The sequence below is a fragment of the Streptomyces sp. NPDC050211 genome (assembly GCF_040656035.1).
Taxonomy (GTDB): Bacteria; Actinomycetota; Actinomycetes; order Streptomycetales; family Streptomycetaceae; genus Streptomyces.
Window position 1 is genome coordinate 55,770 of sequence record NZ_JBFALC010000023.1, and the last position, 56,349, is coordinate 112,118.

At 69.5% G+C, this 56,349-nt stretch carries 54 protein-coding genes and 1 pseudogene (2 of these 55 running past the window's edge); 30 read left to right on the forward strand and 25 right to left on the reverse strand.

Going from position 1 to position 56,349, the window contains the following annotated elements; translation table 11 throughout:
* Positions 1–1,067: the 3' portion of an imidazolonepropionase gene (gene hutI / locus AB0I98_RS23110; RefSeq protein ID WP_362944595.1), read on the forward strand. It extends 109 nt beyond the left edge of the window; 1,067 of the gene's 1,176 nt are visible here — the last part of the coding sequence; the start codon falls outside the window, past its left edge; its stop codon occupies positions 1,065–1,067.
* A 49-nt stretch (positions 1,068–1,116) separates the two neighbouring features.
* On the opposite strand, the gene AB0I98_RS23115 is transcribed toward hutI, so the two are convergent.
* Positions 1,117–2,631 (reverse strand): RICIN domain-containing protein, encoded by a 1,515-nt coding sequence (locus tag AB0I98_RS23115; protein ID WP_362944597.1) that lies wholly within the window; start codon positions 2,629–2,631, stop codon positions 1,117–1,119.
* A 188-nt stretch (positions 2,632–2,819) separates the two neighbouring features.
* Positions 2,820–3,734 carry an RNA polymerase sigma factor SigF gene (locus AB0I98_RS23120; RefSeq protein ID WP_362944599.1) on the reverse strand — a complete coding sequence of 305 codons (915 nt, stop codon included), beginning with the start codon at positions 3,732–3,734 and terminating at the stop codon, positions 2,820–2,822.
* Positions 3,735–3,985: 251 nt separating this feature from the next.
* On the opposite strand from AB0I98_RS23120, the gene AB0I98_RS23125 reads away from it, so the two are divergent.
* From AB0I98_RS23125 to AB0I98_RS23150, 6 genes are all read left to right on the forward strand, one after another.
* Positions 3,986–4,363, forward strand: a complete 378-nt coding sequence (locus AB0I98_RS23125; RefSeq protein ID WP_210588210.1) for an STAS domain-containing protein — start codon at positions 3,986–3,988, stop codon at positions 4,361–4,363.
* A 204-nt stretch (positions 4,364–4,567) separates the two neighbouring features.
* Positions 4,568–5,050 carry an ATP-binding protein gene (locus AB0I98_RS23130; RefSeq protein WP_362944601.1) on the forward strand — a complete coding sequence of 161 codons (483 nt, stop codon included), beginning with the start codon at positions 4,568–4,570 and terminating at the stop codon, positions 5,048–5,050.
* A 193-nt stretch (positions 5,051–5,243) separates the two neighbouring features.
* On the forward strand, positions 5,244–5,933 hold the full coding sequence (locus AB0I98_RS23135) for an LPXTG cell wall anchor domain-containing protein (RefSeq protein ID WP_362944603.1): 690 nt from the start codon (positions 5,244–5,246) through the stop codon (positions 5,931–5,933).
* Between the two features lie 41 nt (positions 5,934–5,974).
* Complete coding sequence (locus tag AB0I98_RS23140) at positions 5,975–6,850, forward strand: hypothetical protein (protein WP_362944712.1); 876 nt, start codon at positions 5,975–5,977, stop codon at positions 6,848–6,850.
* Positions 6,847–7,929, forward strand: a complete 1,083-nt coding sequence (locus AB0I98_RS23145) for a hypothetical protein (RefSeq protein WP_362944605.1) — start codon at positions 6,847–6,849, stop codon at positions 7,927–7,929. The genes AB0I98_RS23140 and AB0I98_RS23145 overlap by 4 nt, the downstream gene beginning before the upstream one ends.
* Before the next feature lie 62 nt (positions 7,930–7,991).
* A complete protein-coding gene (locus AB0I98_RS23150; RefSeq protein ID WP_362944714.1) occupies positions 7,992–9,332 on the forward strand; it encodes a hypothetical protein in 1,341 nt (446 codons plus the stop codon).
* 11 nt (positions 9,333–9,343) lie between these two features.
* On the opposite strand, the gene AB0I98_RS23155 is transcribed toward AB0I98_RS23150, so the two are convergent.
* Positions 9,344–9,688: a hypothetical protein gene (locus tag AB0I98_RS23155; RefSeq protein WP_362944607.1), complete on the reverse strand. Its 345-nt coding sequence runs from the start codon at positions 9,686–9,688 to the stop codon at positions 9,344–9,346.
* Positions 9,685–9,843, reverse strand: coding sequence for a hypothetical protein (locus AB0I98_RS23160; RefSeq protein ID WP_362944609.1), 159 nt, complete (start codon positions 9,841–9,843; stop codon positions 9,685–9,687). The genes AB0I98_RS23155 and AB0I98_RS23160 overlap by 4 nt, the downstream gene beginning before the upstream one ends.
* 192 nt (positions 9,844–10,035) lie before the next feature.
* Here AB0I98_RS23160 and AB0I98_RS23165 point away from each other — a divergent pair, with 192 nt between their 5' ends.
* Together AB0I98_RS23165 and AB0I98_RS23170 are read left to right on the forward strand one after the other, a co-directional pair.
* Complete coding sequence (locus AB0I98_RS23165) at positions 10,036–10,878, forward strand: helix-turn-helix transcriptional regulator (protein ID WP_362944611.1); 843 nt, start codon at positions 10,036–10,038, stop codon at positions 10,876–10,878.
* A complete protein-coding gene (locus AB0I98_RS23170; RefSeq protein WP_362944613.1) occupies positions 10,860–11,150 on the forward strand; it encodes a DUF397 domain-containing protein in 291 nt (96 codons plus the stop codon). Before AB0I98_RS23165 ends, AB0I98_RS23170 begins: the two co-directional genes overlap by 19 nt.
* Positions 11,151–11,158: 8 nt before the next feature.
* Here the strand turns inward: AB0I98_RS23170 and AB0I98_RS23175 are convergent, their stop codons facing one another.
* The 4 genes from AB0I98_RS23175 to AB0I98_RS23190 are packed head-to-tail and all read right to left on the reverse strand — an operon-like array spanning position 11,159 to position 15,033.
* Positions 11,159–12,424, reverse strand: coding sequence for an ABC transporter permease (locus tag AB0I98_RS23175; RefSeq protein WP_362944615.1), 1,266 nt, complete (start codon positions 12,422–12,424; stop codon positions 11,159–11,161).
* Positions 12,421–13,110: an ABC transporter ATP-binding protein gene (locus tag AB0I98_RS23180; RefSeq protein ID WP_362944617.1), complete on the reverse strand. Its 690-nt coding sequence runs from the start codon at positions 13,108–13,110 to the stop codon at positions 12,421–12,423. Before AB0I98_RS23180 ends, AB0I98_RS23175 begins: the two co-directional genes overlap by 4 nt.
* On the reverse strand, positions 13,107–14,444 hold the full coding sequence (locus tag AB0I98_RS23185; protein ID WP_362944619.1) for a peptidoglycan-binding protein: 1,338 nt from the start codon (positions 14,442–14,444) through the stop codon (positions 13,107–13,109). Before AB0I98_RS23185 ends, AB0I98_RS23180 begins: the two co-directional genes overlap by 4 nt.
* Complete coding sequence (locus tag AB0I98_RS23190; RefSeq protein WP_362944621.1) at positions 14,437–15,033, reverse strand: hypothetical protein; 597 nt, start codon at positions 15,031–15,033, stop codon at positions 14,437–14,439. Before AB0I98_RS23190 ends, AB0I98_RS23185 begins: the two co-directional genes overlap by 8 nt.
* A 97-nt stretch (positions 15,034–15,130) precedes the next feature.
* Between AB0I98_RS23190 and AB0I98_RS23195 the strand changes: the two genes are divergently transcribed.
* The gene (locus tag AB0I98_RS23195; RefSeq protein ID WP_362944623.1) at positions 15,131–15,829 is read left to right on the forward strand and encodes a response regulator transcription factor; all 699 of its coding nucleotides are present in this window, start codon (positions 15,131–15,133) and stop codon (positions 15,827–15,829) included.
* Entirely contained in the window at positions 15,819–17,603 is a 1,785-nt protein-coding gene (locus AB0I98_RS23200; RefSeq protein WP_362944625.1) for a HAMP domain-containing sensor histidine kinase, read from the forward strand. The genes AB0I98_RS23195 and AB0I98_RS23200 overlap by 11 nt, the downstream gene beginning before the upstream one ends.
* A gap of 294 nt (positions 17,604–17,897) precedes the next feature.
* Here AB0I98_RS23200 and AB0I98_RS23205 read toward each other — a convergent pair whose 3' ends face one another.
* Positions 17,898–19,436 carry an oligopeptide:H+ symporter gene (locus AB0I98_RS23205; protein WP_362944627.1) on the reverse strand — a complete coding sequence of 513 codons (1,539 nt, stop codon included), beginning with the start codon at positions 19,434–19,436 and terminating at the stop codon, positions 17,898–17,900.
* 334 nt (positions 19,437–19,770) lie between these two features.
* Between AB0I98_RS23205 and AB0I98_RS23210 the strand changes: the two genes are divergently transcribed.
* Positions 19,771–20,448 (forward strand): response regulator transcription factor, encoded by a 678-nt coding sequence (locus AB0I98_RS23210; RefSeq protein ID WP_055614806.1) that lies wholly within the window; start codon positions 19,771–19,773, stop codon positions 20,446–20,448.
* A 51-nt stretch (positions 20,449–20,499) separates the two neighbouring features.
* Entirely contained in the window at positions 20,500–21,771 is a 1,272-nt protein-coding gene (locus AB0I98_RS23215; RefSeq protein WP_362944629.1) for an ATP-binding protein, read from the forward strand.
* Between the two features lie 124 nt (positions 21,772–21,895).
* Here the strand turns inward: AB0I98_RS23215 and AB0I98_RS23220 are convergent, their stop codons facing one another.
* Complete coding sequence (locus AB0I98_RS23220) at positions 21,896–22,459, reverse strand: GtrA family protein (RefSeq protein ID WP_362944631.1); 564 nt, start codon at positions 22,457–22,459, stop codon at positions 21,896–21,898.
* Between the two features lie 163 nt (positions 22,460–22,622).
* On the opposite strand from AB0I98_RS23220, the gene AB0I98_RS23225 reads away from it, so the two are divergent.
* The 4 genes from AB0I98_RS23225 (at position 22,623) to AB0I98_RS23240 (ending at position 26,707) form a co-directional block, all read left to right on the forward strand.
* A complete protein-coding gene (locus AB0I98_RS23225) occupies positions 22,623–23,762 on the forward strand; it encodes a 5-(carboxyamino)imidazole ribonucleotide synthase (protein ID WP_362944633.1) in 1,140 nt (379 codons plus the stop codon).
* A gap of 20 nt (positions 23,763–23,782) precedes the next feature.
* On the forward strand, positions 23,783–24,280 hold the full coding sequence (gene purE, locus AB0I98_RS23230) for a 5-(carboxyamino)imidazole ribonucleotide mutase (protein WP_362944716.1): 498 nt from the start codon (positions 23,783–23,785) through the stop codon (positions 24,278–24,280).
* Positions 24,277–25,464, forward strand: coding sequence for a dipeptidase (locus AB0I98_RS23235; protein ID WP_362944635.1), 1,188 nt, complete (start codon positions 24,277–24,279; stop codon positions 25,462–25,464). Before purE ends, AB0I98_RS23235 begins: the two co-directional genes overlap by 4 nt.
* Positions 25,465–25,567: 103 nt before the next feature.
* On the forward strand, positions 25,568–26,707 hold the full coding sequence (locus AB0I98_RS23240; RefSeq protein ID WP_362944637.1) for a dipeptidase: 1,140 nt from the start codon (positions 25,568–25,570) through the stop codon (positions 26,705–26,707).
* Here AB0I98_RS23240 and AB0I98_RS23245 read toward each other — a convergent pair whose 3' ends face one another.
* Both AB0I98_RS23245 and AB0I98_RS23250 read right to left on the reverse strand, forming a co-directional pair.
* A complete protein-coding gene (locus AB0I98_RS23245) occupies positions 26,708–27,103 on the reverse strand; it encodes a VOC family protein (RefSeq protein ID WP_362944639.1) in 396 nt (131 codons plus the stop codon).
* 18 nt (positions 27,104–27,121) lie between these two features.
* Positions 27,122–27,481, reverse strand: coding sequence for a VOC family protein (locus AB0I98_RS23250; RefSeq protein ID WP_362944641.1), 360 nt, complete (start codon positions 27,479–27,481; stop codon positions 27,122–27,124).
* 98 nt (positions 27,482–27,579) lie between these two features.
* Between AB0I98_RS23250 and AB0I98_RS23255 the strand changes: the two genes are divergently transcribed.
* Positions 27,580–28,080 (forward strand): CGNR zinc finger domain-containing protein, encoded by a 501-nt coding sequence (locus tag AB0I98_RS23255; RefSeq protein ID WP_362944643.1) that lies wholly within the window; start codon positions 27,580–27,582, stop codon positions 28,078–28,080.
* Between the two features lie 141 nt (positions 28,081–28,221).
* On the opposite strand, the gene AB0I98_RS23260 is transcribed toward AB0I98_RS23255, so the two are convergent.
* Positions 28,222–29,565 (reverse strand): UDP-glucose/GDP-mannose dehydrogenase family protein, encoded by a 1,344-nt coding sequence (locus tag AB0I98_RS23260; RefSeq protein ID WP_362944645.1) that lies wholly within the window; start codon positions 29,563–29,565, stop codon positions 28,222–28,224.
* A gap of 175 nt (positions 29,566–29,740) precedes the next feature.
* On the opposite strand from AB0I98_RS23260, the gene AB0I98_RS23265 reads away from it, so the two are divergent.
* On the forward strand, positions 29,741–30,898 hold the full coding sequence (locus AB0I98_RS23265; protein WP_282615163.1) for an acyl-CoA dehydrogenase: 1,158 nt from the start codon (positions 29,741–29,743) through the stop codon (positions 30,896–30,898).
* Between the two features lie 61 nt (positions 30,899–30,959).
* On the opposite strand, the gene AB0I98_RS23270 is transcribed toward AB0I98_RS23265, so the two are convergent.
* Positions 30,960–31,604, reverse strand: a complete 645-nt coding sequence (locus AB0I98_RS23270; protein ID WP_362944647.1) for a M15 family metallopeptidase — start codon at positions 31,602–31,604, stop codon at positions 30,960–30,962.
* Positions 31,605–31,679: 75 nt separating this feature from the next.
* Between AB0I98_RS23270 and AB0I98_RS23275 the strand changes: the two genes are divergently transcribed.
* Both AB0I98_RS23275 and AB0I98_RS23280 read left to right on the forward strand, forming a co-directional pair.
* Positions 31,680–32,471: an SAM-dependent methyltransferase gene (locus AB0I98_RS23275; RefSeq protein ID WP_362944649.1), complete on the forward strand. Its 792-nt coding sequence runs from the start codon at positions 31,680–31,682 to the stop codon at positions 32,469–32,471.
* Between the two features lie 128 nt (positions 32,472–32,599).
* Positions 32,600–32,965, forward strand: a complete 366-nt coding sequence (locus AB0I98_RS23280) for a four-helix bundle copper-binding protein (protein ID WP_362944651.1) — start codon at positions 32,600–32,602, stop codon at positions 32,963–32,965.
* 72 nt (positions 32,966–33,037) lie between these two features.
* On the opposite strand, the gene AB0I98_RS23285 is transcribed toward AB0I98_RS23280, so the two are convergent.
* Entirely contained in the window at positions 33,038–34,315 is a 1,278-nt protein-coding gene (locus AB0I98_RS23285) for an LCP family protein (RefSeq protein WP_362944653.1), read from the reverse strand.
* A 236-nt stretch (positions 34,316–34,551) separates the two neighbouring features.
* The gene (locus tag AB0I98_RS23290; RefSeq protein ID WP_362944718.1) at positions 34,552–35,910 is read right to left on the reverse strand and encodes an LCP family protein; all 1,359 of its coding nucleotides are present in this window, start codon (positions 35,908–35,910) and stop codon (positions 34,552–34,554) included.
* On the opposite strand from AB0I98_RS23290, the gene AB0I98_RS23295 reads away from it, so the two are divergent.
* Both AB0I98_RS23295 and AB0I98_RS23300 read left to right on the forward strand, forming a co-directional pair.
* A complete protein-coding gene (locus AB0I98_RS23295) occupies positions 35,894–36,076 on the forward strand; it encodes a hypothetical protein (RefSeq protein ID WP_362944722.1) in 183 nt (60 codons plus the stop codon). The genes AB0I98_RS23290 and AB0I98_RS23295 overlap by 17 nt on opposite strands.
* An 89-nt stretch (positions 36,077–36,165) precedes the next feature.
* Entirely contained in the window at positions 36,166–37,203 is a 1,038-nt protein-coding gene (locus tag AB0I98_RS23300; protein WP_362944655.1) for a glycosyltransferase family 2 protein, read from the forward strand.
* Between the two features lie 10 nt (positions 37,204–37,213).
* Here the strand turns inward: AB0I98_RS23300 and AB0I98_RS23305 are convergent, their stop codons facing one another.
* The 6 genes from AB0I98_RS23305 to AB0I98_RS23330 form a co-directional block, all read right to left on the reverse strand.
* Positions 37,214–38,728: an LCP family protein gene (locus tag AB0I98_RS23305; protein WP_362944720.1), complete on the reverse strand. Its 1,515-nt coding sequence runs from the start codon at positions 38,726–38,728 to the stop codon at positions 37,214–37,216.
* 173 nt (positions 38,729–38,901) lie between these two features.
* Positions 38,902–40,632, reverse strand: a complete 1,731-nt coding sequence (locus tag AB0I98_RS23310; RefSeq protein ID WP_362944657.1) for an LCP family protein — start codon at positions 40,630–40,632, stop codon at positions 38,902–38,904.
* 280 nt (positions 40,633–40,912) lie between these two features.
* Positions 40,913–42,466, reverse strand: a complete 1,554-nt coding sequence (locus AB0I98_RS23315; RefSeq protein ID WP_362944659.1) for an LCP family protein — start codon at positions 42,464–42,466, stop codon at positions 40,913–40,915.
* An 80-nt stretch (positions 42,467–42,546) separates the two neighbouring features.
* Positions 42,547–44,262: an LCP family protein gene (locus AB0I98_RS23320; protein WP_362944661.1), complete on the reverse strand. Its 1,716-nt coding sequence runs from the start codon at positions 44,260–44,262 to the stop codon at positions 42,547–42,549.
* A 228-nt stretch (positions 44,263–44,490) separates the two neighbouring features.
* Entirely contained in the window at positions 44,491–45,732 is a 1,242-nt protein-coding gene (locus tag AB0I98_RS23325; RefSeq protein WP_362944663.1) for an LCP family protein, read from the reverse strand.
* A gap of 143 nt (positions 45,733–45,875) precedes the next feature.
* The gene (locus tag AB0I98_RS23330; RefSeq protein ID WP_362944665.1) at positions 45,876–46,631 is read right to left on the reverse strand and encodes a TIGR03089 family protein; all 756 of its coding nucleotides are present in this window, start codon (positions 46,629–46,631) and stop codon (positions 45,876–45,878) included.
* 138 nt (positions 46,632–46,769) lie between these two features.
* On the opposite strand from AB0I98_RS23330, the gene AB0I98_RS23335 reads away from it, so the two are divergent.
* A complete protein-coding gene (locus tag AB0I98_RS23335) occupies positions 46,770–48,050 on the forward strand; it encodes a peptidoglycan recognition protein (protein WP_362944667.1) in 1,281 nt (426 codons plus the stop codon).
* Positions 48,051–48,235: 185 nt separating this feature from the next.
* Positions 48,236–49,318, forward strand: a complete 1,083-nt coding sequence (locus AB0I98_RS23340) for an NDP-sugar synthase (protein ID WP_362944669.1) — start codon at positions 48,236–48,238, stop codon at positions 49,316–49,318.
* A 204-nt stretch (positions 49,319–49,522) separates the two neighbouring features.
* Here AB0I98_RS23340 and AB0I98_RS23345 read toward each other — a convergent pair whose 3' ends face one another.
* Positions 49,523–50,464, reverse strand: a complete 942-nt coding sequence (locus AB0I98_RS23345; RefSeq protein ID WP_362944671.1) for a LysR family transcriptional regulator — start codon at positions 50,462–50,464, stop codon at positions 49,523–49,525.
* Positions 50,465–50,535: 71 nt separating this feature from the next.
* Here AB0I98_RS23345 and AB0I98_RS23350 point away from each other — a divergent pair, with 71 nt between their 5' ends.
* Positions 50,536–51,423, forward strand: a complete 888-nt coding sequence (locus AB0I98_RS23350; RefSeq protein ID WP_362944673.1) for an SDR family NAD(P)-dependent oxidoreductase — start codon at positions 50,536–50,538, stop codon at positions 51,421–51,423.
* A gap of 45 nt (positions 51,424–51,468) precedes the next feature.
* The gene (locus tag AB0I98_RS23355; protein ID WP_362944675.1) at positions 51,469–52,440 is read left to right on the forward strand and encodes an SDR family NAD(P)-dependent oxidoreductase; all 972 of its coding nucleotides are present in this window, start codon (positions 51,469–51,471) and stop codon (positions 52,438–52,440) included.
* On the opposite strand, the gene AB0I98_RS23360 is transcribed toward AB0I98_RS23355, so the two are convergent.
* Positions 52,403–52,945 (reverse strand): helix-turn-helix domain-containing protein, encoded by a 543-nt coding sequence (locus AB0I98_RS23360; RefSeq protein ID WP_362944676.1) that lies wholly within the window; start codon positions 52,943–52,945, stop codon positions 52,403–52,405. The genes AB0I98_RS23355 and AB0I98_RS23360 overlap by 38 nt on opposite strands.
* Positions 52,946–53,021: 76 nt before the next feature.
* On the opposite strand from AB0I98_RS23360, the pseudogene AB0I98_RS23365 reads away from it, so the two are divergent.
* The 3 genes and pseudogenes from AB0I98_RS23365 (at position 53,022) to AB0I98_RS23375 (ending at position 55,819) form a co-directional block, all read left to right on the forward strand.
* Positions 53,022–54,070, forward strand: a pseudogene (locus AB0I98_RS23365) (aldo/keto reductase).
* A complete protein-coding gene (locus AB0I98_RS23370) occupies positions 54,067–54,786 on the forward strand; it encodes a DUF998 domain-containing protein (RefSeq protein WP_362944678.1) in 720 nt (239 codons plus the stop codon). Before AB0I98_RS23365 ends, AB0I98_RS23370 begins: the two are co-directional and overlap by 4 nt.
* Positions 54,787–54,796: 10 nt before the next feature.
* On the forward strand, positions 54,797–55,819 hold the full coding sequence (locus tag AB0I98_RS23375) for an aldehyde reductase (protein WP_362944680.1): 1,023 nt from the start codon (positions 54,797–54,799) through the stop codon (positions 55,817–55,819).
* 289 nt (positions 55,820–56,108) lie between these two features.
* Here AB0I98_RS23375 and AB0I98_RS23380 read toward each other — a convergent pair whose 3' ends face one another.
* Positions 56,109–56,349: the end of a DNA-3-methyladenine glycosylase 2 family protein gene (locus AB0I98_RS23380; RefSeq protein ID WP_362944682.1), read on the reverse strand. 749 nt of this gene lie beyond the right edge of the window; only the last 241 of its 990 coding nucleotides appear in the window; its start codon lies beyond the right edge, outside the window; the stop codon is at positions 56,109–56,111.

The window sequence follows — 56,349 nt, forward strand, 5'->3', positions numbered from 1 at the left end:
ACGGCGACCGCATCGCGTGGACCGGTGAATCAAGCAAAGCACCCGCCACTGACAATCGGGTCGACGCCGGCGGCCGGGCCGTCCTCCCCGGCTTCGTCGACTCCCACTCCCACCTCGTCTTCGCGGGCGACCGGACCGCCGAGTTCAACGCCCGGATGTCCGGCCGGTCCTACAGCGCGGGCGGCATCCGTACGACCGTCGCCGCCACCCGCGCCGCGAGCGACGCGGAACTCGAGGCGAACCTGACCCGTTACCTCGACGAGGCCCTCCGCCAGGGCACCACCACCTTCGAGACCAAGTCGGGTTACGGCCTGACCGTCGAGGACGAGTCCCGCGCCCTGCGCATCGCCGCCGCGCACACGGACGAGGTCACCTTCCTCGGCGCCCACATCGTGTCCCCGGACCACGCCGACGACCCGGCCGCGTATGTAGCCCTGGTCACCGGCGAGATGCTCGACGCCTGCGCTCCGTACGCCCGTTGGATCGACGTCTTCTGCGAGAAGGGCGCCTTCGACGGCGACCAGGCGCGCACGATCCTCACGGCCGGCAAGGCGAAGGGCCTGCACCCGCGCGTCCACGCCAACCAGCTCTCCTACGGCCCCGGCGTCCAGCTCGCGGTAGAACTCGACGCCGCCAGCGCCGACCACTGCACCCACCTCACGGACGCGGACGTCGACGCCCTGGCCAACAGCGCCACTGTCGCCACGCTCCTCCCCGGCGCCGAGTTCTCCACCCGCGCCGAGTGGCCGAACGCCCGCCGCCTCCTGGACGCGGGCGTCACCGTCGCCCTCTCCACCGACTGCAACCCGGGCTCGTCCTTCACCTCCTCCGTCCCCTTCTGCATCGCCCTCGCGGTACGGGACATGGGGATGACACCGGACGAGGCGGTCTGGTCGGCCACGGCAGGCGGCGCGGCAGCCCTCCGCCGCGACGACATCGGTCACCTGACCCCGGGCGCCCGGGCCGACCTCACCCTCCTCGACGCCCCGAGCCACGTCCACCTGGCCTACCGGCCGGGCGTACCACTGGTCTCCGGCGTCTGGCGCAGGGGCGAGCGGCTGGTCTGAGGACCCTCCGCCTGTTCCTTGCCGGCGGGATGCTTCTCCGGGCACTCAGTCACCGCGCCCCCGCCCGCCACCGCTGCTCCGTACCCCCGCTCACCGCCACCAGCTCCACACCCCCGCCCCCATCCGGCGTCACCGCCGTCTCGACAGCGATCGCCGGACGGATCACCCCGTCACCGCCCACCGCGAACTTCAGGTTCTGCCCGTTGCCCCCGTACACGGACGCGCACTCCCAGATGCCCACGCCCTTGTCGGTGCCACCCCGGCTGTCCAGGCAGTACTCGGGGTCGGAATACGACTGGACGACACCCCGTCCCGCGTCCACCCGCCACCGCTGCGTAGGGGACGCACCGCACGGGGCCGTGATGACATCCGTGCCCTTCTCCATCACCCCGTCGCGGATGTCCAGGCACAGCCCCGATGCCGAGTTCACCACCTGGGCGTACGCATAGCCCGGCGGCTCATACGTCGGTGAGGGCGAAGGCGACTTCGGCGGCTTCGAGCTCCGCGAGGCAGAGGGCGTCGGCGACGGAGACGGGGACGGTGACTCGGAGGTCACCGAAGGGGAAGGAGACGGGCTCACCGGAACCGTCGCCGTGACCGTCACCGGCGGCGCACCCGGCGGTGTGGTGACCGAGCCCGCCGCGCCCACGGACGACGACCCGTCCGGCGACAACAGGTAGACCAACAGCGGCACCAGGGCCACGCCCAGCACCGCCGAGGCCAGCGCGAAGCGGCGGGACTGGGGCCAAGCGCCCGTAGTCGTACGGCCGTTGCTCCTCGGCTCGCTCGTGTCGCTGAGGACGTACGCCGTCCCCGCCCACGGGAGCAGCCCCTCCGCCAGCGCCGTGCGCGGGGTGTCACGCAGCGCCGACAGCTCCTCGAACGCGGCCGTGCAGTGCGGACAGTGGGCCATGTGGGCCTGCAGGTCGGCGCTGTCGCGTGGGCTGTCCGGCCGTACCGCCTCCTCGATGAGACGGCGGAAGTCCGCGCAGCGCGGGTCGTCCGAGGCGGCGAGGCGGGTGCGCAGACAGGCCTGGGCGAGTTGCTGGAGGGCTGGAGCCGTGCCGTATGTCACGTCGGCGCGGGTGAGGCCGAGCAGCGCGGCGGTGCGCTCGTCGGGTTCGCGCTCCACCACCGCGTACCAGATCAGGCCCTGTGTGCGGGAGGGGAGCGTCTGGAACGCCGGGAGCATCGAGGGGACCGGCGCGGCCGTGTTCAGCACCAGCAGCAGGCCCGCGTCCACCCCCGCCGCCCGCTCGTCCCCGGCCCACGCCGCGGCGACCTGCCCGGCCAGCAGCAGGAGCCGGTGCCGCCAGGGCACGTTCGGGTCGGTGCCGCGTGCCGTCTCGCGGGCGGCGAGGGTGAAGGCCTGGGCGGCGAGTTGCCGGGCCGCCGACTCGCTGGTCGTGCAGAGGCGGGCGTAGGCGAGGACGGCAGGGCGGTGGCGTTCGCGCAGTTCCTGCAGCGCCGGGTACGCGGTCGGGGTGTCGGCGCGCAGCAGCTCGGTCAGCCGTGCGTCGGACGCCCCGGAGTGCACGCCGTTCCCAGTCTCGCCCTGCGCCATCCTTGGCCCCTCCTCGCCTCCCGTCCTGACGTACCGGCCAGTTTGGGGTGCCCATAGTGATGGAGGGAGACCTTTGGGGAAAGACGTATCTCCGGGTAACCGAAATCAGCAACCGAAATGAGAAGCGGCAATGAGAAGCGGCCCAGGCCAGTAGTCGGCCGGACCGCGCTCTCACGTCTTCGACTCGGTCACTCCTCGACCGTCAGGCCCTTCCGCAGCCGCACCAGCGTCCGCGACAGCAGCCGTGACACATGCATCTGCGAGATCCCCAGCTCCTCGCCGATCTCCGACTGGGTCATACCCGCGACGAAGCGCAGCGAGAGGATCTTCCGGTCCCGGGACGGCAGTTCGGCGATCAGCGGCTTCAACGACTCGACGTACTCGATGCCTTCGAGCCCGTGGTCCTCGTAGCCGATCCGGTCCGCGAGCGCACCCTCGGCGTCGTCCTCCTCCGGCTGGGCGTCGAGCGAGCTGGCGGTGTAGGCGTTGGACGCCGCCATGCCCTCGACGACCTCGTCCTTCGACAGACCGAGCCGCTCCGCCAGCTCCCCGACCGTGGGGGCGCGGTCGAACTTCTGGGCCAGCTCGTCACCGGCCTTGGCCAGGTCGAGCCGGAGTTCCTGCAGTCGGCGCGGTACGCGCACGGACCACGAGGTGTCCCGGAAGAAGCGCTTGATCTCGCCGACGATGGTCGGCATCGCGAAGGTGGGGAACTCCACACCGCGGCTCAGCTCGAAGCGGTCGATCGCCTTGATCAGGCCGATGGTGCCGACCTGGATGATGTCCTCCATCGGCTCGCTGCGGGAGCGGAAGCGGGAGGCGGCGAACTTGACCAGCGCGAGGTTGAGTTCGACGAGCGTGTTACGGACGTACGAGTATTCGTGCGTGCCTTCCTCCAGCGACTCCAGCCGCTCGAAGAGGGTCTTCGACAGGGCCCGCGCGTCCACCGGCCCCACCTCGGCGTACGGGGGGATGTCCGGAAGACCGGCGAGCAGGTCGTCCTGCTCTGGGGGTACGTCCGTGTCCGCGATGGGATCCAGATGTTCCGGGGGGGATGTCGACGTCGCTGTATGGGTATGCGATGCGTCGAGCCGGGGTGACATGATGTCCTCCATCGTTCTCGGCATATGGCTGCCGAAGCCTGTGCGTGCACTGCGGTGTGCGGCGCCTCCAAAGCCGGCCGTGTTTGGTTTCGTGTCCCTACTAGCCCTACCCGGTTTACCGAGCCTCCCGCAAGTGCGTTCTGTGTGGAAATGTCCGATTCTGGGCGGATGTTCGGGTGTCGGAGGGCGTAGGGAAGGCGTAGTGTTCGAGGGCGTCAGTCAGCAGTCACGACGTCGGGAGAGAAGACGGCATGGACCGCGGCACGGTCGGCAGCGCACAGTCTGGCCGGCTTTTGGTGGAGGTCAGGGAAGAGGGCCCCAGTGCCGTCGTGACCCCGGCGGGTGAGCTCGATCACCACACCGCCGATTTGTTGCGTGAGCCACTCGAAGAGTGTCTGGCCAAAGGATTCAGCAGGCTGGTCGTCGACTGCTCGCGTCTGGAGTTCTGCGACTCGACCGGTCTCAATGTGCTCCTCGGCGCCCGGCTCAAGGCGGAGGCCGCCGGAGGTGGCGTTCATCTCGCCGGGATGCTGCCCGTGGTGGCGCGTGTGTTCGAAATCACGGGGGCCGAAGCGGTCTTCACCGTGCATGACTCGCTCGAGGCGGCCCTGGCCGACCCGACCGGCTGAATCGGCCGTCATGAGTGCCCCGCCCGCCCCTTCGGGACCGGCGGTTTCCGGGCGTCGCACCCTCCGCACCGCCGCTGTGGCTGAAGACGGGGGTGTTCCCCCGGTCCGGCAGGGCAGGAGAAACGCGTACTGCCCGTACAGCTGTACTGACCGTGTAGTGACTTTTTGAATCGTGAACTGGTGAATCGGTGAGGTGAAGCGCTGATGAGCACCACCCGGCCCCACGCCTCCGGCGATTCCGGGGGGCCTGAGGACGGTGCGTCCGTGCCGTCTGCCGGGCGCCAGGTCCGTCGGCTGAGCTTCGGCGGGGAGAGTGGGGTTGTTCCGCTGGCGCGCGACTTCACTCGGCAGGCGTTGTATGCGTGGGGCTGGATGCCGGCCGCTACCGCGGATCAGCGGGCTGCGGCTGAGGATGTGCTGCTGGTTGTGTCCGAGTTGGTCACCAATGCGTGTCTGCATGCCGAGGGGCCGGACGAGTTGTGGATCGCCTGTGACAACAAGGTGATCCGGGTCGAGGTGTCGGATCGGGGGGCGGGGCAGCCGTCGCCTCGGACTCCGCATCGGGCGGGGCGGCCGGGTGGGCATGGGATGTTCATCGTGCAGCGGCTTTGTCTGGACTGGGGGGTTGTACGGACTCCTGGGGTGGCCGGGAAAACCGTTTGGGCGGAGTTGGGGGCGCCCGCCTAAGCGCCGTAGGGCTTCGGTTGTCACTTGGCTGCGGGTGTTCCGTGGCTGGTCGCGCAGTTCCCCGCGCCCCTTCGGGGGCGCTCTTGCATCGGCACATTTCCAACACTCCCTTTGTCTTCCCTCCTTTCATGGGCGGGCGTACCTTGACGGCTCGATCTGATGTGCCGTCAGGAACTTGAGAGGGAGCGGAATCGTGTCGTACCGGAAACGAACCGCCGCGCTCGCGTCCGTCGCGGCCCTGGCCGGCTCGGCGGTGCTGATGGCCGCCCCCGCAGCCCGGGCCGAGGTCGTGGACGTGAACTACCAGTGCAAGACGCCGATCGGGGACAAGAGTGCCGTCTCGCCGATCGACATCAAGGGCGTGGAGAGCGGCAGCGGCTACAAGATCACGATGTCGTGGCAGAAGGGTGTCTCGTCCAGCCCGGTCGAACTGGGCAAGGGTGCGATGAACCCGAGCGCCACCATCAAGCTGGGCGGTGCCGACAGCGGCACGATGAATGTCACCGGGCCCGCCAACCAGGAAGCCATCCCCGCCAACACCCCCATCAAAATCAGTGACTTGACGGGCACCTACACCCCGAAGAAGACCGGCAAGGTCACCTTCACGGCAGGCATCCTCACCATCAAGGCGCTCGGTACGACGACGACTTGCACGCCGTCCAACAGTCCCGGCCCCTCCCTGACTCTCGACGTCACGGCCGCCGAGGGCGCCTCCGGCTCCACCCAGTCCGGCTCCGGCTCCGACTCCGGCTCCGGTTCCGAACTCCCGCAGACCGGTCCCGAGGACTCGGCCATCGCCCTCGGCACCCTCGGCGGCACGGTGCTGCTGGCCGGGGCGGCCGGTGTGCTGTGGCTGACACGGAGGAATCAGACGGCACGCTGACCGCCGCCGCCGTCTGTGTCGTACGACTGCTGGAGCCGCCGATGTCGTCCGCCTTCCGTGTCCTGATGCTGGCCCTGCTGGTGCTGTCGGGTGCCGCCCCCGCCGCGGCCGCTGCCTCCTTCGCCTCCCCCGCCTCCTCCGCCGATGACTGGTCCCTCGCGCCCTCCGGCGGCGGGCGGCCGTCCTTCTACGCCGAGGGTGCGCCCGGGGCGGTTCTTCAGGACACGGTGTCCGTGATCAACCGGGGCGGGGAGCCGGTCACCGTGCGGCTGCGGGGGACCGGGGTCGCGGTCGCTTTCGCCGACGGGTCGGTGCGGGTGCCCGCTCGGACCCGCGCCGACGTTCCCTTCACGGTGAGCGTTCCGACGGGGGCCGCGCCCGGCGATCTCGCGGGCTCGATCGTCGCGGATGACGGCGACGGGCGGTCCAGGACGGTGGCGCTGCGGCTGCGGGCCGTCGGGCCGAAGCTCTCCGCGCTGACCGTCGAGCACGTGGCGGTGGGCGCCGACGGTATCTCGTACGAGCTGGTCAATCGCGGTACGACCGCCCTCGTGCCGACGCTCGCCGTCCGCGCCGACGGCGTCTTCGGCCGCCGCGTCCTCGACCGCGCCCCGCGCGCCCTCCCCGTCGAACTGGCCCCCGGCCGCCGCATCGAACTCACAGAGCCCTGGCCCGACCGCCCCGCCCTCGACTCGGTGGACGTGCGGCTGACGGTGACGGCGGCGGGTGGGGCGCGGGACGAGGCGGGGGCGTCGGTGTGGTGCGTGCCGTGGGGCGCGGTGGCGGGCGGACTGGGGGCGGTGGCGGCAGGCGCCGCGCTGGCAGTCGTACGACGTCGGCGGCGCCGTACGGCCGGAGACGGTGACGTGTCCGAATCCCCGCGTACGGAAGTCGAGTTGACGGGAGCGGTGACGTGAGGGGCAAGGTGCGGTTTCCGGTGCTGGTCGCGGTGCTCGCGCTGTTGCTGGCGCCCTTGGTGTCACCCGCGGCCGCGGCCGAGAAGCCCGTGGTCAAGCTGTCCAAGTCGCAGGCGGGGACGGGGGGTTCGATCACCGTCACCGGGAGCGGCTGGCGGGAGCGGGCGCTGCTGATGATCCTGATCTGCGGGCAGTCCGCGCCGTCCCGGGGCGTCGTCGGCGGGACCAACTCCTGTGCCAACGCGGACGGGAGGGCGGTGACGACGGACGGTGAGGGGCGGTTCGAGCGGAAGCTGCCGGTCGCGGAGCCGCCCGTGCCGTGCCCGTGCGTGGTGCATGTCGCCACCGTGACCGGGGCGAAGGCGGAGGCCGACGCGATCTTCCAGGTCGCCGGGCATGCGGTGGAGCCGTTGCCCGCGGAGGCGGCCGGCGGGCGGTTGTCGGTGCTGACGGACACGCGGCTCGACGGGTCCAGCGGGCTGCTCACCTGGTTCGGGGCGGCGCCCACGCGCACGCTTGTCTTCACCGTCGGCAACGTCGGCACGTCCACCATCAAGAACCCGGTCTTCCAGGTCGGCACCGCACACGGCGTGTTCGCGCCCGAGTGGCAGGACCAGCAGTGGCGCGGCACCGTCGAGCCCGGCCGGAAGGCCCGTATCGAGCTGCCGGTCGAGCTGTCCGGCGGCGCGCACGGTGACTACACCGTGTCGCTGAAGTACGGCGGGAAGGTCCTCGCCGAGCAGCCCTGGGGCGTGGGCCGCCCCTGGGGCGTGACCCTGTTCTGGGTCCTGGTCTGCCTGGTCGTACCGGCGGCGGTGTTCCGCGTCGGGATGGCGGTGGTGGACCGCGTACGGCCGCGTCGCAGCACCGGCCGCGCGAGGCTCCGTATACCCGAACTGACCCTCCGTCTCCCGAAGTTGAGCACTTCGGAAGACGTACCCTCCCCTGCCGCATCGACCACCACCACCCTGCCGTGGTTCACCCCGGACTCCGATCCGGGCACGGCCGGTCCGCTCTCCGCACCGCACGACGACAGCCCGACGAGTCCTACGACTCCCACCAGGAAGGGACAGACGTGAGCAAGCCGAGGAGAGTCACACCGGCCCGCGGCCGCAGAACGGGCGCGGCGGGCGTCGCCATGATGCTGTGCGGCGCGGGCATGCTGATCGGCGTCGCCGCGACGCCCGCGCAGGCCGCCGAGGTGTCGTACGCGACCGAGTGCATCCCGCCGGCCATCTCGGGGCTGCCGCCGGTCCAGGGCACCACCAAGGTGGAGATCACCGCGCCCGCCGAGGCCAAGGTCGGTGACGAGGTCGAGATCACCTGGAAGTTCGTCCAGGCCGCGTCCAAGAACCCCGACATCCTCGACCTGGAGAAGGACACCGTCCAGCCGACCGGGACCCTCAAGGCGGCCGGCGCCCAGACCGGGGACATCGCGATGCAGGGCACGCGGACCAATCCGCCGATCCCCAAGAACAGCGACATGAAGCTGTCCGACATGAAGGGCAAGCTGAAGCTCACGGCGGCGGGCGAGGTGACGCTGACGCCGGACGCGTACAACATCAACGTCAACAAGCCGATCTCGACCGACACCAAGTGCTCGCCGAAGGAGACGGTGCAGAAGGCCGCGACCATCAAGGTGACGGATGGGGGCGGGAGTTCGGGGGGTACGACGGGTGGGTTGCCTACGGGGCTGCCGACGCTGCCGACCGGGCTGCCCACGCTGCCGACGGATCCGCCCACAGGCTCCTCGTCCGCCTCGCCGAGTGAGGGCGAGACGGGCGGCGACACCGGCGGCGGTTCCAGCACCGGCGGAGGCGACAGTGGCGGAGGCGGCGGGCAGACCGAGTTCACCGGCAAGGAGGTTCAGGTCCCGTACCAGTGCAAGACGCCGATCGGCGACAAGGAGGCGACCTCGCCGGTCCAGATCAACGCCAAGAAGAACGGCGGGAGTTTCGACCTCACCGTGCAGTTCAAGAAGTCCGTGATGGACAGCCCCGCCGACATCCCGGCCGACTCGGTCAAACCGTCCATGGAGGTGGCCCTGGGCGGCGCCGACACCGGCACGGTCCACGTCGAGGGCCCCACCAACTCCGAGCCCATCAAGTCCGGCGACCCGATCGAGATCCCGGACCTCACCGGCACGTACAAGCCGGGCGCGAGCGGTGAGACGACGCTGTCACCGGGCGTCCTGACCGTCGAGGCGCTGGGCACGACGACGACATGCACGCCGACCAAGTCGGAGGTCTCCCTGACCCTGGACACGACCGAGCAGGCGAGCGGCGCTTCGGGTGGCGGCTCGGGCTCGGCCGGGGGTTCGGCTGGTGGTTCGGCCGGCGGTTCGTCGTCGACGGATGGTGGCCTGGCCGCCACCGGCTCCGACGACAACAGCACGCTGAAGGCCCTGGGGTTGGTGGCGGGGACGGCCGTACTGCTGGGCGGAGCGGTGTTCACGTTCATGCCGGGGAGGCGTTTGCGGTAACGGACCACTTCTCACGTGCCATGGTCCAACCGGTGGTGTGAGCGCATCAGTACGTTCGCGTCCCCCACCGCGCTGTAGTCGAAGGCCGCCCGCGCCGCGGCCCGCCGTTCCGCGAGTTGCCGACAGGTCTCGCAGCCGGCCACGGGCAGGGGCGGGCGGCTGATGTCGTACGACGGCCCGATCGCCGTGTGCGCGTCCGTCCGCCTCTCCCGTGCCTCCCTCAACTCCCGCTCACAGACGTCGACTTCGTCGATACGGCCCGCCTCCTGCGCCGCCTCCCGCTGCGCGAGCAGTGCCCCGCACACGTCGCAGACCTGCGACTCCGGGCACGCCGCCTCCGCCGTACGCCCCGTCACGCCGACCACAGCGCCAGGGCCGCCTCCAGCGCCAGCAGGACGACAGGGGTCGGCCGCGCCCAGCCGCCGGGCGGGGTCCAGGGGGCGACGCGGGAGTTGTGGGTGCGGGTGCGGCGGGAGAGTCGGGGGAGTCGGGGGAGCGTCTTGGTCGTCATGAGGCTCACTCCTTGTGAGTTCGGTCCTTAGGAACGCCTGTGCTGCACGCATTCGTTGGATTACGGTGCGTGTTCAGGTGCCACTACGAGCATGCCGCGCCCAGAGCCCGAAAACGCTACGGAGCTGCGCAAGTTCCACGCTCGGCACTCCACATTCCACAAATTCCACAGCCGGGCCGAGGGGGAGGACGGGTGCCGCAACGACTGACAGTCACGAGCCGCAGCCATGAGCCGCGATTGAGGTACGCGGAGGAGGTACGGAGGCTGCGCGAACAGAGAGGGCTCAGCCTGCGGCAGCTCGCGGCAGAACTGGGCTGGGACTATTCGACGCTGGGGAAGCTTGAGCGCGGCCAGACGCTGGGGAGCCCTGAGGTGGCACAGGCGCTGGACGAGTACTACGGGACGCCGGGGTTGTTGCTGGCGCTGTGGGAGCTGGCGGTCGCGGATCCGACGCAGTTCAAGGAGCAGTACCGCAGGTACATGCTGCTGGAGGCCGAGGCGGTGGGCCTGTGGCAGTTCTCCGTGAGCGTCCTGCCAGGTCTGCTGCAGACGGCAGGGTATGTGCGGGAGGTGCTCACGACAGGCGGGATCAAGGGCGAGGAGCTGACCAAGCAGGTGGACGCACGGCTGGGCCGTCGCGCGCTGCTGATGGTTGAGGACGCGCCGCCGTTCCGCGCCATCCTGGCCGAGGCAACGCTGCGCACACCGCCGCGAGACGCCGGGGCTTGGCGGGAGCAGCTCGAGTATCTCGTAGAGGCGGGCGAGCGCCCGAACATCACGCTCCAGGTGCTACCGCAGAGCTCTGGTCTGCATGGTTTGGTTGGGACTGACGTGATGTTCCTCAGGCTGCAGGACGGTCGAACTGTGGCCTACACCGAGACCGCGTATCACGGCGAACTTGTCCAGGAAAGTAGGGACGTTGACCGGCTGCAACGTGCGTACGATTCGATGCGTGACCTGGCGTTGTCCCCGGCCGAGTCGCTGAAGTTCATCTTGCAGATGCTGGAGGAAGCACCGTGCGATCCATCGACCTGACGGCTGTGACGTGGCGCAAGAGCAGCTACAGCAACCCGGACGGCGGTAACTGCATCGAGGTCTCCAACGACTTCCTCACCGCCGCTGCCTGGCGCAAGAGCAGCTACAGCAACCCGGATGGCGGCGAGTGCGTCGAGGTCGCCGACACCCTCCCCACCCCCCTCATCCCCGTCCGCGACTCCAAGCACCCCCACGGCCCCGCCCTCATCCTCCCGGCCACGGCTTGGTCCGCCTTCGTCGTCGCCGTGCGCCACGACGAACTGCCGCAGTAGTCGGCCGCTCACGTCGACGCCAGCGCCTCCGTAGGAGGCAGGCGTGCCGCGCGGACCGAGGGGTAGACGCCGGCCGCCATGCCGATCAGTACGGCGCCGAGGCAGCCGCCCGTGATCGAGAGCAGGGGGATCACCGTTGGCCAGCCTTGGTAGGCCGCGTAGCCGACGTTGGCGAGGACGCCGAACAGGGTTCCGGCGATGGCGCCGAGCACTGACAGTCCCACGGACTCGGTGAGGAACTGGACGCGTATATGACCGCGGGTCGCGCCCAGCGCCCGGCGGAGCCCGATGTCCCTTCGGCGCTCCAGGACGGAGATGACCATGGTGTTGGCCACGCCGATTCCGCCGACCAGCAGGGCGACACCGGCAAGGCCCAGGAAGAGGGAGGAGAAGGTGTTCTGCGTGGCGCGCTTGGCCGCCAGGGCGTCGGAGGGGCGGCTGACCTGGACCTGTCCGGGCTGTTCAGGGAACACGGTGGCGGCCAGTACGTTCCGTACGTCTTCCAGATGGGCCTCTCGTGCCTTGACGTAGATCACCGTGGGGTTCCCCTCGAAGCGCAGCGTCTTCTTGGCGGCCGGCCATCCCGTCAGGACGGTGTTGTCGAGGTCGTCGGCCAGCGGTATGGAGTGCAGGACGCCGATCACGGTGAACCACGACTTGTTGATCTGTATCTGTGGTGCCGGGTCGTTCTCGGGGATTTCCCCGATGCCGAGGCTGCTGGCGGCCCGGTAGCCCAGTACGGCCGTGGGGAATTGTTCGTCGGCGGCGCTGAAGAACCTTCCCGAGAAGACCTTTCCGCCCACCACGTTCAGCAGGTCGCGTCGGGCCGCGAGCACACTGAGTCCGGTACCGGAGAAGTCGTCGTCACCGATGAGGTCGGAACGCTGGACCGCGGCATTGGTGTTGGCCACCGCGCTCGCCTCGGTGACCGGTTCGATGCGGCGCACCCTGTCGACCGATTCCTCGGGCAGCTTGACCGGCACGCCCTGTCCCGAAAACGGCTGCACACGCAGCATGTTGGAGCCAAGCGCCGAGATCTCGTCCATCAACGCCCGTTGGCTGGAGGCCGGGATCCCGGTCACCACCACCATCGTGGCGACGCCGATCGAGATGCCGAGTGCCGACAGCGCGGCACGCATCTTGCGGGTGCGCAGGCCGAGGAGGCCCAGGCCCAACAGGTCGAGAAGGGCGAGACGTACCGGCTTGATCTTGTCTTCGGCACGCCGGGAAGAGCGCCGCCGCTTGGCGCGGGACGGCTTGGCGGGGGCGGTCATGACAGGCTTCCGGTCAGTGCGGTGTCCGCGACCAGGCGGCCGTCACGCAGGTGAACCCTGCGTGGCAACTGGTCGGCGATGTCACGGTCGTGAGTGATGAGCGCGATCGTGGTGCCCGCCGCGTTGAGTTCGGTCAGCAGGGCGAGCGCCGCGGCGCCGTTGGCGGTGTCGAGTGCGCCGGTCGGCTCGTCGGCGAGGACCAGAGCCGGCTCATGGACGACCGCGCGGGCTATGGCGACCCGTTGGCGCTCCCCTCCGGAGAGCTGCCCCGGCAGGTGGCCGGCCCGGTGGGCGAGTCCGACCCGGGCCAGGGCCTCCTCGGCCAGCTTCTTCCGGTACTTCCTGGGCACACCGGCGTACAGCAGGCCGGTCGCCACGTTCTCCGCCGCGGTGAGTCCGTCCGTCAGGTGGAAGTGCTGGAAGACGAAACCCAGGCGCCGCCCGCGCAGGGCGGACAGTTGGCGGTCGGACAGCTCCGCCACGTCCTGCCCCTCGATGACCACGCTGCCGCTGGTGGGCGGGGCGAGCGTGCCCATGATGTGGAGCAGCGTGGACTTGCCGGAGCCGGAAGGGCCGAGGATGGCCAGCAGTTCGCCCTGCGCGACGGACAGGGAGACCCCGTCGAGGGCTCTCACCTCGGGGGGATAGGTCACGCTGGCCTTGCGTACGCTGATCACCTGGGTCATGCGGTGGTTTCCACCTTCATGCCCTCGCTGATGCCCTGGCCGCTGATCTCGACCAGTCCCTTGGCGAACATGCCCGTGTCGACCGGGACGAGCCGGCCGCCGGAGAGCCGGACCGCGTACCCTCCCTCGCGCAGGGCGAGCAGGGCGCCGACCGGGACGGCGAGTACGTCCTTCTTGGACTCCCCCTGGAACTGGACCTGTACGGGAGCGGAGTCGATGCCCTTGACGGCCTGTGGGTCGTCCAGCGACACCGTGACGTTGGTCTTGGTCTGCCCGGTGTTGCCCGACTCGTCCTCCTCTCCCTGCACGACGGTGCTGATCGCGGCGACCCGGGCCGCAGCGGTGGACTGGTCGGGCAGCACCACGGTGACCCGCCCGCCCGACTTGATGGACCCGATGTCGAGCGACTCCACCGGCACGGTCACGGACTTGGTGGTGGCGGTCACCGTCATCAGGTCTCCCGACGCCTCGTCCCCGGGCTGGGCGAGGACGTCCGAGACCCGCACCGCCGACGTCGTCACGACCACGTCGGAGAAGTCGAGGATGCCGGTCGGATCGATGCCCACGGCCTTCTGCCAGCGCTCGATCGCGGACATCAGGGACCGGGTGAGCACACCGTCGCCCTGTCTGACCGTGGACTGCGAGGGACTCGGGCTCGCTGCCCCCTCCTGTGACGCATCGGTTCCCTGGCCCGCTCCGCCGTCCGGTGCGGAGGACGGGTCGGCCTCAGGCGTGGCCCCCTCCTGGCCAGGGCCCGTTGTCGCGGGCGCGGGCGCGGGGGCGTCCGCGGGGGCCTGCTGCCGGACGACCGTGCCCGGCGCGGGCTGTGCACCTATGCCGTAGCCGAGAGCCCTGAGGTTGTCGGCGACGACCCGTACGTCACGGCCGACGGTGCCGGGGGTGTCGAGCCTGCGGTACAGCGGTGTGCTGCCGTAGAAGACGACGGCGGAACGCTCGTCGACGCGGTACAGCTGTTGGCCGCGTGCGACCGTCGCACCCCGGGTCGGAAGCCACGTCACCCGTCCTTCGCCGGCACTGCGGATCGTGCGCGCGGAGTCGTAGCCGAGCGTCCCCTCCATCTCTCTGGTGCCCGACAGGTCCGTTCTGACCACGGCGATCTGCTTGATCTTCGGGCCGGACTCGGGTTCGGAGCCGTTCCCGCCCCGGCCGGCCCACAGCAGCCCGGCGCCCGTTCCTCCTGCGAGCAGCACGGCGACGATGGCCAGATACAGGCCCTTCCTCTTCCGGCGGCCCGCCGTCGGCCTGCGGGGGTCTGCCTCTTCCTGGACCGTCACCCGCAGGGCCATGGTGTCCCCGGCGTCGCGCTCACTCACCACTGAACGCCTCTATCATGCATTCCTGGTCGATCTGGTCGGCATTCCTGGGCGGAGTCGTACCGGGCTTGTAGTTCCAGCCACCTCCGTCAGGAAGGGGGTTCACCTTAAGTCCTCGGCGATTGTCGCAGGCGATCCACTTGTTGTAATCGTCCATGTATTCGGGGTTTTTCTTCGGGTCCAGCTCCGGGGGCGGAAGCGGCCTCTTTCCGAGACATGCCTTTTCCACTTCCGGACGCTCTTTGGCCACATCTATACCGGGGAACCACAGTGATCCGGGATCGGCTTCCGGCATTTTATTCCCCGGCGATGGAAGGGGCACTCCATGATCCTTGAGGCAGCGCAGGTAGCCCTGGTACATGCGCAGTTCCTCGATGTCCGTGGTGTCCAGCCGAATCTGGGGGCGGCCGGACTCGGAATCGTCGGCCGCCGGACTCTTCGTCGCGCTGCCCTTTCCGCCTCCACCGGACTCCGCGACGGAGACGACTCCGTCGTCCTTGCTCTCGGCGTCTCCGCCGGAGGAGCAGCCGGTGACCAGCGTTACCGCCAGCACTGCGCAGGAGAGGAAGAGGTTCTTCTTGTTCGGCATGCCTGGAAGCGTGACAAGGATTTGTCAGGAAGTTGTCATGGAATGGAATCGGATAAGCCGGGGTTCACCTCGCGCTCCACAGGTTTATCATCGGGCCATGTCCGCATACGTACTGGTGGCCGAAGACGACGAAAAGCAGGCCGAACTGATCCGTCGCTACCTGGTGCACGACGGCCATGTCGTAACCGTGGTGCACGACGGCCCGGCAGCCCTCGATGAAGCCACCCAGCGGCCACCCGACCTGTTCGTTCTCGACTGGATGCTGCCGGGTCTCGACGGCCTTGAGATATGCCGGCGTATACGCGCCACGGGTGATATGCCCATTCTGATGCTCACCGCCCGATCCACCGAGGACGATCTTCTGCTGGGCCTGGACATCGGGGCGGACGACTACATGACCAAGCCGTTCAGGCCGCGTGAACTGGTGGCCCGCATCCGGACCCTGCTGCGGCGCACCCGGCATCCGGAGCGCACGGAGGAAGTGCTCCTGAAGGCCGGCCCGCTGATCGTGGCCCCGGACCGCCACGAGGTGTCCCTCCACGGCCGCCCGGTGAACTGCACTCCCGGTGAGTTCCGCCTGCTCAGCGCATTGGCAGCCGCACCCGACCGGGTCTTCACCAGGGCTCAGCTGCTGCACTGCATCACCGACCACGGCCGAGCCGTCACCGAACGCACCGTGGACATGCACATAGCGAACCTGCGGAAGAAGATCGAGACCTCGCCGCACAGACCGGAGTTGCTGCTGACCGTCCACGGCGTCGGTTACAAGCTGTCCCGAGGCCGCCGTGAGGTCTGAAATCCCGCTCCGCAACAGCCTGCTGTCCCGGCTGCTGGTCACCTCCGTGCTGATCTCCTTGGTGTCCATCGGGGCCACGGCCTGGCTGACGGTACGCGGCACCACCGTCGCCATCGAGCAGGAGCGGGGCCAGGCCCTCGCGGACGACGCCACCATCCAGGACACGCTGGAGGGCTTCGCCGCGACGCACCGGAACTGGAACGGTGTCGAGCGCACCGTCCTTGATCTCTCCCGGTCGACGGGACGCACCATCATCCTGACCACGCGGGCACGCCAGGTCATCACCACGTCGCATCGGTCGGCCGCGGAGCAGTTGCCCCTCAACGAGAGCGCCGTGATCGATCCCCTGCACGTCGCTCCGTCCACGGATCAGGGTGTCGGCCAGGCGGAGCAGACCTCCCGCATCGACCCACGCGCCGTCGGCCCCTACCGCCTGCCCGCCGAGGAGCGGGCGAAGCTGCGGCAGATCGCCCGCGACGAGGTCAGCTGCCTCTACAGCAAGACGGGGGTACGCGCGCACATCGTCGAGGAGCTCAGTGGCCGACCCGCCCTCCGCACGCTCAGGGCCTCGGAGGACTTCATCCCGGCCTGCGCGACCAAGCTCATGCTCGACCCCACCCCGACCGAGGCCGAGGCCCTCGCCGAACTCGCCGGACTCGTCCGCGGCTGCGCCGAGCGCAACCACGTACGCCTGCCAGAACCGCTGACCCTCACGGTGGACTTCCGGGTGGAAGGCGACGAGTCCGCGCAGGGTTCCGCCGCTGCGGACGACTGTATAGAGGAAGGCCGGCGGGAGCAGTTGGCGGCGCACGTCGCACCGGCGGCCCTGCTGTTCGTCACCAGCCCGCCCCGCACGGCGACCGCCGTCCTGGACCTGTCACCGGCCGGCACCCTCCGGGTCCTGGCCACCACCGGTCTGGTCCTGGCGGTGACCATCACCGTGACCGCCGTCATCGCGATCAGGCTGGTACGCCCGCTGCGCGCGCTGACCAACGCGGCCCGCGCCCCAGGGGGCCGGCACCTCCGTATCCCCGTCACCACCAAGGATGAGACCGGCCGTCTGGCCGCCGCCCTCAACGACCTGTCGGAACGCCGCGAACGCACCGACGAGCAGCGCCGGGTCATGGTCAGCGACATCGCCCACGAACTGCGCACGCCCCTCACCAATATCCGCGGCTGGCTGGACGCGGCACAGGACGGCCTGGCCGAGCCCGACGCGGCGCTCCTCACCTCGCTCCAGGAGGAGGCGGGCCTCCTCCAGCACATCGTGGACGACCTCCAGGTACTCGCCGCCGCCGACGCCGGCACCCTGCACCTGCGCCCCCAGGAGCTGGACCTGCGCGAGCTGCTCGAGCAGACCATGAGCGCCCACCAGGCGACCGCACACGCCGGCGGCGTCGAGACCGTCGTCCAAGCCCCGGACAGCCTCTCGATCCACGCCGACCCGGTCCGCCTGCGCCAGGTCCTGGGCAACCTTCTGTCCAACGCGATACGCCACACCCCGCCGGACGGCCGCGTCACCCTCAGCGCCCGCCGCGTGGCAGGCGCCGTCGTCATCGAGGTGAAGGACACCGGCAGCGGCATCCGCGAAGAGGACCTGCCCCGGGTGTTCGACCGCTTCTGGCGGGCCGAACAGTCCCGCAGCAGGCGGACCGGAGGCAGCGGGCTGGGGCTGTCCATCGTCAGACAGCTGGTGCGGGCACACGGAGGAGATGTCTCCGTGGCGAGCCGGCCACACGCGGAGACGGTGTTCCTGGTGCGGTTGCCGTGCTGATCCGTACGTTACGGTCCGGGCGGCTGCCCCGGCTTTGGGGACCTCGGCGCGGGCGGTGGCCCGGTCGGGCCAGAGGCGAAGCAGGATCCGGTGCGTCCGCAGGCTTGGTGCCGGGAGCATCGGCGTGGAAGCCGCGGCCGATCAGGTCCGGGGCCGACCGGGCCTTGTTGTCCGCCCGCGCCAGCGAGCGCTGCGCCGCAGTTCGGCGTGGATCCGCGGGACGCAGGGTGCATTACGGCGAAGGCCGCCGCACCCGACCCGGTGCGGCGGCCCTTCTGTGTTCGTCGGCAGACGTCAGTGCACGTCGCCCATCAGGGTCTTGACCTTGCGGCGGTACATCCACACCGCGAATCCGGCGAGGGCCGCCAGGGCTGCCTCTCCGAAGACGGCGCCCTTGCCGCTCAGGTCTACGCCGGCGATGGCCGGGTTGGAGAGGAGGCTGGTGATGGAGTCGCCCGCGGTGACCGCGAGGAACCAGACGCCCATCATCTGGCTGGCGTACTTGGCCGGGGCCATCTTCGTCGTCAGTGACAGGCCGACCGGGGACAGGCACAGCTCGCCGACGGTCTGGATGAAGTAGATGCCCACGAGCCACATCGGGCTGACCGCGGTGCCGTTCGCCGCCATGCCGAGCGGGATCAGGAAGAAGAAGAACGAGACGCCGATCAGGACCAGGCCCATCGCGAACTTCACGATGGTGCTGGGCTCCTTGCCCTGGCGGTTCAGCCACACCCAGACGAAGGCGAAGACCGGGGCCAGCGCCATGATGAACAGCGGGTTCAGCGACTGGTACCAGGAGGACGGGAAGTCGAAGCCCAGCATCGAGCCGGACGCCTTGCCCTCACCGAACGCCTGGACGGTGGACGCGCCCTGGTCGTAGATCATCCAGAACACGGCGGCGGCGACGAAGAACCAGATGTAGGCGGTCATCTTCGACTGCTCGTTCGTCGACAGGTCCTTGTCCCGCTTGATACGCAGCAGCACACCCGCCGGGACGATGAGACCGATGATCGTGAGCGGGATCATCGCCCAGTTCAGGGTGAAGTGACCCGTGAAGCCGACCGCGCCGTAGAACACGGCCGCGACGATCACCCAGATCAGGCCCTTGCGCAGCCAGGCCGCGCGCTCCTCGGCCGCCAGCGGCTTCGGGACGACGCTGCTCTGCGGGCTCAGATTGCGCGTGCCGAGCAGGAACGCGGCCAGACCGATCGCCATGCCGACCGCGGCCATGCCGAAGCCGAGGTGCCAGTTGACCTCCTGGCCGACGGTGCCGATGGCCAGCGGGGCGAAGAAGGCACCGGCGTTGATGCCCATGTAGAAGATCGTGAAGCCGCCGTCGCGGCGCGGGTCCTCGGGGCCGTCGTACAGATGGCCCACCATCGTGGAGATGTTGGCCTTGAGCAGACCGGAACCGGCCGCCACCAGGGCGAGGCCCGCGAAGAACGGTGCCTGGCCGCCGGGCAGCGCCAGCACGAGGTGGCCGGACATGATGGTGACGGCCGCGATGGCCACCGTCTTGCGCGGACCCCAGACGCGGTCGCCGAGCCAGCCGCCGGGCATGGCGAGGAGGTAGACCATCGCCGAGTAGACGGAGACGATCACCGTCGTGGTGGCCACGTCCATGGCGAGGCCGCCGCCCATGCTGCCCTTGCCGGCGTCGGGGCCGCCGGACAGCAGGTAGACGGTGAGCAGTGCCTTCATCCCGTAGTAGGAGAACCGCTCCCACATCTCGGTCATGAAGAGAGTGGCCAGTCCGCGGGGGTGGCCGAAGAAGGTCTTCTCGGAACCGGGTGTGCCCGGGGTGGCCGAGTCCTTCGTCAGGCTGGACGCCATGGTCGATCCTTGCTGGTCGGGACGCGCCTGGAGTAGGTGGGGCACACACAAAAGAGACCTTCAGCGTCAGATGCTTGCCAAAGGTCCCCGTGGTGCTACAGGCGTTCATTCACCATAAGGCAGGACACCGACGGATATGGAAGGACTTGAGGCGCGGATCACAGGTGTCGGTGGAACCGTAAGCGCGCTTTCGAAGGTCATTACCAGGATCGCACCCTACGGCCATAGGTTCGTACCGATGCCGGGACAAGGTAAGGATCGGTCCATGGGACGGTAAGAATCCGGGCTGCCGATCACACCCCGGCTCTTGTCATCCGCGGACTACCATCACCTCATGACCCGTGTACTGCTCGCCGAGGACGACGCGTCCATCTCGGAGCCGCTGGCCCGCGCCCTGCGCCGGGAAGGCTACGAGGTCGAGGTGCGCGAGGACGGCCCCACCGCGCTCGACGCCGGTATCCAGGGCGGCATCGATCTGTGCGTCCTGGACCTGGGCCTGCCCGGCATGGACGGCCTGGAGGTGGCCCGCCGGCTGCGCGCCGAAGGCCACACCGTCCCGATCCTCATCCTGACCGCGCGCGCCGACGAGGTGGACACCGTCGTCGGTCTCGACGCGGGCGCCGACGACTACGTCACCAAGCCGTTCCGGCTCGCCGAACTGCTCGCCCGGGTCCGGGCCCTGCTCCGGCGCGGCGCCGCCGAGCCGCAGCAGCCGCCCGCCACGCACGGCGTGCGCATCGACGTCGAGTCGCACCGTGCGTGGATGGGCGAGGAGGAACTCCAGCTCACGGCAAAGGAGTTCGACCTGCTGCGGGTCCTCGTGCGGGACGCCGGGCGGGTCGTCACCCGCGACCAGCTGATGCGCGAGGTCTGGGACACCACCTGGTGGTCGTCGACCAAGACCCTCGACATGCACATCTCCTGGCTGCGCAAGAAGCTCGGCGACGACGCGGCGAACCCGCGGTACATCGCCACCGTGCGCGGTGTGGGCTTCCGCTTCGAGAAGAGCTGAGTTCAAGAAGTGCCGAGCCGAGAAGTGCTGAGCAATGACTAGTACGGGTTCATGCGCCGTCGACTGATCCAGTCCACGCTCGCCGTGGTGCTCGTCGTGATCGCCGTCTTCGGCCTCTCCCTCGTGATCGTCGAGACCCGGACGATCAGCAGCACCGCGCAGGAGCGCGTGGACTCCGAGGCGGTCCGGCTGGCCAGCATCGTGGACAGCCGGCTGATGGCCACGGGGGCCGTCACGGCTGACGTGCTGCGCGAACAGGTGCCGGCGGAGCGCTACGCGCAGGTCCGGATCCCGGGTGAGAAGCCCATCGAGATCGGCAAGAAGCCGTCCGGCGACCCCATCAGCGCCACGCGCAAGGGCGAGCAGGGGGAGACGGTCGTCGTCCAGGAACCCCGTTCCGTGGTGACCCGTGAGGTCTGGCGGACACTGCTGATCATCGCGGCCGTGGCCTTGCTGGCGGTGATCGCCGCGGTGCTGCTCGCCGTACGGCAGGCCAATCGGCTCGCTTCACCGCTGACCGACCTCGTCGAGACCGCCGAACGGCTCGGCTCCGGGGATCCGCGGCCTCGGCACAAGCGGTACGGCGTTCCGGAGCTGGACCGCGTCGCCGACGTGCTGGACGGTTCCGCCGAGCGGATCGCCCGCATGCTGACCGCGGAACGGCGACTGGCCGCCGATGCCTCGCATCAGCTCCGTACGCCGCTCACCGCGCTGTCCATGCGGCTGGAGGAGATCACCCTCACCGACGATCCGGACACGGTGAAGGAGGAGGCGACGATCGCGATTGCCCAGGTGGAGCGGCTGACGGATGTCGTCGAGCGGCTGCTGACGAATTCCCGTGACCCGCGTACCGGCTCCGCCGTCACCTTCGATCTCGACGAGGTCATTCAGCAGCAGCTCGCGGAGTGGCGGCCCGCGTACCGGAGTGCGGGGCGGGCGATCGTCAGCTCGGGCAAGCGGCATCTGCATGCGGTGGGTACGCCGGGGGCGGTGGCGCAGGTGCTGGCCGCGTTGATCGAGAACTCGCTGATGCATGGGGGCGGTACGGTCGCGCTGCGGACGCGGGTGACCGGGAACCAGGCTGTCGTCGAGGTGACGGACGAGGGGCCGGGCGTGCCTGCCGATCTCGGGGCGCGGATCTTTGAGCGGGCGATCAGCGGGCGGAACTCGACCGGGATCGGGCTGGCTGTCGCGCGGGATCTGGCGGAGGCGGATGGGGGGCGGCTGGAGATGCTGCAGGCTGCGCCGCCGGTGTTCGGGTTGTTTCTGTCTCGTACGGCTACGGAGAAGCCGACGGGGGATTCGGAGCCGACGGTTCGGTAGCCGGGTTCCCTGGGCGCCCGGGGTTTGCGCTGGGCGGGGGTGGGTCGCGCGGCCCGGCGCTTGCGGGGTGCCGCCTGCGCCCACCCGTGCCGCCCCAGGCGGCACGCATGCCCGCAGCTTGGGCTCACGTGGTGTGGCGGCCTGCACCCGCTGGTGCTGGGCGTTCCTCAGCCGTCGAGACAGTGCGCTGTTCCGTCAGGAAGGATTCCGCGTCGGAGACCGCCTCCCTTGCCGGGAGGGTCTTGAAGACCCAGGTGCGGTAGGACCAGAAGCGGAAGAGGGTGGCTATGCCGATGCCGAGGAACTTGAAGATGTTGGACTGGAGGGGGCTGTCCCAGTCGAAGCCGTAGGTGGCGGCGTAGAGGACGCCGTTCTCGATCACCAGGCCGACCGCGCTGAACAGCAGGAAGAGGGTCAGTTCCTTCGTGCGGCCGCTCTTGTCGCGGTCGCGGTACGTGAAGTAGCGGAACCCGACGTAGTTGAAGACGATGGCCACCACCGTCGCGATGACGCTCGCCCGCACCACCTGGAGGTCGGTGACATGCCGTACCAGGTTGAACACGAGGAGGTTGACCAGGAGCCCCGCGCCGCCCACCGCACCGAACTTGGCGATCTCACGTACCAGCAGGTCGATGCGCTGTCGTAGCGCTTGGGGGGCCGAATGAAGCCCCGAGGAACCATGTCCCATGGTCGTGCAGGCCCCCATCGGTCGGATTACTTCAACTCAGCCATGCTAACCAGCCGCCTCCCCAAACGCTTGTGCGGCCGCATACACGCATGGGAAAGGCAGCGGAAAGCCTTGGGAAAGGCGCGGAATCCGGCCGCGGTGGCGTGACCGATACCCTGGGGTCGTGACGTTCCCGGTAGTCGGCATGGTCGGCGGGGGCCAGCTCGCTCGTATGACACACGAGGCAGGCATCCCGCTCGGCATCAGGTTCAAGCTCCTCAGTGACACCCCTCAGGATTCCGCGGCGCAGGTCGTCAGCGATGTCGTCATCGGCGACTATCGCGACCTGGACACGCTGCGCGCCTTCGCACGCGGCTGTGACGTGATCACCTTCGATCACGAGCACGTCCCGACGGAGCATCTGCGGGCCCTCGAAGCGGACGGCATCCCCGTCCGCCCCGGCCCCGACGCGCTCCAGCACGCCCAGGACAAGGGCGTGATGCGTGCGCACTTGGATGCGATCGGCGTGCCCTGTCCGCGGCACCGCATCGTCGGCGATCCGCAGGACGTGGCCGCGTTCGCGGCGGAGGGGGACGGCTTTCCCGTCGTCCTCAAGACCGTCCGCGGTGGCTACGACGGCAAGGGCGTGTGGGTCGTACGGACCGTCGAGGAGGCCGCGGAACCCTTCCGCGCCGGCGTTCCCGTGCTCGCCGAGGAGAAGGTCGACTTCGTACGGGAGCTGGCCGCCAACGTCGTACGGTCGCCGCACGGGCAGGCCGTCGCGTACCCCGTCGTGGAGTCCCGTCAGGTCGACGGCGTCTGCGACACGGTCATCGCGCCCGCCCCCGACCTCGACCCGGTGCTCGCCCTGCGCGCCGAGGAGATGGCCCTGAGCATCGCCAAGGAACTGGACGTCGTCGGCCATCTCGCCGTCGAGCTGTTCCAGACCCGCGACGGCCGCATACTCGTCAACGAACTGGCGATGCGCCCCCACAACTCCGGTCACTGGAGCCAGGACGGCGCGATCACTTCGCAGTTCGCCAATCACGTACGGGCCGTTCTCGACCTTCCGCTCGGCGACCCGCGTCCGCGCGCCAAGTGGACGGTCATGGTCAACGTCCTCGGCGGCGACTACCCCGACATGTACCCCGCGTACCTGCACTGCATGGCCCGTGACCCCCAGCTCAAGATCCATATGTATGGCAAGGACGTGAAGCCCGGCCGCAAGGTGGGCCACGTCAACACTTACGGCGACGACCTGGACGACGTGCTGGAGCGCGCCCGTCACGCTGCCGGTTATCTGAGAGGCACGATCACAGAATGAGCCCTGTAGTTGGCATCGTCATGGGGTCGGACTCCGACTGGCCCGTCATGGAGGCCGCCGCACAGGCCCTCGACGAGTTCGAGATCGAGTACGAGGTCGATGTCGTCTCCGCGCACCGGATGCCGCGCGAGATGGTCGCGTACGGGGAGCAGGCCGCCGAGCGCGGGTTGAAGGTGATCATCGCGGGGGCGGGTGGCGCCGCTCATCTGCCCGGCATGCTCGCCTCCGTCACCCCCCTCCCGGTCATCGGCGTCCCGGTGCCGCTGAAGTACCTGGACGGCATGGACTCGCTGCTGTCCATCGTGCAGATGCCGGCCGGTGTCCCGGTCGCGACGGTCTCCGTCGCCGGTGCGCGCAACGCCGGTCTCCTCGCGGCCCGTATCCTCGCCGCCCACGACGAGGAACTCCTCGGCAAGATGCGGGAGTTCCAGCAGGAGCTGAACGACCAGGCCACCGAGAAGGGCAGGCGCCTGCGCGGCAAGGTCGAGGGCACGAACGGCTTCGGTTTCGGGAAGTGACGGCCGTGAGCTCTCTGGACGCAGCCCGGGAACTCCTGCGCGAGTTCCCCGTCGTCGACGGGCACAACGACCTGCCCTGGGCACTGCGCGAACAGGTCCGTTACGACCTCGACGCCCGCGACATCGCCACGTCCCAGAGCGCCCATCTGCACACCGACATCCCGCGCCTGCGCGAGGGCGGCGTCGGTGCGCAGTACTGGTCGGTCTACGTCCGCGCGGACCAGCCCGAACCGGTCGCGGCGACGCTGGAACAGATCGACTGCGTACGGCAGTTGCTGGCCCGCTACCCGAAGGACCTGAGGCCCGCGACGACGGCCGCCGACATGGAGGCGGCGCGCGCGGAGGGCCGTATCGCATCGCTGATGGGCGCCGAAGGCGGCCACTCCATCGCCAACTCCCTTGCCACGCTACGGGCGTTGTCCGCGCTCGGCGTGCGCTACATGACCCTCACCCACAACGACAACGTGGACTGGGCGGACTCGGCGACGGACGAGCCCGGTGTCGGCGGGCTGTCCGCCTTCGGCCGTGCGGTGGTGCGGGAGATGAACCGCGAGGGCATGCTCGTCGACCTCTCGCACGTGGCGGCGACGACCATGCGGGACGCGATGGACGCGACCCTGGCGCCGGTCATCTTCTCCCACTCGTCCGCGCGGGCCGTCTGCGACCACCCGCGCAACATCCCGGACGACGTCCTGGAACGCCTGTCGGGCAACGGCGGCATGGCGATGGTCACCTTCGTGCCGAAGTTCGTGCTCCAGGCGGCCGTGGACTGGACGGCCGCCGCCGACGAGAACATGCGCGCGCACGGCTTCCACCACCTCGACACCACGCCCGAGGCGATGAAGGTCCACCGCGCCTTCGAGGAGCGGCACCCGCGTCCCATCGCCACCGCGTCCACGGTCGCCGACCACCTCGACCACATGCGCGAGGTCGCCGGCATCGACCACCTCGGCATCGGCGGCGACTACGACGGCACGGCCTTCACCCCCGACGGCCTCAACGACGTCTCCGGCTACCCCAACCTGATCGCGGAACTCCTCGACCGCGGCTGGTCCCGCCCCGACCTCGCCAAGCTGACCTGGCAGAACGCGGTACGAGTCCTCGGCGCCGCAGAGGACGTGTCCCGTCACCTTCAGGCGACGCGGGGGCCGTCCAACGCGACCATCGGGGAACTGGACGGCTGATCGGCCTCCGTACCCCCGAACGCCCCGTCCACCAGGAAGCCCCCTGGACGCCGTGCGACGGTGACCGTACCTCCCGGGACGATCACGACGTACGGAGACCGCCATGGCAGACCTCCAGGACGAAGTGCACACGACGGCCGACGTCGACGGGTCGGACGAGCCGTTCGCGGGCGAGGGCGAGGAGCCGGTGGGCTCCGAGGGGTCCGAGCCCTTCCTGGGCGTCTCAGACCCGGGCGCCGATCCCCTGGAGCGCGCCCATGCCATCCTCGCCGCGCATCCTGTCGCCGACGGGTACAGCGGGCTGCCGTGGGCGCTGCGGCATCTGTCCTCCTACGACCTGGAGACCGGTGAGGCCGCTGTCGACACGGACGTGCCGCGGCTGCGGGAGGGGCATGTGGGGGCGTTGTTCTGGTCGCTGCATCTGCCGGAGGGGATGGATGGCGACCGGGCGGTCGGCGCGACGCTGGAGCAGCTGGATCTGGTGCGGACGGTGGTCCGTACGCATCCCGAGGGACTGCGGCTCGCCTGTACCGCCGGGCAGGCCACCGACGTCCTCCGATGCGGACGCGTCGCCGTGCTGCTCGGGCCCGCCGGAGCCGCCGCGATCGGTGACTCGCTGGGCATCCTGCGCTCGCTGTGCGCCCTCGGCCTGCGTGTCCTCACGCTGTCCGGGGTGTCCTGGGCGAGCGAGGCCGGGCTGACCCGGTTCGGCGAGGAGGTCCTGCGGGAGATGAACCGGCTCGGCGTCCTCGCCGACCTCTCCGGCGCCTCCGAGGAGACCGTCCGCCGGGCCCTCGTGGTCTCCAAGTCCCCGGTTCTGTGCACCCGTTCGGCCGCCCACGCCCTGCGCCCGCACCCGGACAACCTCCCCGACGACCTGCTCGCCGGGCTGGGCGAGGCCAAGGGGCTGTGCATGGTGCCGCTGACCGCCAAGCAGACCGGTCCGGCCGTCCGCGACGTCGCCGACCACCTCGACCATGTGCGCGCGCTCGCGGGCCCCGACTGCGTCGGCCTCTCCGGCACCTACGACGTCGGCACCGCCCACCCACGCGAACTCGCCGACGCCTCCTGCTACCCACGCCTCATCGCCGAGCTGCTCCACCGAGGCTGGACCGAGGCCGATATCACCCTGCTGACCTGGGGAAACGTTCAGCGAGTGCTCCGCGGCGCCGACTTCACGGCCCGTGCCGCACAGCAGCGCCGCGAGCCGTCGACAGCGAAGATCGCCGAACTGGACGGGTGATCACCCCTCCGGGATCATGCACAGGCAGAACGGATGCCCCGCCGGGTCGGCGAACACCCGGAAGTCCTTCTTGCCGCCCTGGTCGTCCAGGTCGAGCGGGCGTGCGCCCAGCGCCAGCACCTTCTCCTGCGCCGCGTCGACGTCCGCCCAGCTCGGGCCCGCGTCGAAGTCCAGATGGAACTGCTGCCCGTTCCGGTCCGCCCGCGGCCACTCCGGCGGCGTGTAGCCGGGCGAGGGCTGGAAGGCCATCCGGGGACCGCCGGGCACCTGGAGTACGACCCACTCCGGGTCCTCCTCCTGCGGGGTGCCGCCCGCGATCGCGGCGTAGAAGCGGGCCAGTGCGACGGGATCGGGGCAGTCGAGGACGACGTTACGGATGCGGGCCACAGGTGCCATGACGTACTCCTCCTCGGTTCAGCAGGCGCACAGACAGAACGGGTGCCCCGCCGGATCCGCGTACACACGCCAGCCCCGCGAACGGTCCTCGACGTCCAGCGGCTGCGCGCCGAGCGCCAGCACCCCCTGCTCGGCGGCGTCCAGGTCGGCGACGGTCAGGTCCAGGTGGAACTGCTGCGAGTGGTCGGGTGAGGGCCACTTCGGCGGTACGTATCCGTGGGCGGCCTGGAAGGAGAGCGACTGGCCGCCGGGCACGGCCAGGTCCACCCAGTCACCGTCGCCCTCCACGGTGCCGCCCAGCACCTCGGCGTAGAAACCGGCCAGTGCGCGCGGGTCGGGACAGTCCAGAACGACGACGCCCAGTTTGGCGAGAGCCATGACTTCCTCCTGACGGGAGTTCGGGAGTTACCCGTATATGCCGCTCTACCGGTAACGCAGTTACTCCATGCTCCCCCATAGGGGGTAACGTCGCAACCATGAATGACAGAACGGCCGCACCCGGCGGGCTCGCCCTCGTGGAGGCCCTGGTCAACACCGTCGACCTGGAATCGGGCATCGACGGCCTGGAGACCGCCGAGGTGCGGGACCGGTTCGGCATCACGGAACGGGACCTGACGGACGTACGAGAGCTGCGCGAGTCCCTGCGTGCCGCCTGCCTCGCACACGCCGGGCACCCGCCGCACCGCGAGGTGACACCGCTGGGCGAGCTGCTGGCGCGTGCGCCGCTGTACGTCGCCGTGGACGAGCACGACGGCTCCGCGACCCTCGCACCCGCCGACGACGGCCCGCTGCTCTCCCGTGTCGCGGCGGCCGTGGCCCAGGCGCTGACGGAAGGCACCTGGCTGCGCCTCAAGGCCTGTGAACTGCCCGAATGTCATTGGGCGTACTACGACCGCAGCCCGGGCGGCCGTCGTCGCTGGTGCTCGATGCAGGTGTGCGGGGCGCGTGTGAAGATGCGGCGGTATCGCGCGAAGTAGCACGCCGCGCATCGCCCTGGCCCAGAGAACATGCCGGGACCGCAAGGCGAGGCGTGGCCGAGGTGTGGAGAATGGGGGTGGACGCCGCTCCGGCCGACTGAGCCTCGGCCGGACCGGCGTCCACCCTCGGAGGCGCCTTGATCAGGCGGTCGGACGCCCCATCGCGCGGTACGACCATCCGGCCCGCCGCCACAGCTCCGGGTCGAGGGCGTTGCGTCCGTCGAGCAGGACGCGGGCCGTGGCGACCTCGCCGAGCGCGGCCGGGTCCAGCTCGCGGAACTCGCGCCACTCGGTGAGATGGAGTACGACATCGGCGCCCCGGACGGCCTCGACGGCGGAGTCGGCATAGCCGAGCGTCGGGAAGAGCCTGCGGGCGTTCGCCATGCCCTTCGGGTCGTACACCGTGACCTGGCCGCCCTGGAGGTGGATCTGCCCGGCGACGTTCAGCGCGGGCGAGTCACGGACGTCGTCCGAGTCGGGCTTGAAGCTGGCGCCGAGCACGGCGACCCGCTTGCCGAGGAAGGAGCCGCCGCCGAGCGCCTCCCGCGTCATCTCGACCATCTGGCCGCGGCGCCGCATGTTGATGGAGTCGATCTCCCGCAGGAAGGTCAGCGCCTGGTCGGCCCCCAGCTCACCGGCGCGTGCCATGAAGGCCCGGATGTCCTTCGGCAGACAGCCGCCGCCGAACCCGATCCCGGCTCGCAGGAACTTCTTGCCGATCCGGTCGTCGTGCCCGATCGCCTCGGCGAGCTTGGCGACGTCGCCGCCCGCGGCCTCACACACCTCGGCCATCGCGTTGATGAACGAGATCTTGGTCGCCAGGAAGGAGTTCGCGGAGGTCTTCACCAGCTCGGCGGTCGGGAAGTCGGTGACGACGAAGGGCGTGCCCTCGGCGATCGGCGTGGCGTACACCTCGCGCAGCAGCTTCTCCGCCCGCTCGCTGCGTACGCCGGCGACGAGCCGGTCGGGGTGCAGTGTGTCCTGGACGGCGAAGCCCTCGCGCAGGAACTCGGGGTTCCAGGCCAGCTCGGCATCCGCGCCGGCCGGCGCGTGTGTGGCGAGGTAGGCGGCGAGGCGCTCGGCGGAGCCGACGGGGACGGTGGACTTGCCGACGACGAGGGCGGGCCCGGTGAGATGCGGGGCGAGCAGCTCGAAGGCGCTGTCGACGTGACTCATGTCGGCCGCGTACTCGCCATGGCGCTGCGGGGTGTTCACACACACGAAGTGGACGTCGCCGAACGCGGCCACCTCGGCCCAGTCCATCGTGAAGCGCAGCCGGCCGGAGGACCCTTCTATGCCCGCGACATGCTTGCGCAGCAGCTCCTCGAGGCCCGGCTCGAACATCGGGACCTGGCCCCGCTGGAGCATCTCGACCTTCTCGGGCACCACGTCGAGGCCCAGCACCTCGAACCCGAGCTCCGCCATGGCCGCGGCATGTGTGGCGCCGAGATAGCCGGTGCCGATCACGGTGATCTTGAGGGCCATGGGGTGCTCCAGGAGTCTTCGTCGGCAGTGCGGGGCCGAGCATAGTCGGAGGGTCTGACGGGCAACTTTCCCGCTGTCGCCAAGCTCACGTACCCCTGCCGTGGGCCTGCCCCTAAAATTTGAGTTACTTAACGGTAATTAGCGCCAGCATCACAGCTTTGGAGCGTGAGAGACCTTGGCCGGATCGGCTGACTTCGACCTGTACCGCCCGTCCGAGGAGCACGACATGCTCCGTGACGCCATCCGCTCGCTGGCCGAGGCGAAGATCGCGCCGTACGCCGCAGCGGTGGACGAGGAGGCCCGTTTCCCGCAGGAGGCGCTGGAGGCGCTGGTCGCCAATGACCTGCACGCCGTTCACGTACCGGAGTCGTACGGCGGCGCGGGCGCCGACGCCCTCGCCACGGTGATCGTGATCGAGGAGGTGGCGCGTGTCTGCGCGTCCTCCTCCCTCATCCCCGCGGTGAACAAGCTGGGCTCGCTTCCGGTGATCCTCTCCGGCTCCGAGGACCTGAAGAAGAAGTACATGACGCCGCTCGCCAAGGGCGACGGAATGTTCTCGTACTGCCTCTCCGAGCCGGACGCGGGCTCCGACGCGGCCGGCATGAAGACCAAGGCGGTCCGCGACGGCGACCACTACGTGCTGAACGGCGTGAAGCGCTGGATCACCAACGCGGGCGTGTCCGAGTACTACACGGTCATGGCGGTGACCGACCCGACGAAGCGCTCCAAGGGCATCTCGGCCTTCGTCGTCGAGAAGTCCGACGAGGGCGTCTCCTTCGGCGCCCCCGAGAAGAAGCTCGGCATCAAGGGCTCCCCGACCCGTGAGGTCTACCTGGACAACGTTCGCATCCCCGCGGACCGCATGATCGGCGAGGAGGGCACCGGCTTCGCCACGGCGATGAAGACCCTCGACCACACCCGCATCACCATCGCCGCCCAGGCCCTCGGCATCGCCCAGGGCGCCCTCGACTACGCCAAGGGCTACGTCCAGGAGCGCAAGCAGTTCGGCAAGGCGATCGCCGAGTTCCAGGGCATCCAGTTCATGCTGGCGGACATGGCCATGAAGATCGAGGCCGCCCGTCAGCTCACGTACGCCGCCGCCGCCAAGTCCGAGCGCGGCGACCGCGACCTCACCTTCCAGGGCGCGGCGGCCAAGTGCTTCGCCTCGGACGTGGCCATGGAGGTCACGACGGACGCGGTCCAGCTGCTGGGTGGCTATGGCTACACGCGTGACTACCCGGTGGAGCGGATGATGCGCGATGCGAAGATCACGCAGATCTATGAGGGCACGAACCAGGTCCAGCGCATCGTGATGGCCAGGAACCTTCCCTGACAGGGCTCTTGAACGCCACGCGCACAGCCCCCGGCAGCGGCACGCCGGGGGCTGTCGTATGTCAGCGAGGACCGTAGAGCGCTGCCGGCTCCCCGCTCGCCAACGCCCAGTACCGGTCCCCGAAGGACCAATGCCACCACTCCGTGGGGTAGTTCACCAGCCCCGCGGCCGTGAGCACGGCACCCAGCGTCTCCCGGTTCGCCCTGGCCTCCTCGCTGATGTTGGCGGCGGCGGTGTAACAGGCGCCCTCGCTGTCCTCGGGACTCGCGTTCAGGCGGGTGCCCAAGTCCAGTTCGCGGCCGGAGAGTTCGGCCAGGGTGAGGTCGACGGCGGCGCCGGCGCTGTGAGGGGCGATCTCGGGTGGGGAGACGTAGCGGCTTGCCGCCGAGTGGATCCGGTCGGCGGGCCAGTCGGCGTGGGCGGCGCGGAGTTCGGCGGCGTACTCCTCGAAGTACGTCCGCTGGAGGGAGGGCGGCCGGTAGCCCTCTACGAAGAGCAGGCGCAGGCCCTGCGGGAGCAGCGACTGGGCCTCGATGAGCCGTTGCAGGACGCCTTCCCGCAGGTGGGCGAAGGCGTCGGTCGGGTCCTGTTTGCGAGTGTCCACCAGCAGGGAGCCTTCGCGGCGGACGTCGACGAGGGGTTCGCCGCACTCCGCTACGGGTATGGCGGCGACCCTCGGGTCCGACATCAGGACGATCTCGTTCATGACGCGATCATCTCCAATCGCACCAAACCTCGGGAGGCGCCCCCATGGGTGCGTTTTCGGCCTTAACTTGGTCGCATGATTGGCTCCTCTCGATTCCGCACCGATGTGTCGCACTCGGCGCGGATCTGGAACTACTGGCTCGGCGGCATGGGCCACTACCCGGTGGACGCCGAGGTCGGCGACCGGATCCTTTCGCTCGTGCCGGCGCTGCCCCGGTCGGCCGTCGCGGACCGGCGGTTTCTGGCGCGTGCGGTGCGGTTTCTCGCCGCGGAGGCGGGCATCCGGCAGTTCCTGGACATCGGGACCGGGCTGCCCACCACCGACAACACCCATGAGATCGCCCAGCGGGTGGACCCGTCCTGCCGGATCGTCTGTGTGGACAACGACCCGCTCGTCTTCGCCCACGCCCACGCACTGCTGAACAGCACGCCGGAGGGGGCCGCCGTCTTCATCGAGGGCGATGTGCACGACCCCGAGGCGATCCTGCGGGACGCCGCCGAGACGCTGGATTTCAGCCGTCCCGTCGCGATCACCATGCTGGGCATCCTGAATTTCGTGATGCGCACCGACGAGGCCGTCTCCGTCGTGCGCCGGCTGCTGGACGCCGTACCCTCCGGCAGCTACCTGGTCGTCTCCCACCCCACCACCGAGGTCGACGGCGAGGCGATGACCAAGGCGGTGGACTACTGGAACGGGGAGGGGACGGCACCGATGACGCTCCGCAGCCGCGCCGAACTCGTCCGGTTCTTCGAGGACGTCGAGATCCTGGAGCCCGGCATCGTCACCTGCTCCCGCTGGCGCCCGGACGCCGCGGACGGCGAGAGTGCCGACGTCACCCACTTCGGCGGCGTGGGCAGGAAGCCGTAATCGGCGCGCTTGGCGGAATGCTCACGTCCGTCCCGTGGCGGACTGGCGGGTAGGGGCGTACCACGGAAGGGCGAGGGGGCCAACCCTGCGCGGGTCCACCCGGACCCCGCCCACCCCGAGGAGGAACCATGCAGCAGCAGTCCACCACCATGACCGCGATGAGCAAGCAGATGCAGGACTGCGTCGAGGCGTGCATGACGTGCCACAGCGTGTGCGAGGAGACCATGAGCTCCTGCATGCAGATGGGCGGCCAGGCTCAGATGCAGATCATGCGCGCGCTCATGGACTGCGCCGAGACGACCCGTATGTGCGCGGACATGATGATGCGCCGCTCGCCGATGTCGGCCGAGATGTGCGCGATGTGCGCCAAGGCCTGCGACATGTGCGCCGAGGCGTGTATGTCCATGCCGGACGACGCCCAGATGATGCGCTGCGCGGAGGCGTGTCGCCGCTGTGCCGAGACCTGCCGCACGATGGCCGGCGCCACGATGTGACGCTTGCCCGAACGCGCTCAAGGGCACCCCGAGGGGTGCCCTTGATGCTGCCGGCCCTGCTCGCCGTGCCCGTCAGTTGCCCGAGACGGTGACCTTCTCGTCGTTCTTCAGCTGGCTGACCAGCGTCTTGACCTTGGCCTCGTCCCAGACGAGGTTGCCGCCGGAGGAGCCGGAGATCGGCATGTTCATGGACTTGCCCTCACCGCCGCCGGTGACGCCCTTCATCGCCCAGAACATGTCGGCCAGGTCGAACAGGCTCATGTCCTTGTCGACGACGAGGGTGTCGAGGCCCGCGCCCATCGTCGGGTAGAGCTTGAAGGGGTTGAGGATCGTGCTCGGCGTCGCGGTCTGGTTGGCCAGGGCCGCGAGGAACTTCTGCTGGTTCTTCGTACGGTCCAGGTCGCTGCCCGCGAGCGCGTACCGGGTGCGGACGAAGGCCAGGGCCTGCTCGCCGTTCAGGGTCTGCGGGCCCGCCTCGAAGTTCGCGCCGGACTTGGTGTCCTTCATCCCGCCCTTGGGGATCTCGATCTCCACGCCGCCCACCGAGTCCACGATGTTCGCGAAGCCCGCGAAGCCGATCTCGACGTAGTGGTCGATGTGCAGGCCCGTGTTGAACTCCACGGTCCGTACGAGCAGTTCGGGACCGTCCTCCGCGTAGGCCGCGTTCAGCTTCACGTGCCGGCCCGTGCCCTGGAACGTCTTGCCGGACTCGGAGCCGACGAAGGTCGGGATCTCCACGTCCGAGTCACGCGGCAGGGAGATCAGCGTCGGGCCGTTGTCGCCGGTGTGCAGGATCATCATCGAGTCCGTGCGCTTGCCCTCGGCGGACCCGGTGCGCAGCTTTTTCTTCTCCTCGTCCGACAAGCCCTCACGGCTGTCGGAGCCGACGATCAGATAGTTCGTGCCCGCGCCCGCCTCGGGCCGGTCGATCACCTTCGACAGGTCGACATCGCGGTTGAGCTTCGAGTCGGCCCAGAAGTACGTGCCTATGGACACCACGATCAGCAGTGTCACCAGCGTGATCGCCGTCCACTTGATGCGCCGGCCCCAGTTCGGCCGGGGCCGCGGATCGTACGGGTCGTCAGGGCCGCCCGGCCCCCCGCCGCCGGGGGTGCCGTAGACCTGGCCTGTGTTGTAGCCGTTGTCGTACGGGTCGTCGTAGCCGCCGTTGACGTACGACTGCTGCTGCGGGACCCCGCCGCCGTACGCGCTCTGCCCGGGCGGTGCCGCCGCCGGGCCGCGGCGGACCTGCCGCATCACGCGCGCGCCCTCGGGCTGTGCGCTCGCGCTGCCGCGTCCGTACCGGCCGCCGCGGTTGTCGTCGGACCATGCCTCGGGCCAATCGTTCATGGGCCCCAGTGTGCAGGGCACGGCCGTGTCCCTTACAAGGTTCGTCGGAAAATAAGGGCGCGGCTGTTGCCAATCTGACACAAAGTCCGCGCATGTCGACTCGGCATAAGGTGGAGGCCATGACAGACCAGGCCAGCGTCACGCAATCCGACACCGCGGCCATACCGGACAGGCCCTCGTCCATGGCGCCGCGGGAGCGGCGCGCGGCCGAGGACTTCGAGGACTGAGCCCGGCTCTCAGCCGCACTTCACCTCGTCCCCCCGTACCACCCCGGACTCCGTCTGCTCCGGATCCTCCGCCCGCACCTTCCGCACGTCCCGGAAGTCCGGCCCGACGATCACCTTCAGCATCGGGCCCTGCCCCTTGACCGCCCGCAGCTCGCTCCCCGGCAGCGCGGCGGCCAGCGTCTTCGCGGAGCGGTCCCAGTGGGGGTCGAAGATGACGACCGTCCGCTTCACGGCTTCCCGCGCCGTCACCGGTTGCCGGGTGGTCAGGAACCCGGTCGCCGCCAGCTGCTTGTCCGCGCGCGTGCCGAGCCCCGCGGTGGGCGAGCCGTTCTCCACCTGGACGCGGATCTGCTGCGGGGCCACCTCGACGCTGACGGCCGTGCTCTTCGGGCGCTGCAGGGCCAGTGGCTTGTCCTGGCGCAGGGCCCGGAAGATCCGGTCCGCCTTGACGGGGTCCCACTTCAGCGTGGAACCGACGTCCTTGACGGCGTATCCCATCTGGCCGATCGGCACGGTCGTGAACTCGGACGAGGAGGGGGAGAAGTTCCGCATCGCCCGCCCGAGGTCCAGCAGCTCGTCCGTGCCGAAGCCCTTGTCGGCCCGCACGGACCCGAGCACCGCCCGCGTCACGTCCCGGAACTTGATCGGGTTCAGCAGCACCCCGGACGACGTGGCCTGGTCGATCAGCGCGGCCATGAACTGCTGCTGCCGCTTCATCCGGCCGAGGTCGGAGGCCCCGTCGACATGCCGGGAGCGGACGAACTGCAGCGCCTCACCGCCCCTCAGCTGATGCGCGCCGGCCGGCAGGTCGAGTCCGGTGTACGTGTCCTTCATGGGCTCGGCGAGGCAGATCTTCACGCCGCCGACGACGTCCACGGTCTTCATGAAGCTGGTGAAGTCGACCTCCAGATAGTGGTCGATCTTCACATGCGTCATGTGCTCCACGGTCCGCACGGTCAGCTGCGGCCCGCCCTCCGCGTACGCCGCGTTGATCTTGAGGGGATGGCCATGGTGTCGCTTGCCGGTGGTCTGGTCGACATGCGGGGGAGTCTCGGCGTACGAGTCGCGCGGCAGGCTCACCACGCTCGCCCGCTCCCGGTCCTCCGAGATGTGCACGATCATGATCGTGTCGGTGCAGTGGCAGGGCTCGCCGCCCAGCCGGTACTCGCGCCGCTCCGCCTCGCCGATCTTGTCGCGGCTGTCGGTGCCGACCAGCAGCACATTCATGCCGTCACCGGCCTGCGGACGGTTCTTCATGTCCTTGAAGGGGTCGACCCGGGCGATGTCGGAGTCGAGGCTGGTGATCACCGAGTGCCCGATGCCGGCCGAGGCGAGGATCACCACGGACAGCGTGGTCACCACCCGCATGGCCCAGCGCGGCTTGTTCCGCCGTACGGGCGGCCGCGGCGCACGGGACGTCGGCTGCTGGGGGCGGCGCGGCGTCTGGGCTCTGGACCGAGGCGGCGTGGGCGGCGTGGGCAAGGAAGGACACCTCCGCGAGGGCCGTACGGTGGGCTGCGTGTGGGATTTGTGAGCACCGTAGGCCCATACGATCTGTGGCCCGGGGCACCGCCACCGGCGGGGCGCATCGCTGTCCCCCATTCGCGGTAACGTGAGCCTCCTATGAACGCCAAGCCCGACGTGCAGCTCCCCGCCGTGTCCGTGATCATGCCCGTCCTCAACGAGGAGCGGCATCTGCGCGGAGCCGTCCAAGCGATCCTCGCCCAGGAGTACGCCGGCGAGATGGAGGTCGTGATCGCCCTCGGTCCGTCCACGGACCGCACGGACGAGATCGCAGCCGCGCTGGTCGCCGAGGACCCTCGTGTGCACACCGTCCCCAACCCGACCGGCCGTACGCCCGCCGCGCTGAACGCCGCGATCAAGGCGTCCCGCCATCCGATCGTCGTCCGCGTCGACGGGCACGGCATGCTCTCGCCGAACTACATCGCCACGGCCGTACGGCTCCTGGAGGAGACCGGCGCGCAGAACGTCGGCGGCATCATGCACGCCGAGGGTGAGAACGACTGGGAGCACGCGGTCGCCGCCGCGATGACGTCGAAGATCGGCGTGGGCAACGCGGCCTTCCACACGGGCGGTGAGGCGCAGCAGGCCGAGACCGTGTACCTCGGGGTCTTCCGGCGCGAGGCGCTGGAGCAACAGGGCGGCTACAACGAGGAGTTCATCCGCGCCCAGGACTGGGAGCTCAACTTCCGGATCCGCGAGGCGGGCGGGCTGATCTGGTTCTCGCCCGAGCTGAAGGTGTCGTACCGGCCGCGCCCGAGCATGCGCGAACTCGCCAAGCAGTACCGGAACTACGGCCGTTGGCGGCACGTCGTCGCGCGCTACCACGAAGGCTCCATCAACCTGCGCTACCTCGCCCCGCCGACCGCGGTGTGCGCCATCGCGGCGGGCCTGGTCGTGGGCGCGCTGGTGACGCCGTGGGGCTTCGTGGTCCCCGGCGGCTATCTCGCGGCGATCGTCCTCGGCTCCGTCCCCGCGGGCAAGGGACTGCCGCTGAAGGCACGGCTGCAGATCCCCGTCGCGCTCGCCACCATGCACATGTCGTGGGGCTGGGGCTTCCTGACCAGCCCCCGGTCGCTGGCCCGCAAGGTGATCGCGAGCCGGCGTCCCGCGGTGCGCGTGGACGCCGACGCGCGCTGAGCGGCGCTCTTCACCAGGTGTACGCCGGGTTCACCTGCATACACGCCTCGTCGTCCGCCCCGTTGAGGGCCTCCGCCGAGTCCGGGGTGGTGTCGTCGGTCTTCGGCGCCTTGTAGGTCGTACCCTCGCGCCAGTCCGCGCCCACGACGAGCGTGACACCGGAGACGTCGGTCGACTGCTTGACCGAACTCGCCGGAATTCCCAGGGACTTGGCGACGGCGCGGGCGTCGCCCTCCAGGTCGGCGCTGGGGTAGCGGACGAGTGTCGTGGCCTCGCTGCCGGCGCCGGCCGGGTCGGCGATCGCCTCGTCGAAGCCCTTGCCGACAAGCAGGTTGACGACGTCGCTCGCGCGTCCGTTCTGCGGGGCGAGGGTGTCGGACCCGGTGCCGTTCTGGACCAGGACCGCGATCTCGGAGTCGGGGGCGGCGGGGTCGTCGGCCGCCTTCTCAGCGGCTTTCCCGGGCTTCTTCCCGTCCTTGCCGTCCAGCGCGATGTCCTCGCGCACCAGCCGGAAGAGCTGCTCGGCGTCCTCCGTGGGCTCCACGCGGGCGCCCACGTACCGGTTCGGCATGGTGGTCATGGTGATGCGCTTCGGCTCGACCTTCCGCAGCTCGTTGCTGAGGTCGTAGAGCGCCTTGACGGTGCCCAGGCCCGGGTCGACGGTAAGGGCCGCGGTGGCGCGCTCGGCGAGGCGGCGCAGCTTGTTCGGGTTGCTCAGGGTGGCGTTCTCCCGCAGCACGCGGACCATCGAGTTCATGTACATGTGCTGGGCCTTGGCGCGGGCGAGGTCGCTGCCGTCCTCGAAGCCGTAGCGGGTGCGCAGCCACTGCAGGGCCTGCTCGCCCTGCACCGGGTGTGTGCCCTTCTCCAGCTTCAGTCCTGAGCCGTGGCCCTGGCTGTCCTTGGAGTAGATGTTGGCGTCCACGCAGACCGGGACGCCGCCTATGGCGTCCGCCATCGACACCACGCCCGCGAAGTCCACCATCATGAAGTGGTCGATGTGGATGCCGGTGAGCTCCTGCCAGGTGGCCACCGTGCAGCCGGGACCGCCGTGGCCGAGGCTCTGGTTGGTCATCACCCGGCCGTCGCTCGCCTCGTACACCTCACCGTCGTCAGGGTCGGTGCACTTGGGGATCTGGACGAGGGTGTCGCGCGGCATGCTGACGACCGACATGTTGGTGCGGTCGGCGGACAGGTGCACCAGCATCTGCACATCGGCCAGCGGGGTCGCGCCGAAGGTCTCCCGGGCGCCGCCGAGCTTCTGGTTCTCCTCGGTGTCCCGTGCGTCGGAGCCGATGAGCAGGATGTTCAGCGGGGTCTGGCCCGCGGAGTTCGGCGTCGGCTCGGCGACCTTGCTGTCGCCCAGGTTGAGCTCGTCCTGCTTGATGTTGCCGTTCAGGTGGCGGTAGTAGAGGTATCCGGCGCCGGATACGCCGAGTATGAGGACCGCCAGGGTCATCGCCGACCAGCGGAGCACGCGCCGTCCCTGCCCCGGCCGGCGTGTGCCGTGCCGGCCGCGGCCCACCGCGTCGTCCCGCTCGCCGGCCCCCTCGGCGACCGGTACGGCCTCCCGCACACCGTTCTGCGTCAACTCGCCCGTCCTCCCCACCCCTTGCGCCTGCGCCCACCGGCGCCACACAGAGGCCCGCCGTCTGTCCGGAAGACATACGACGGGCCCCTGAGGTTGCCCCTAAGGCCTCAACTGGCGCACTGGACCTTGTCGGCGGTGGACTTGTCCACGTCCGGCGTCGCTGCCGAGGCGGAGTTGAGCTTGACGCCCGCGCCCTTGAAGTCCTTGCCGAGGATCAGTGTCATCGTCGGCAGACCCTGGGCGTTGTCCACGCTCTGGCCCGGCTTCATCGCCGAACCGGACAGGCCCATGATCTCGGCGAGCCGACGCGCCTGGTCCGCCTGGTCGGGAGCGTACTCCAGGGTGGTTTTCGCCTGCGTTGCCTCGGCGTTGCCCGCGTTTTCCGACTTGGTAACGCCCGCCTCGGTCTGCAGGTAGGCCAGCTCCGCCTGCGCACTGCCGGCGGCGGCCCCGCCGTTGAGGATCCGCACCCGCACCTCGGAGGCGTCGGCCTTGGTGCCCTTCAGCCGGGCGGCGACCTCGGCCTTCTCCTTCTTCTCCTGCGCCTTGACCTCGGTGAACGAGATGTCGTTGGTGATCATGTCGAAGACCTGGGGCGCCTTCGTCTCGTCGACGACGACCGTCGCCTTGACCACCTCGGTGGGGTTGTCCTTCACCGGGACCGTGGTGAAGGTGATGTTCTTCGTCGGCACCTTCTTCAGCTCCAGGGCGATGTCCTTGAGCGTGTTGACGTTGCCGATCGGCTCGTCCACGGTCAGCGCCTTGGTGGCGGCCTCGGCCAGCTTCAGCAGCTTGGCGGGGTTGGTGAGGGTGTTGCCGGAGGACATCTTGCGCATCAGCGAGCCCAGGAACTGCTGCTGCACCTTGATCCGGTCCAGGTCGCCGCTGTTGCCGAAGCTCTTGCGGGTACGGAGGAAGGCGAGAGCCTGCTCGCCCTCGACCTTCGACTCGCCGGCGGGCAGCACCAGCTTCGACTGTTTGTCGTTGACCGCGTCCTCCACACAGACCTCGACGCCGTCCACGGCCGTGGTCAGTGTCTTCACCGCGTTGAAGTCGGCCATCATGAAGTGGTTCGGCTGGATGCCGGTGGCCGCCTTCACGGTGCGCATGGTGCAGCCCGCGTCCCGGCCGCTCTCGCCGAGGCTCGCGTTGAAGCGGACGCCTTGCGATCCCGGAATCACCGTCTCGGTGCCGTCCTCCTGCGTCGTCGGACAGTCCGGGATGTCGACGATCAGGTCACGGGGGATGCTCAGCGCGGTCGCGTTCGAGCGGTCCTTGGAGACGTGCAGCAGGATCGTGGTGTCGGCGTGCCCGACGTTGCCGGAGTCGCCGTAGCTCTCGTTGCCCTCACCGGTCCGCTTGTCGGTGCCGATGATGAGGATGTTGAAGGCCTCGTCCTTGCTGAAGTTGCTGGCGCCCGCGTCACCGACGTCCGTCGTGGCGACGTTGCCTTCCAGGTGCTTGAGGTAGAGGTATCCGGCACCGGCGGCGGCGACCAGGACGAACGCCATGGTGCCGCCGGTCCACAGCACGGCCTTCTTCGCCTTCGACTGCTGCTGCTTCGCCGGCCGGCGCCCACGCCGCCCGGGCAGCGGCTCCTCGGGCGGGACCCCGCGGCGCCCCCGCTGCGGCGGGATGTCGCGGCCGGGGGCCTTGGGGGACGTACGGCTTCCGGGAGCACCCGTGCCTGTCTCGGCCGCTGGTCTGCGGGGCCGGGGAACCGACGACTGCGGAGCGGAAGGGCTCAGTCGCAGCTCGTATTCACCGGTGTTCGGATTGAGTACCCACTGGTCTGCGGGATCGATGTCGTCCCCCCGCCCACGGCCTTGCGCGTCCACGGTTGTCCGAAACCTCCGTCAGGGCCACGCGGCGCTCTCCCCCCGGAAAGCGCACGGGTGTTGGTCAACACAGTGCTCGACCCCCAGGACAGATTTCGTGGCCGGGGATCACTGAATCGCTCACACTATCCGCCCAGTTGGGCATCGAGCGGTGCAGTGACAAACTCCACGACCCTACAACCGGTCATTCCACCCCATTTCCCTGAAAGCGAGTTCCCTGTCCTGGTGTGCGAGTCCCCCCTGAGCCTTCAGTACGTACGAAGAGCGCGTCGCGTTCGAATCACCAGCGGTAGGGCGCGTACACGTCCATGCACTGCTTGGTGTCCGAGCCGTTGATTTCGTCGGAGTTGCCCGGCAGATCCCCGGCCTTGGGCGCCGACTGCTTCGGGTACGCGGTGCCCGTGCGCCAGTCGCCGCCCACGACGAGCGTGACACCGGAGACGTCGGTCGACTTCTTCACCGAACTCATGGGAATTCCCAGGGACTTGGCGACAGCCTGGGCGTCGCCCCGCAACTCGGCGCTCGGGTAGCGCACGACCGTCCGGTCCTCGGAGAGTGTCGCCGAGGTGTCCGCCGTGGCCTTGGTGAAGCCCTTGGACACCAGGGCCTGGGCGACCGCGCCGGCGCGACCGGAGACCGGGGCGGCGGTGGCGGACTGCGTGGCGTTCTGCACCAGGACGCCGACCGCGGCCTTGTCCACGGCGGGGGCGGTCTCCTCGTTGCTCGCAGGCTTCTTCTCCTGTGCCTTGGCGCCCTTGTCGTCGAAGGGCACGTCGTCGCGGAGCATCGACCAGATCTTCTCGGCGGCGTCGCCGTCCGGCACCAGGTGGTCGCTGTTCTGGGTGTCCGGGACCGTGGGCAGGGTCGTCATGGTGATGCGGTCGGTGGGCACCGTCTTGAGCTGCGTGCCCAGGTCGTAGAGCTGCTTGACGGTGCCGATCTCCTGGGAGACCTTCAGGGACTTCGTGGCCGCCTCGGCCAGGTCCATCAGCCGGCCGGTGTCGCTGAAGACGTTCTGCTGCTTGAGGGTGCGGAGCATCGAGTTCAGGTACATGTGCTGGGCCCGCGCCCGCAGCGGGTCGCTGCCCCAGGCGTGCCGGGTGCGCAGCCACTGGAGCGCCTGCTTGCCCTCGACCTTCTTGCGGCCGGCCGTCAGCTTCAGACCGGAGCCGCCGGGCACATTCGGCAGCGGCCGGTCCCACACGTTCTGCTTCACGCACACCTCGACGCCGCCGATGGCGTCCGCCATGCTCACCACGCCCGCGAAGTCGATGGTCATCCAGTGGTCGATGTAGACCCCGGTGAGGTTCTGCCAGGTGGCCAGCGTGCAGCCGGCTCCGCCACGGGCCAGCGACTCGTTGATGATCGTGTTGGTGGGCGGAAACGTCTTGCCGGTGTCGGGGTCCTCGCACTGGGGGATGTCGACCCGGGTGTCCCGGGGAATGCTCACCACGGCCGCGCTTTTGCGGTCCGCGGACAGGTGGATGAGCATCTGCACATCGCCGAGGGGCGGATTGCCGCGGTTGTCCCGGCTGCCGCCCAGCGCCACGTTCGCGTCGGAGTTACGGCTGTCGGAGCCGATCAGCAGGATGTTCAGCGGGGTCTGCCCGGCGGCGTTCGGCGCGGCCTTGCCCACCTTGGAGTCGCCGCTGGCGCGCTCGCCCTTCACGATGTTGTCGTTCAGGTGCTGGTAGTAGAGGTATCCGGCGCCGGCCGTCCCGAGTATCAGAACCGACAGCGTCGTCGCGGACCATCTCAGCACCCGGTGCTTGCGCTTGGGCCGCCGGCGGTGTCCGAGTGGCGTCCCCTCCTCCTGCTCAACGCTGAGCGTCATCCGCTGTCTCCCACCCTCGCGCCAGTGAAACGGGCCTGCTCTGCGTCCTGTGAGACGTAAAGCAGGCCCGTCAGGTCACCTCATTTGGCGCATTCGACCTTGTCGGCCGTGGATTTCTGCACGCCCTCCGGCGTCGACCCCGAGGAGGAGTTGAGTTTCACCCCGGCTCCCTTGAAGTCCTTGCCGAGGGTGAGGGTCATCGTGGGCAGGCCCTGGGCGTTCTCCACGCTCTCGCCCGGCTTCAGCGCGGAACCGGACAGCCCCATGATGTCGGCGAGCCTGCGGGCCTGGTCGGCCTGGTCGGGGGCGTACTCGAGCGTCGTCTTCGCCAGGTCGGCGTCGGCGTTCCCGGCGTTCTCCGACTTCAGTACGCCCGCCTCGTTCTGCAGATACTCCAGCTCCGCCTGCGCGCTGCCGGCCTCGGCGCCGCCGTTGAGGATCCGCACCCGCACCTCGGAGGCATCGGCTTTGGTGCCCTTCAACCGGGCGGCGACGGCGGCGGCTTCCTTCTTCTTCTGCGCCTTGACCTCGGTGAACGACACATCGTTCTTGATCATGTCGAAGACCTCGGGCGCCGTCGTGTCGTTGACGACGACCGTCGCCTTCACCTTCTCGGCCGGGTTGTCGATCACCGGCACCGTGGTGAAGGTCAGGTTCTTGGTGTTGAGCTTGCCCAGCTCCAGACCGAGGTCCTTCAGCTTGCCGATGCTGTTCAGCTGGGAGTCGACGGTCAGCGCCTTGGTGCCCGCCTCGGCCAGCTTGATCATCTTCGACGGGTTGGTGAGTGTGTCGTTGGACTTCAGCTTGCGCATCAGCGAGCTGAGGAACTGCTGCTGCAGCCCGATCCGGCTCAGGTCACCGCCGAAGCCCACCGAGTGCCGGGTGCGGACGAAGGCGAGCGCCTCCTCGCCCTCGATCGTGTGCGTGCCCTTCGACAGCTGCAGCTTCGAGTCCGGGTCGTCGATGTCCTTGGCCAGACACACCTCGACGCCGCCGACCGCGGAGGTCAGCGTCTTCACCGCGTTGAAGTCGGCGACCATGAAGTTGTCGGGCGTGATCCCGGTCAGCTCGGTGACGGTCCGCGAAGTGCAGCTGGGCGTACGGCCGTCCTGGCCGAGGCTCGTGTTGAAGCGGACGCCGTCGGTGCCCGGGATCGTCTTCTGGGTGCCGTCCTCCTGCGTCGTCGGGCAGTCCGGGACGTCGACGATCAGGTCACGCGGGATGCTCAGCGCGGTCGCGTTCGTCCGGTCCTTGGAGACGTGCAGCAGGATCGTGGTGTCGGCGTGCCCGACGCTGCCGGAGTCGCCGTAACTCTCGTTGCCCGCCCCGGTGCGCTTGTCGGTGCCGATCAGCAGGATGTTGATCGCCTTGTCCTTGCTGAAGCCGCCGGTGCTCGCGCCGTCGTCGGAGACGGAGGTGATGTTGTCGTTGAGGTGCTCGATGTAGAGATATCCGGCACCCGCGGCGGCCAGCACCACGAACGCCATGGTGCCACCGGTCCACAGCAGGACCTTCTTCGCCTTCTTCTGCTTCGCCGGCCGCCGTCCGCGCCGACCGGGCAGCGGCTCCTCGGGCGGCACCCCACGGCGCCTGCGCTGCGGCGGAACAGCGGGGGTCGTCGTACGGCTTCGGGGCTGGCCAGTTCCGGCGCCGGAGGCCGGTCGGCGGGGACGGGGGACCGTCGATTGCGGTGCGGAAGGAGTCAGTCGCAGTTCGTATTCGCCAGTGTTCGGATTGAGTACCCACTGGTCCGCGGGATCGATGTCGTCCCGCCGCCCTCGTCCTTGCGCGTCCACGGTTGTCCGAATCCTCCGTCGGGGCGCGGCGCCTTCTCCCCCATCGGCGCTCGGGTCTCGTACAAGCAGTGCGCCGACCGGGACTGCAAACCCCAGGTCGAGCGCACCGAAGCGCTCACCCTAACCGCACGGATCGGCGTGGAGCGACGCCGGTGACCCATTCCACGCCCCTACAACTGGGCAATCCGCCCATTTCTTTGAAAGCTGTTGGCCTGCTTTGCGTTCGCTTTATTCGCAGGTGTCCTCGTCGGCGGTGGTCCCGCTGAACGTGGGCGCGGGCGAATCGGCGGCGACGGGCTCATCGGGCCGCCGCGCGGCGGACTTTCCGTCGTCCGGCCCATACAAGGAGTAATCGTCGTACGTGCCGTCGCGGCCTTTTGCGGTGGAATCCCGCGGAACTTCCGCGGCGACCGCGACCGGCGCGTCCGTGCGCAGCCGCTCGAACAGTTTCTCCGCCTCGGGCTCCACCAACTGGTCGCGATTGGCGTTGTAGACATACGACTCCCGCGGAACGGTCAGGAATTGCACACGTTCGGTGGGGATGTCGCGTACTCCGCGCGCGAGATCGTACAAACTACGCAGACTTGCCAGTCCCGGGTCGGTGGTGAGCGACGACGTCGCGGCGTCCAGCACGGGATACAGCTTCACCGGATTCAGCAGGACGTCATTGCTGCGCACCTTGCTCACCAGCGCGCCGAGAAAGCGCTGTTGACGGTCCATGCGGTCGGTGTCGCTGCCGTCGCCGAGGGTCTTGCGGGCGCGGACGTACCCGAGCGCCTGCTCGCCGTTGAGCGTCACCTTGCCGGCGGGCAGCCGCAGCTTGGCGTCCTTGTCGCGGATGGGTTCCTTCAGACAGATCTCCACACCGTCGACCGCGTCGACCATTTCCGTGAACCCATTGAAGTCGACGACCATGTGATGGTTGATCCGAATACCCGTGAGTTTCTCGACGGTTCGGATGGTGCAGGCCGAACCACCGGTCTGGAAGGCGTGGTTGAACATCGCGAACATCGGCTCGGTCCGGCTGCCGTCCCGCCGCAGACAGGCGGGCACGTCGACCATCAGATCGCGGGGGAGCGAGACGGCGGTGGCGCTGCGCCGCCCGGCGGACAGATGCAGCAGGATGGTCGTGTCGGACCGCTCGGTCCCGGAGTCCTGCCCGTACCGCCGGTTCCCCTCTCCGGCGCGGGTGTCGGACCCGATGAGCAGCAGATTCATCGCGCCCTTCACCAGGGCGGTGGGCCGCTCCTTCTCGTACCGCGCGAGCTCGGCCGCGGCCGCCTCGTCCGGCGTGATGTTCGCGTCGAGCTTCACATAGACGGCCCATACGCCCCCGCCGGCGGCCAGCGTCAACACCCCGAGCCCGAGGGCGGTACCGCGTATCCAGCGCCGCCGGCGCCGCCGTATCAGCCCACTCCCGGTGGCCGACGCCCCCACTGCGGTGTCGCTCACGTCTGTTCCACCCCTCATGGCGTACGAACGCGTACGAACGTGTCGTGCGGCTGCTGTTACGACCATGACCCGGGCGGGGGCCGGGGGGTGGGTGATGCTGGGCCGAATGGGGGACAGGGGGCCTGGGGTGGGCGGTTCCTGTCCCCTGCGGTGGCGGCCCGCTACCTCGCCGTCGCCGTGACCCGCTCGCTCTCGATCCGCTTGGCCAGCGCTTCCTCGCCCAGCTCGCCCAGATGGCGGCAGAGCACCACGGAGCCGCCGGTGGCCAGCGGCCCGTACAGCCCGGCGTTGAGCCCCTCCCAGGTGTCGTACGGCAGCCCGGACAGGATCCGCGACGTCGGCCCCGTCAGTCCCAGCCCCGTCGCCTCGTCCCGGGCCCGCTCGACGACCTCGGCCCCGCTGAACTCCCGCCCGGCCACGATCAACGCGGGCTCCTCCGGGTCGACCGGTGCGAACGGCACGAACCGGTCGCCCTGCCCCGGCACCTCGACGGCGTAGTCGACAAAACCCTCCGGCGGCAGCGGGAAGCGACCGCCGAGCGGCCGCAGCGCCAGTGCGACCCGCGCTCCGGAACACGCCCGCGCCGCGTCCAGCGAGTCCGGCCCGCTGACGACCACGTCGGCCGGCGCCGGATCGCCGCCCGCGTCCGCGATCGCGCCCACCGACGAACACGCCAGCAGCCACACCGCCGTCTGCCAGTGCACGGGCAGCAGCAGGGCGACCCGGTCCCCGGGCTCCACGGACAGCTCGCCCTGCAGCAGATTCGCGGTCTTGGCCACCCAATTGGCGAAGGTGGCCACGGACAATTCGACGCGTTCCCCGGTGGCGTCGTCGTAGAAGGTGACCAGGGGACGTCCGGGATCCGCGGCGAGCGCGGAACGCAGCAGGTCGGCAGGGGTGCGATCGGTGGCGTTCACCCGCGCAAGCGTAATGGCGCACGCGGGTGCCCAGCCAACGCCCGTTCACGCCGCCGCCACCGGTTCGGCCCAGGGCGTCCAACGGTCCGTCAATTCCCCAATGGACAAATATGAATGCATATGTCCAACATCAGGAGCATGCGTGGACTCATTGCTTCCTCGATCGGCGTCACCTGCGCCGCCGCCCTCGCCCTCCCGCTGACCCCGCCCGCAGTCGCGGCGGCCGCGCGACCGGCACCCGGCGCGGAGGCGGCCACGACCGTCGCCCGGGCCACCGAGCCGGGCGTCCCCGGCAGCACCCAGTCCCTGCCCCTCGTCTCCCTCGACGGCGACCGCACCGTCGGTCCCACCGCCGAACAGGGCCTGCCCCGCCGGGACGTACGGCCCTTCTCCCTCGTCGGCGTCGTCTGGGACAACCCGGACACCGAACTCCACGGCCGCGTCCAGGTCCGCACCCGAGACGCCGCCACCGGCACCTGGTCCGACTGGCAGGACGTCGAGACGCACAACCACGAGCACGCCCCCGACCCGGACACCGACGAGGCAGCCTCGGGCCGCGTCCACGGGGCCACGGCCCCGCTGTGGGTGGGGGATTCCGACGGCGTGGAGGTACGGGTCAGCGCGGAGCCGGAGGCAACGGGGGGTGACACGGCGGACCGTCCGGGCGGGGCGCTGCCTCCGGACATGCGTCTGGAACTGGTGGATCCGGGAGTGGATCCAGGAGGCGAGGGCGGTGGTGTGCGGGAGACCGACCGCCACGCCGACCAGCAACTGATGGGCCAGCAACTGATGGGCCAGCAACGGGCGAGGCCCTACATCGGCCCACGTCCGCGCATCATCACGCGGCGAGGCTGGGGCGCGAACGAGAAGCTGCGGGAGAAGAAGGTCGGCTACACGAAGAAGGTGAAGGTGGCCTTCGTGCACCACACCGGGACCGGCAACAGGTACTGGTGCAAGCAGGCCCCCTCCGTCATTCGCGGTATCTACCGCTACCACGTCAAGAGCATGGGCTGGCGCGATGTCGGCTACAACTTCCTCGTCGACAGGTGCGGAAACATCTACGAGGGCCGGGCCGGGGGCGTGGCGAAGCCCGTGCTTGGCGCGCACACCCTCGGGTTCAACACCAACAGCATGGGGATCGCCGTCCTCGGCACCTTCGAGTCCAAGAAGCCGTCCGGGAACGCGGTGAAGGCGATCTCCCGGCTCACGGCCTGGAAGCTCGGCCTGTACGGCGCGAATCCGCGCGGCAAGACATATCTGAAGTCGGGCGGTGGGAATCTCTACCGGAAGGGAAAGAAGGTTCGACTGAACGTGATCTCCGGCCACCGGGACGGCTTCGACACGGCATGCCCGGGACGGCAGCTCTACCGCAAGCTCGGCTCGGCCCGCGCCACGGCGGCCCGCTACCAGGGCCGGTGAACCGCAGAGCCGGGCAGCTGAACCACAGGGCTTCGCCGGACGGCTGAACCAAAGCGCAGGAATGAAACGTCTGTGAACAGGGGACGGAACGCCGCACGGCCGGCGAAGGCGTGCCGGACAGGTCTGCATACACTGGCCGGCCGAACGACAGATCGGCCGGCCTCGGCAGGAAGCAGAGACGACAGGTGACAGAAGCGATCCTCCTGGTCGGCGGCAAGGGCACCCGGCTGCGTCCGCTCACCGTGCACACGCCCAAGCCCATGGTCCGCGCGGCCGGCGTGCCCTTCCTCACGCACCAGCTGGCGAGAGCGAGAGCGGCGGGCGTCGACCACATAGTGCTGGCGACGTCCTACCTGGCCGAGGTCTTCGAGCCGCACTTCGGTGACGGCTCGTCCCTCGGCCTTCATCTGGAGTACGTCACCGAGGAGGAACCGCTCGGCACGGGTGGCGCGATCCGCAACGTGGCGAGCCGCCTGCACTCCGCCCCCGACGACCCGGTCCTGGTCTTCAACGGCGACATCCTGACGGGCCTGGACATCAGGGCGCTGGTGGAGACCCACGACACGACGGGCGCGGACGTCTCCCTGCACCTCACGAAGGTGACGGACCCCCGGGCCTACGGCCTGGTCCCCACGGACGACACGGGCCGGGTCCTGGCCTTCCTGGAGAAGCCCCAAACCCCGGAAGAGATCGTCACCGACCAGATCAACGCGGGGGCATACGTCTTCCGCCGCTCACTGATCGACACGATCCCGCAGGGCCGCCCGGTCTCGGTAGAACGCGAAACGTTCCCGGACCTGCTCTCGGCGGGAGCCCACCTCCAAGGCATGGTGGACTCAACATACTGGCTGGACCTGGGCACGCCCGCGGCGTTCGTACGAGGCTCAGCGGACCTGGTCCTGGGCCGCGCCCCGTCCCCCGCGATCCCCGGCCGCTGCGGCGACCGCCTGATCCTGCCGACAGCGAGGGTCGCCCCGGACGCGAAACTCACGGGCGGCACGGTGGTCGGAGAGGGCGCATACGTCGCCGAAGGCGCCCGAGTCTCAGGCACGACCATCCTCCCCGGCGCCGTCATCGAACCCGGCGCCGTCATCACCGACTCCCTCATCGGCACCCGCGCCCGCATAGGCGAACGCTCCATCCTCACCGGCACCGTCATCGGCGACGGCGCCATCATCGGCCCCGACAACGAACTCACCGACGGCGCCCGAATCTGGTGCGACGCGAGAATCCCTGCGGGCGCGGTCCGCTTCTCCTCGGACCAGTAAAGAAGCTGTGCCTGGCCTCTTCCTGCTGGTCACAGCGGTGTGTAGCGGGTAGGTCGCGTGTTTGCCGACCGGATCGGCAGCGATGGACAGTGTTCTCCGCTCCGGCCGAGCCGATCCGACCCGGCGCGACATCGTGGCCAAGCCGGCACCGCCGTGCAGACCTTCACTCACCTGGCTCTCCAAGTCTCGGTGCCGGTCCTGTCGTCACGGCGGCGACGAGGAGGGAGCGGGTGTGTCGGTGTCGAGGGCTGCTGCGCGGAGGGCGGCTGCCACGCGGGTGACGGACTCTGTGGGCGGGTGGGGGAGACGGGCCAGGAGCAGTCGGCGCTGTTCTTGGGGTCCGCCGCGGACGGGGAGGATGCGTACGCCCGGTGGTGCGGCCCGGGCGAGGGCGGCGGGCACGGTGGTCAGTCCGAAGCCGGCCGCGACGAGGTGGAGCTTGGTCAGCCAGTCACGTGCGGTGTGGGCGATTTCGGGCCGCTCGTCCAGGCCTGGCCATACGCCCATCAACCGGTCCTCGCCCGAGGTGGAGCCTGCGATCCAGCGCTGTCCGCGCAGGTCGGCCACGTCGACGAAGTCGCCGCGGGCCAGCACGTGGGCGGCAGGCACCGCGAGGCGAAGGGCCCGTTCGGTGAGGGTTTGCAGGGCGAGCGGGGGCGTCTGGGTGTCCGGCGGCCGGAACGGCGGTGCGGACGCGAGCAGGGCCAGGTCGAGGCTGCCGGCCCGCAGGGCGCGGATCAACGCGGGGGTGCTGCCCTCCCGGCCGACGACGTGCAGGGTGGGGTCCGTGCGGTGGAGCGCGGTCAGGGCCCGGGGGAGCAGGACGGCTCCGGCGCTGGGGAACCATCCCAGGCGGACCGTCCCGGCTTGCCCGGGCAGGCCGGACAACTCGCGGGCGGTGGCTTCGATTTCGTCGAGCACGGTCGTCGCGTGGCGCATGACGAGGCGGCCGGCTGCGGTGAGTCGTACTCCCTCGCGCCGACGTTCCAGCAGCTCGGCACCTGCAGCCCGCTCGATCGCGGCGATCTGCCGGGACACCGCCGACTGGGTGTAGCCCAGCGAGGCGGCGGCCGCGGTGAAGGTTCCCTGCTCGGTCACGGCGCGGAAGACCCGCAGGGCGGTGAGCGACACGTCCGTGAAGTCCATGACGTTTACGCATACCAGATGTGCCAAAACCTCGTTGGACTCATGGAATTCGCATTCCTAGCGTGGCGTGCATGAACGCTTCGCGCATCGCCCTCGTCACGGGCGCCAACCAGGGACTCGGCCGCGCCCTCGTCGAAGGACTGGGGGCCCGCATGCGTCCGGACGACCTCGTCCTGCTCACCGGCCGCGACAGCCGGCGGGTGGCAGACGCCGCCTGCGAGGTCAGCCGATTGCCTGGCACGCGTGCCCGCGTCGAAGGCCAGGTTCTGGACGTCACCGACACCCACGCCATCGCCTGCCTCGCCGAGGATGTGCGGGCCCGGTTCGGCGGGGTCGACGTCGTCGTCTCCAATGCGGTTGCCCGTCTGCTGCCCGAGGAGTCACAGGCCGAGCGGGCGGATGAGTTCATCGACGTCGCCAACACCGCCACTCATACGATCCTGCGCTCCTTCGCCCCGGTCCTTCGCCCGGGCGGCCGACTGCTCGTCGTGGCCAGCAGCCTGGGCACCCTCGGCCACCTCGACGCCCGGCTGCACCACCTGTTCGACGGCGCGAGCCTGAACCAGGTCGAGTACGCCGTCGAGTCGTGGCGTGCCGCCATCCACAACCGGACCGCGCAGGAGGCCGGCTGGCCCCTCTGGTTGAACGTGCCCTCGAAGGTGGCTCAGGTCGCCGCCGTCCGTGCCGTCGCCGCCGAACGCCGCGAGAACGATCTCGCCGACGGCACGCTGATCGCGGCCGTGTGTCCCGGCATGGTCGACACCGCCACCTCGCGCCCCTGGTTCAGCGACTACAGCCATGCGCAGTCACCGGCCCAGGCCGCCGAAGCTCTGCTCGACCTGGTCTTCGCAGAGCACGTCGACCCCGCCCTCTACGGCGAACTCGTCCGCTTCGGCAAAGCCCTGGACTGGTACGGCGGCACACCCCCGGTGGAACAGGACCGGATGCTCACCCCCTGACACGCCGTTGCACACGCCTCACATCACACCGACGGGAGTTCACTCATGGGTTCCATCACCACCCCCTTCGGTTTCTCCAGCACGGCTGCCGAGGTGGCGCAAGGCGTCGATCTCACCGGCCGTCGTGCGGTGGTCACCGGAGCGTCCTCCGGCCTCGGGGCCGAGACGGCCCGGGCCCTGGCCGCCACGGGCGCGGCAGTCACCCTCGCTGTCCGGGACAGGGCGGCGGGTGAACGCGTCGCCAAGGACATCACCGCATCGACCGGCAATCACGAGGTGCATGTCGCACACCTTGACCTGGCCGATTCCGCGTCCGTCACCGCTTTCACCGCCGCCTGGCGGGGCCCGCTGCACGTCCTGGTGAACAACGCGGGCGTCATGGCCTGCCCTGAGCAGTACACCGAACAGGGATGGGAATGGCAGTTCGCCACCAACCACCTGGGCCACTTCGCCCTCACCACCGGACTGCACGACGCGCTGGCCGCCGACGGCAACGCGCGCGTCGTCATGGTGAGTTCCACCGGTCATCAGCGGTCACCCGTCGTCTGGGACGACATCAACTTCGCCTTCCGCCCCTACGACCCGTGGCTCGCCTACGGCCAGTCGAAGACCGCCAATGTCCTCTTCGCGGTCGAGGCCACCCGCCGTTGGGCCGCGGACCACATCACCGCCAATGCCCTCATGCCGGGCGCCATTTACACCAACCTGCAACGGCACACCGGTGGCCGTGGCAGCGGAAGGGTCCCCGCCCACCTGATCAAAACCGTCGAACAAGGCGCGGCGACCTCCGTCCTCCTCGCCACATCGCCTCTCCTCGAAGGCGTCGGTGGCCGCTACTTCGTCGACTGCAATGAGACCGAGGTCGTTGAGCGCCGCTCCGGCACCCTGCATGGCGTCGCCCGGTACGCCGTCGACCCGGACAACGCCCGACGTCTGTGGACCCTGTCGCAGGAACTGCTCGCAGTCCCGACACGCGGCCTCAGCGCTGCGGCTGGGTGCGGAGTCCGTCGAGGATGAGCGCGAGCATGCGGGGAGCCCGGTCTTCCGGGCTGGAGGCGGCACGCCATAGTGCGCCGGTGAGCTGGAGGAAGTCGCCGGGGTCGGCGTCCGTACGGATGCTCCCGTCCTTCTTGCCGGCGTCGAGGAAGGCGGTGATCGCGGCGATGACCGGCCCGTAGCTCTGCTCGCTGATCGCCTGGTGCGCGCTGGGGCTGAGCGCGTCGCCGAGGCCGTGTTTCCTGCGCATCGCTTCGACGAGGTCGGTCGTCCAGTGGCGGAGCGCTTCGAGTGGGGGCATCCGGGCCAGCAGGTCGGGCACGGTGCCGAGGATGCGTGCGACCTCGTCCTGGTAGACGGCGAGAGCGAGTGCTTCGCGGGTGGGGAAATTGCGGTACAGGGTGCCCGCGCCGACACCGGCGCGCTGGGCGACCTGGTTCATCGACGCGCCGCCGTCCTCGGCGAACGCCTCGCGGGCGGCCGCGAGGATGCGAGCCCTGTTCTCACGGGCGTCAGAGCGGACCACGGGACCTCACCTTGCTAAGTGGAGAACTCTCCACTACGTTATTCGGAGAGTTCTCCACTTAGTTTAGAGGGACATCATGCAGTACATCAAGCTCGGCACTTCTGGCATGGACGTGTCACCGATTGCGATCGGCGCGATGACCTACGGCGAGCCCGACCATGGGCACCCCGTCTGGTCGAAGGGCGAGGAGGAGGCACGCCCGCTGATCAAGCACGCGCTGGAGGCGGGGATCAACTTCTTCGACACCGCGAACATGTATTCCCACGGGTCCAGCGAGGAGATCCTCGGCCGCGCGCTCAAGGACTTCGCCGACCGCGACGCCGTGGTGATAGCCACCAAGCTGCGCCATCCGATGCGGCTGGGGCCGAACGGACGGGGTCTGTCGCGTAAGGCGATCATGACCGAGGTCGACCACTCCCTGCGCCGCCTCGGTACGGACTACATCGACCTCTACCAGATCCACCGCAACGACCACTCCACCCCATGGGAGGAGACACTCGAGGCACTGAGCGACCTCGTGAAGGCCGGCAAGGTCCGCTACCTCGGCGCCTCGTCCATGCACGCGTGGGAGTTCGCAAAGGCTCTGCACCTGCAGAAGCAGAACGGCTGGGCGCGATTCGTGTCGATGCAGGACCACTACAACCTCCTCGCCCGTGAGGAGGAGCGCGAGATGATCCCGCTGTGCCTGGACGAGGGCGTCGGCACGATCATCTGGTCGCCGCTGGCCCGCGGCCGCCTCGCCCGCCCATGGGACGACGCCCGCTCGACGGCGCGCTCCGAGACGGACGGAGCGTACGCGGACCTGCTCTACTCGCCCGAGCAGGAGGCGTCCAACAAAGCGATCATCGACGCGGTGGGGGACGCCGCGCACGCTCACGGCGTCAGCCGTGCACAGGTCGCGCTCGCCTGGCTGCGCCGCCAGCCGGTCGTCACCGCGCCGCTGGTCGGTGCCGGCTCGATCCGGCAGATCGACGAGCCGTGGCCTCCCTCGACATCGACCTCACCGACGACGAGGTGCGCGCCCTGGAGGCCCCGTACACGCCGCGGCATGACTGGCAGGGCGTCTCGGACGAGGCCGAGATGGAAGCCATCCGCAAGCGCGTCCCCGGCATGGCTCTCGCATGAACCCCATCGTCCGCTCCGGCGCGGCCGCCCGCGCCGGAGCCCTCTTCATCCTGCTCGGCCCGCTCGTGTCCTGGCTCGCCGAGTTCATCACCGCCGCCGCATGGCAGGACCCGCCGTACTCGCCCTTCCACAACTGGGTCAGCCACCTCGGCCTGACCGGCCCGCCACAGACCGCGTTCGGACAGGTCGCCAACTCCCCCCTCGGCGCCGTCATGGACACCGGTTGGGTGATCTACGGCATCCTTCTGATCGTCGGTGCGTTCCTCGTGTTCGACCCACGCAAGGGCACCCGCCCGCTCATCATCGTGATCCTCGCCGTCCTCGCCGGCGTCGGGGTCTCGCTCGTCGGCATCTTCCAGGGCTCCAACGCCAACGTCGACAACGGCCTGATCGCCTTCCACACCCTCGGCGCCCAGGGAGTCATGCTCACCGGCAACATCATGGCGATCGCCGTCGGAACCGGCGGAGCCCGCATCGGCCTCGGGAGGAGTCGGTCGATCGCGAGCATCACCCTCGGCACCGTCGGACTGATCGCGTTCCCCCTCTTCATGGCCGACGTGTTCACCGGCTGGATGTGGAACATCGGCATGCTCGAGCGCGCCGTGATCTACCCGATCATGATCGGCCACGTCCTCCTCGGAAGCAGCCTGGCCGCGGCCCAGCGACGTCATGCGACGCGCCCGCCGACACCGCTCGAAGCACACGTCGCGAACTGAGGAGACACAGATGACACAGGTACTGGTCACCGGAGGAACAGGATTCATCGGGAGCTGGTGCGTCCTGACCCTGCTCGACGCCGGACACACCGTACGCACCACGGTCCGCGACCTGCGGCGCGAGCCGGCACTGCGCTCCTGGCTCCACGCAGCCCAGCCGTTCGACGACGACCGTCTCATGGTCGTACGCGCCGACCTCGCGCACCGCGACGGCTGGGACGAAGCCGTCGCCGACTGCGATTTCGTCCTCCACGTCGCCTCGCCGACCCTGCGCAGTACACCGGCGAACGACGAGGAGATGGTGGCCCCAGCGCGCGAGGGCGTCCTGCGGGTGCTGCGCGCCTCCCGCGACGCCGGCGTGCGCCGCGTCGTCCTGACGAGCGCCTTCGGTGCCATCGGGATCGGGCATCCCCCGCGCTCGACCCCGTTCACCGAGGAGGACTGGACCGACGTCGACAGCGAAATCCCGCCCTACCAGCGGTCCAAAACGCTCGCCGAGCGAGCCGCCTGGCAGTTCGTCGAAGACGAAGGCGGCGGTCTCGAACTGACAGCGGTTCATCCCGTGGGGGTCCTTGGACCACTGCTCGGCCCGGACGACCCGCCATCGCTGCGTCTTGTGCGCAGAATGCTCGAGGGACGGGTCCCTGCGTGCCCTCCCTTCGGGATGGGATACGTCGACGTGCGCGACGTGGCGGACCTGCACCTGCGTGCGATGACAGATCCGGCAGCCGCCGGCGAACGCTTCCTAGCAATCGCCGGGCACAATCTGCGCCTCGTCGACATCGCGCGCACTCTGCATGACCGCCTGGGCGAGCGCGCCGCGAAGGCCCCGACGCGTGAACTGCCCGTGTGGCTCACACGCGCGCTGGGCATCGTGAACCCGGAACTGCGACTGCTGAGGCACCAGCTCGGCCGGGACCTCGACGCCACAAGCGCCAAGGCGGAACGCCTCCTGGGATGGCGGGCGCGTCCCATCGAGGACACCATCGCCGACACCGCCGAGAGCCTCCTCGCCCACGGCATCGGGAAATGACCGGAGCTCGTCATCACCGACTCCCTCATCGGCACCCGCGCCCGCATAGGCGAACGCTCCATCCTCACCGCCGTCATCGGCCCCTGCGGGCGCGGTGCGTTTCTCCTCGGACCAGTAACTACCCACGACCCGCCCAACGCCGGACCGGCAGCCCACCTCAGCCTGTCCGGCGTTTGAGGACGAGGCCCTTCAGGCCGAAGCGGGGGTCTGGGGCGCAGCCCCCAGGGATGGGACGGGTAGGGGCGGCGGGGGCGAAAACGGCACGGCGGTCACCTCGGCGCAGGGCCCGTCACAACCGCCCGATATCAGTCTTCGGCATCCGCGGAGCCCTCCGCGGCGGCGTCCGCCCACTCAACAGAATCAACCGAGCCGCCCGATGCCGCTGCCCCGCATACGGCTCCAACAACTCCAGCATCACGGAGTCATCCGCATCCCGATCCCCCGCCAGCGCCCACCCCACGATCCCCGGCAGATGCAGATCCCCCACGGTCACCGCATCCGCCGCCCCATGACTGCGCTGCACGGTCTCC

Coding starts and splice junctions, on each gene's coding strand:
- AB0I98_RS23115 (WP_362944597.1), bottom strand. CDS start 2,631: ATGGCGCAGGGCGAGACTGGGAACGGCGTGCACTCCGGGGCGTCCGAC.
- AB0I98_RS23120 (WP_362944599.1), bottom strand. CDS start 3,734: ATGTCACCCCGGCTCGACGCATCGCATACCCATACAGCGACGTCGACA.
- AB0I98_RS23125 (WP_210588210.1), top strand. CDS start 3,986: ATGGACCGCGGCACGGTCGGCAGCGCACAGTCTGGCCGGCTTTTGGTG.
- AB0I98_RS23130 (WP_362944601.1), top strand. CDS start 4,568: ATGAGCACCACCCGGCCCCACGCCTCCGGCGATTCCGGGGGGCCTGAG.
- AB0I98_RS23140 (WP_362944712.1), top strand. CDS start 5,975: ATGTCGTCCGCCTTCCGTGTCCTGATGCTGGCCCTGCTGGTGCTGTCG.
- AB0I98_RS23150 (WP_362944714.1), top strand. CDS start 7,992: ATGCTGTGCGGCGCGGGCATGCTGATCGGCGTCGCCGCGACGCCCGCG.
- AB0I98_RS23160 (WP_362944609.1), bottom strand. CDS start 9,843: ATGACGACCAAGACGCTCCCCCGACTCCCCCGACTCTCCCGCCGCACC.
- AB0I98_RS23175 (WP_362944615.1), bottom strand. CDS start 12,424: ATGACCGCCCCCGCCAAGCCGTCCCGCGCCAAGCGGCGGCGCTCTTCC.
- AB0I98_RS23180 (WP_362944617.1), bottom strand. CDS start 13,110: ATGACCCAGGTGATCAGCGTACGCAAGGCCAGCGTGACCTATCCCCCC.
- AB0I98_RS23190 (WP_362944621.1), bottom strand. CDS start 15,033: ATGCCGAACAAGAAGAACCTCTTCCTCTCCTGCGCAGTGCTGGCGGTA.
- AB0I98_RS23195 (WP_362944623.1), top strand. CDS start 15,131: ATGTCCGCATACGTACTGGTGGCCGAAGACGACGAAAAGCAGGCCGAA.
- AB0I98_RS23205 (WP_362944627.1), bottom strand. CDS start 19,436: ATGGCGTCCAGCCTGACGAAGGACTCGGCCACCCCGGGCACACCCGGT.
- AB0I98_RS23210 (WP_055614806.1), top strand. CDS start 19,771: ATGACCCGTGTACTGCTCGCCGAGGACGACGCGTCCATCTCGGAGCCG.
- AB0I98_RS23215 (WP_362944629.1), top strand. CDS start 20,500: ATGCGCCGTCGACTGATCCAGTCCACGCTCGCCGTGGTGCTCGTCGTG.
- AB0I98_RS23220 (WP_362944631.1), bottom strand. CDS start 22,459: ATGGGACATGGTTCCTCGGGGCTTCATTCGGCCCCCCAAGCGCTACGA.
- purE (WP_362944716.1), top strand. CDS start 23,783: ATGGGGTCGGACTCCGACTGGCCCGTCATGGAGGCCGCCGCACAGGCC.
- AB0I98_RS23240 (WP_362944637.1), top strand. CDS start 25,568: ATGGCAGACCTCCAGGACGAAGTGCACACGACGGCCGACGTCGACGGG.
- AB0I98_RS23245 (WP_362944639.1), bottom strand. CDS start 27,103: ATGGCACCTGTGGCCCGCATCCGTAACGTCGTCCTCGACTGCCCCGAT.
- AB0I98_RS23250 (WP_362944641.1), bottom strand. CDS start 27,481: ATGGCTCTCGCCAAACTGGGCGTCGTCGTTCTGGACTGTCCCGACCCG.
- AB0I98_RS23255 (WP_362944643.1), top strand. CDS start 27,580: ATGAATGACAGAACGGCCGCACCCGGCGGGCTCGCCCTCGTGGAGGCC.
- AB0I98_RS23260 (WP_362944645.1), bottom strand. CDS start 29,565: ATGGCCCTCAAGATCACCGTGATCGGCACCGGCTATCTCGGCGCCACA.
- AB0I98_RS23270 (WP_362944647.1), bottom strand. CDS start 31,604: ATGAACGAGATCGTCCTGATGTCGGACCCGAGGGTCGCCGCCATACCC.
- AB0I98_RS23275 (WP_362944649.1), top strand. CDS start 31,680: ATGATTGGCTCCTCTCGATTCCGCACCGATGTGTCGCACTCGGCGCGG.
- AB0I98_RS23280 (WP_362944651.1), top strand. CDS start 32,600: ATGCAGCAGCAGTCCACCACCATGACCGCGATGAGCAAGCAGATGCAG.
- AB0I98_RS23285 (WP_362944653.1), bottom strand. CDS start 34,315: ATGAACGATTGGCCCGAGGCATGGTCCGACGACAACCGCGGCGGCCGG.
- AB0I98_RS23290 (WP_362944718.1), bottom strand. CDS start 35,910: ATGCGGGTGGTGACCACGCTGTCCGTGGTGATCCTCGCCTCGGCCGGC.
- AB0I98_RS23300 (WP_362944655.1), top strand. CDS start 36,166: ATGAACGCCAAGCCCGACGTGCAGCTCCCCGCCGTGTCCGTGATCATG.
- AB0I98_RS23315 (WP_362944659.1), bottom strand. CDS start 42,466: ATGACGCTCAGCGTTGAGCAGGAGGAGGGGACGCCACTCGGACACCGC.
- AB0I98_RS23325 (WP_362944663.1), bottom strand. CDS start 45,732: ATGAGGGGTGGAACAGACGTGAGCGACACCGCAGTGGGGGCGTCGGCC.
- AB0I98_RS23335 (WP_362944667.1), top strand. CDS start 46,770: ATGCGTGGACTCATTGCTTCCTCGATCGGCGTCACCTGCGCCGCCGCC.
- AB0I98_RS23345 (WP_362944671.1), bottom strand. CDS start 50,464: ATGGACTTCACGGACGTGTCGCTCACCGCCCTGCGGGTCTTCCGCGCC.
- AB0I98_RS23350 (WP_362944673.1), top strand. CDS start 50,536: ATGAACGCTTCGCGCATCGCCCTCGTCACGGGCGCCAACCAGGGACTC.
- AB0I98_RS23355 (WP_362944675.1), top strand. CDS start 51,469: ATGGGTTCCATCACCACCCCCTTCGGTTTCTCCAGCACGGCTGCCGAG.
- AB0I98_RS23370 (WP_362944678.1), top strand. CDS start 54,067: ATGAACCCCATCGTCCGCTCCGGCGCGGCCGCCCGCGCCGGAGCCCTC.
- AB0I98_RS23375 (WP_362944680.1), top strand. CDS start 54,797: ATGACACAGGTACTGGTCACCGGAGGAACAGGATTCATCGGGAGCTGG.